General features: G+C 70.2%; 55 protein-coding genes and 1 pseudogene (2 of these 56 running past the window's edge). 24 read left to right on the top strand and 32 right to left on the bottom strand.

Going from position 1 to position 56,330, the window contains the following annotated elements:
* Nucleotides 1-971, bottom strand: partial view of an alpha/beta hydrolase gene (locus ABFX55_RS46485; protein WP_346130283.1) — the 5' portion only. It extends 652 nt beyond the left edge of the window; the window shows 971 of its 1,623 coding nt (coding positions 1-971); its start codon is at nt 969-971; its stop codon lies off the left edge, out of view.
* A gap of 284 nt (nt 972-1,255) precedes the next feature.
* On the opposite strand from ABFX55_RS46485, the gene ABFX55_RS46480 reads away from it, so the two are divergent.
* Nucleotides 1,256-1,972 carry a hypothetical protein gene (locus ABFX55_RS46480; protein ID WP_346130281.1) on the top strand — a complete coding sequence of 239 codons (717 nt, stop codon included), beginning with the start codon at nt 1,256-1,258 and terminating at the stop codon, nt 1,970-1,972.
* A gap of 276 nt (nt 1,973-2,248) precedes the next feature.
* Here ABFX55_RS46480 and ABFX55_RS46475 read toward each other — a convergent pair whose 3' ends face one another.
* The 3 genes from ABFX55_RS46475 to ABFX55_RS46465 form a co-directional block, all read right to left on the bottom strand.
* A complete protein-coding gene (locus tag ABFX55_RS46475; RefSeq protein ID WP_346130279.1) occupies nt 2,249-2,683 on the bottom strand; it encodes an ASCH domain-containing protein in 435 nt (144 codons plus the stop codon).
* 82 nt (nt 2,684-2,765) lie between these two features.
* Nucleotides 2,766-3,788: a hypothetical protein gene (locus ABFX55_RS46470; RefSeq protein ID WP_346130277.1), complete on the bottom strand. Its 1,023-nt coding sequence runs from the start codon at nt 3,786-3,788 to the stop codon at nt 2,766-2,768.
* A gap of 54 nt (nt 3,789-3,842) precedes the next feature.
* Complete coding sequence (locus ABFX55_RS46465) at nt 3,843-4,769, bottom strand: DMT family transporter (protein ID WP_346130276.1); 927 nt, start codon at nt 4,767-4,769, stop codon at nt 3,843-3,845.
* Between ABFX55_RS46465 and ABFX55_RS46460 the strand changes: the two genes are divergently transcribed.
* From ABFX55_RS46460 to ABFX55_RS46415, 10 genes are all read left to right on the top strand, one after another.
* Nucleotides 4,768-6,180, top strand: coding sequence for an aminotransferase-like domain-containing protein (locus tag ABFX55_RS46460; protein ID WP_346130274.1), 1,413 nt, complete (start codon nt 4,768-4,770; stop codon nt 6,178-6,180). The genes ABFX55_RS46465 and ABFX55_RS46460 overlap by 2 nt on opposite strands.
* Nucleotides 6,181-6,332: 152 nt before the next feature.
* Nucleotides 6,333-6,941 carry a GNAT family N-acetyltransferase gene (locus ABFX55_RS46455; protein ID WP_183657399.1) on the top strand — a complete coding sequence of 203 codons (609 nt, stop codon included), beginning with the start codon at nt 6,333-6,335 and terminating at the stop codon, nt 6,939-6,941.
* The gene (locus tag ABFX55_RS46450) at nt 6,941-7,816 is read left to right on the top strand and encodes a 1,4-dihydroxy-2-naphthoate polyprenyltransferase (protein ID WP_346130272.1); all 876 of its coding nucleotides are present in this window, start codon (nt 6,941-6,943) and stop codon (nt 7,814-7,816) included. The genes ABFX55_RS46455 and ABFX55_RS46450 overlap by 1 nt, the downstream gene beginning before the upstream one ends.
* 105 nt (nt 7,817-7,921) lie before the next feature.
* A complete protein-coding gene (locus ABFX55_RS46445) occupies nt 7,922-9,271 on the top strand; it encodes a purine-cytosine permease family protein (RefSeq protein WP_346130270.1) in 1,350 nt (449 codons plus the stop codon).
* Nucleotides 9,264-10,997, top strand: coding sequence for an adenine deaminase C-terminal domain-containing protein (locus ABFX55_RS46440; protein ID WP_346130268.1), 1,734 nt, complete (start codon nt 9,264-9,266; stop codon nt 10,995-10,997). The genes ABFX55_RS46445 and ABFX55_RS46440 overlap by 8 nt, the downstream gene beginning before the upstream one ends.
* Before the next feature lie 2 nt (nt 10,998-10,999).
* Nucleotides 11,000-11,989 (top strand): adenosine deaminase, encoded by a 990-nt coding sequence (locus ABFX55_RS46435; protein WP_346130266.1) that lies wholly within the window; start codon nt 11,000-11,002, stop codon nt 11,987-11,989.
* A 1,184-nt stretch (nt 11,990-13,173) separates the two neighbouring features.
* Nucleotides 13,174-13,836 (top strand): response regulator transcription factor, encoded by a 663-nt coding sequence (locus ABFX55_RS46430; RefSeq protein WP_346130264.1) that lies wholly within the window; start codon nt 13,174-13,176, stop codon nt 13,834-13,836.
* Nucleotides 13,833-14,948: a sensor histidine kinase gene (locus ABFX55_RS46425; RefSeq protein ID WP_346130263.1), complete on the top strand. Its 1,116-nt coding sequence runs from the start codon at nt 13,833-13,835 to the stop codon at nt 14,946-14,948. Before ABFX55_RS46430 ends, ABFX55_RS46425 begins: the two co-directional genes overlap by 4 nt.
* 269 nt (nt 14,949-15,217) lie before the next feature.
* Nucleotides 15,218-16,720 (top strand): DUF1349 domain-containing protein, encoded by a 1,503-nt coding sequence (locus ABFX55_RS46420; RefSeq protein ID WP_346130261.1) that lies wholly within the window; start codon nt 15,218-15,220, stop codon nt 16,718-16,720.
* Entirely contained in the window at nt 16,717-16,869 is a 153-nt protein-coding gene (locus tag ABFX55_RS46415; RefSeq protein WP_346130260.1) for a helix-turn-helix domain-containing protein, read from the top strand. Before ABFX55_RS46420 ends, ABFX55_RS46415 begins: the two co-directional genes overlap by 4 nt.
* Nucleotides 16,870-16,887: 18 nt before the next feature.
* Here the strand turns inward: ABFX55_RS46415 and ABFX55_RS46410 are convergent, their stop codons facing one another.
* The 3 genes from ABFX55_RS46410 to ABFX55_RS46400 form a co-directional block, all read right to left on the bottom strand.
* Nucleotides 16,888-18,399, bottom strand: coding sequence for a protein kinase domain-containing protein (locus tag ABFX55_RS46410; RefSeq protein WP_346131460.1), 1,512 nt, complete (start codon nt 18,397-18,399; stop codon nt 16,888-16,890).
* Between the two features lie 49 nt (nt 18,400-18,448).
* Nucleotides 18,449-19,198, bottom strand: a complete 750-nt coding sequence (locus ABFX55_RS46405) for a tyrosine-type recombinase/integrase (protein ID WP_346130258.1) — start codon at nt 19,196-19,198, stop codon at nt 18,449-18,451.
* 147 nt (nt 19,199-19,345) lie between these two features.
* A complete protein-coding gene (locus ABFX55_RS46400) occupies nt 19,346-22,573 on the bottom strand; it encodes an ATP-binding protein (RefSeq protein WP_346130257.1) in 3,228 nt (1,075 codons plus the stop codon).
* A 102-nt stretch (nt 22,574-22,675) separates the two neighbouring features.
* On the opposite strand from ABFX55_RS46400, the gene ABFX55_RS46395 reads away from it, so the two are divergent.
* The 4 genes from ABFX55_RS46395 (at nt 22,676) to ABFX55_RS46380 (ending at nt 25,179) form a co-directional block, all read left to right on the top strand.
* Nucleotides 22,676-23,314 (top strand): hemerythrin domain-containing protein, encoded by a 639-nt coding sequence (locus ABFX55_RS46395; RefSeq protein WP_346130255.1) that lies wholly within the window; start codon nt 22,676-22,678, stop codon nt 23,312-23,314.
* A 44-nt stretch (nt 23,315-23,358) separates the two neighbouring features.
* Nucleotides 23,359-23,796: a DUF4267 domain-containing protein gene (locus tag ABFX55_RS46390; protein WP_346130253.1), complete on the top strand. Its 438-nt coding sequence runs from the start codon at nt 23,359-23,361 to the stop codon at nt 23,794-23,796.
* Nucleotides 23,797-23,867: 71 nt separating this feature from the next.
* Nucleotides 23,868-24,644, top strand: coding sequence for an FAD-binding oxidoreductase (locus ABFX55_RS46385; RefSeq protein WP_346130252.1), 777 nt, complete (start codon nt 23,868-23,870; stop codon nt 24,642-24,644).
* Nucleotides 24,613-25,179 carry a BBE domain-containing protein gene (locus tag ABFX55_RS46380; RefSeq protein WP_346130250.1) on the top strand — a complete coding sequence of 189 codons (567 nt, stop codon included), beginning with the start codon at nt 24,613-24,615 and terminating at the stop codon, nt 25,177-25,179. The genes ABFX55_RS46385 and ABFX55_RS46380 overlap by 32 nt, the downstream gene beginning before the upstream one ends.
* Nucleotides 25,180-25,195: 16 nt before the next feature.
* Here ABFX55_RS46380 and ABFX55_RS46375 read toward each other — a convergent pair whose 3' ends face one another.
* A complete protein-coding gene (locus ABFX55_RS46375) occupies nt 25,196-26,728 on the bottom strand; it encodes a Tn3 family transposase (protein WP_346130248.1) in 1,533 nt (510 codons plus the stop codon).
* Nucleotides 26,729-27,333: 605 nt separating this feature from the next.
* Here ABFX55_RS46375 and ABFX55_RS46370 point away from each other — a divergent pair.
* Complete coding sequence (locus tag ABFX55_RS46370) at nt 27,334-27,459, top strand: hypothetical protein (protein WP_346130246.1); 126 nt, start codon at nt 27,334-27,336, stop codon at nt 27,457-27,459.
* 113 nt (nt 27,460-27,572) lie between these two features.
* Here the strand turns inward: ABFX55_RS46370 and ABFX55_RS50100 are convergent.
* The 12 genes and pseudogenes from ABFX55_RS50100 to ABFX55_RS46310 form a co-directional block, all read right to left on the bottom strand.
* Nucleotides 27,573-27,830: pseudogene (locus tag ABFX55_RS50100) on the bottom strand (DUF4158 domain-containing protein); the annotation flags it as partial.
* Nucleotides 27,754-27,969 carry a DUF4158 domain-containing protein gene (locus ABFX55_RS46360; protein WP_346130242.1) on the bottom strand — a complete coding sequence of 72 codons (216 nt, stop codon included), beginning with the start codon at nt 27,967-27,969 and terminating at the stop codon, nt 27,754-27,756. The gene ABFX55_RS46360 and the pseudogene ABFX55_RS50100, both read right to left, overlap by 77 nt.
* Before the next feature lie 317 nt (nt 27,970-28,286).
* Nucleotides 28,287-29,930: a PucR family transcriptional regulator gene (locus tag ABFX55_RS46355; protein WP_346130240.1), complete on the bottom strand. Its 1,644-nt coding sequence runs from the start codon at nt 29,928-29,930 to the stop codon at nt 28,287-28,289.
* On the bottom strand, nt 29,879-30,538 hold the full coding sequence (locus tag ABFX55_RS46350; RefSeq protein ID WP_346130239.1) for a TenA family protein: 660 nt from the start codon (nt 30,536-30,538) through the stop codon (nt 29,879-29,881). The genes ABFX55_RS46355 and ABFX55_RS46350 overlap by 52 nt, the downstream gene beginning before the upstream one ends.
* A complete protein-coding gene (locus tag ABFX55_RS46345; RefSeq protein ID WP_346130237.1) occupies nt 30,535-31,008 on the bottom strand; it encodes a GNAT family N-acetyltransferase in 474 nt (157 codons plus the stop codon). Before ABFX55_RS46345 ends, ABFX55_RS46350 begins: the two co-directional genes overlap by 4 nt.
* Before the next feature lie 120 nt (nt 31,009-31,128).
* On the bottom strand, nt 31,129-31,866 hold the full coding sequence (dapB, locus tag ABFX55_RS46340; RefSeq protein WP_346130235.1) for a 4-hydroxy-tetrahydrodipicolinate reductase: 738 nt from the start codon (nt 31,864-31,866) through the stop codon (nt 31,129-31,131).
* Nucleotides 31,867-32,111: 245 nt separating this feature from the next.
* Nucleotides 32,112-33,422: a M16 family metallopeptidase gene (locus ABFX55_RS46335; protein WP_183657379.1), complete on the bottom strand. Its 1,311-nt coding sequence runs from the start codon at nt 33,420-33,422 to the stop codon at nt 32,112-32,114.
* Nucleotides 33,423-33,486: 64 nt separating this feature from the next.
* A complete protein-coding gene (locus ABFX55_RS46330) occupies nt 33,487-35,832 on the bottom strand; it encodes a polyribonucleotide nucleotidyltransferase (protein ID WP_346130232.1) in 2,346 nt (781 codons plus the stop codon).
* Nucleotides 35,833-36,098: 266 nt separating this feature from the next.
* On the bottom strand, nt 36,099-36,368 hold the full coding sequence (rpsO, locus tag ABFX55_RS46325) for a 30S ribosomal protein S15 (RefSeq protein WP_183657365.1): 270 nt from the start codon (nt 36,366-36,368) through the stop codon (nt 36,099-36,101).
* A gap of 202 nt (nt 36,369-36,570) precedes the next feature.
* Nucleotides 36,571-37,362 carry a pentapeptide repeat-containing protein gene (locus ABFX55_RS46320; protein WP_346130231.1) on the bottom strand — a complete coding sequence of 264 codons (792 nt, stop codon included), beginning with the start codon at nt 37,360-37,362 and terminating at the stop codon, nt 36,571-36,573.
* Nucleotides 37,363-37,383: 21 nt separating this feature from the next.
* Entirely contained in the window at nt 37,384-38,091 is a 708-nt protein-coding gene (locus ABFX55_RS46315) for a DUF3841 domain-containing protein (RefSeq protein WP_346130230.1), read from the bottom strand.
* Between the two features lie 32 nt (nt 38,092-38,123).
* Nucleotides 38,124-39,089 carry a bifunctional riboflavin kinase/FAD synthetase gene (locus tag ABFX55_RS46310; protein WP_346131458.1) on the bottom strand — a complete coding sequence of 322 codons (966 nt, stop codon included), beginning with the start codon at nt 39,087-39,089 and terminating at the stop codon, nt 38,124-38,126.
* A gap of 127 nt (nt 39,090-39,216) precedes the next feature.
* Here ABFX55_RS46310 and ABFX55_RS46305 point away from each other — a divergent pair, with 127 nt between their 5' ends.
* On the top strand, nt 39,217-40,203 hold the full coding sequence (locus ABFX55_RS46305; protein ID WP_346130228.1) for a TRM11 family SAM-dependent methyltransferase: 987 nt from the start codon (nt 39,217-39,219) through the stop codon (nt 40,201-40,203).
* A 2-nt stretch (nt 40,204-40,205) separates the two neighbouring features.
* Here ABFX55_RS46305 and truB read toward each other — a convergent pair whose 3' ends face one another.
* The 8 genes from truB to rimP form a co-directional block, all read right to left on the bottom strand.
* A complete protein-coding gene (truB, locus tag ABFX55_RS46300) occupies nt 40,206-41,066 on the bottom strand; it encodes a tRNA pseudouridine(55) synthase TruB (RefSeq protein ID WP_346130227.1) in 861 nt (286 codons plus the stop codon).
* Nucleotides 41,063-42,106, bottom strand: a complete 1,044-nt coding sequence (locus tag ABFX55_RS46295; RefSeq protein ID WP_346130226.1) for a DHH family phosphoesterase — start codon at nt 42,104-42,106, stop codon at nt 41,063-41,065. Before ABFX55_RS46295 ends, truB begins: the two co-directional genes overlap by 4 nt.
* On the bottom strand, nt 42,103-42,573 hold the full coding sequence (gene rbfA / locus ABFX55_RS46290; protein ID WP_346130225.1) for a 30S ribosome-binding factor RbfA: 471 nt from the start codon (nt 42,571-42,573) through the stop codon (nt 42,103-42,105). The genes ABFX55_RS46295 and rbfA overlap by 4 nt, the downstream gene beginning before the upstream one ends.
* 22 nt (nt 42,574-42,595) lie before the next feature.
* Nucleotides 42,596-42,892: a DUF503 domain-containing protein gene (locus ABFX55_RS46285; RefSeq protein WP_183657340.1), complete on the bottom strand. Its 297-nt coding sequence runs from the start codon at nt 42,890-42,892 to the stop codon at nt 42,596-42,598.
* Nucleotides 42,893-43,173: 281 nt separating this feature from the next.
* Nucleotides 43,174-46,320, bottom strand: coding sequence for a translation initiation factor IF-2 (gene infB / locus ABFX55_RS46280; protein ID WP_346130224.1), 3,147 nt, complete (start codon nt 46,318-46,320; stop codon nt 43,174-43,176).
* Between the two features lie 112 nt (nt 46,321-46,432).
* On the bottom strand, nt 46,433-46,747 hold the full coding sequence (locus tag ABFX55_RS46275) for a YlxR family protein (RefSeq protein ID WP_183657333.1): 315 nt from the start codon (nt 46,745-46,747) through the stop codon (nt 46,433-46,435).
* Nucleotides 46,731-47,735, bottom strand: a complete 1,005-nt coding sequence (gene nusA / locus ABFX55_RS46270) for a transcription termination factor NusA (RefSeq protein WP_183657330.1) — start codon at nt 47,733-47,735, stop codon at nt 46,731-46,733. Before nusA ends, ABFX55_RS46275 begins: the two co-directional genes overlap by 17 nt.
* A gap of 12 nt (nt 47,736-47,747) precedes the next feature.
* Entirely contained in the window at nt 47,748-48,251 is a 504-nt protein-coding gene (gene rimP / locus ABFX55_RS46265) for a ribosome maturation factor RimP (protein ID WP_346130222.1), read from the bottom strand.
* A 239-nt stretch (nt 48,252-48,490) separates the two neighbouring features.
* Here rimP and ABFX55_RS46260 point away from each other — a divergent pair, with 239 nt between their 5' ends.
* The 4 genes from ABFX55_RS46260 (at nt 48,491) to ABFX55_RS46245 (ending at nt 50,091) form a co-directional block, all read left to right on the top strand.
* Nucleotides 48,491-48,967: a hypothetical protein gene (locus ABFX55_RS46260; protein WP_346130221.1), complete on the top strand. Its 477-nt coding sequence runs from the start codon at nt 48,491-48,493 to the stop codon at nt 48,965-48,967.
* Nucleotides 48,968-49,097: 130 nt separating this feature from the next.
* The gene (locus ABFX55_RS46255; protein WP_346130219.1) at nt 49,098-49,544 is read left to right on the top strand and encodes a ferritin-like domain-containing protein; all 447 of its coding nucleotides are present in this window, start codon (nt 49,098-49,100) and stop codon (nt 49,542-49,544) included.
* Between the two features lie 82 nt (nt 49,545-49,626).
* The gene (locus ABFX55_RS46250) at nt 49,627-49,821 is read left to right on the top strand and encodes a DUF4236 domain-containing protein (protein ID WP_183657318.1); all 195 of its coding nucleotides are present in this window, start codon (nt 49,627-49,629) and stop codon (nt 49,819-49,821) included.
* A 66-nt stretch (nt 49,822-49,887) separates the two neighbouring features.
* Entirely contained in the window at nt 49,888-50,091 is a 204-nt protein-coding gene (locus tag ABFX55_RS46245; RefSeq protein WP_183657315.1) for a DUF4236 domain-containing protein, read from the top strand.
* Here ABFX55_RS46245 and ABFX55_RS46240 read toward each other — a convergent pair.
* The 3 genes from ABFX55_RS46240 to ABFX55_RS46230 form a co-directional block, all read right to left on the bottom strand.
* On the bottom strand, nt 50,082-50,954 hold the full coding sequence (locus tag ABFX55_RS46240) for an alpha/beta fold hydrolase (protein WP_346130217.1): 873 nt from the start codon (nt 50,952-50,954) through the stop codon (nt 50,082-50,084). The genes ABFX55_RS46245 and ABFX55_RS46240 overlap by 10 nt on opposite strands.
* Before the next feature lie 93 nt (nt 50,955-51,047).
* Complete coding sequence (locus ABFX55_RS46235; RefSeq protein WP_346130215.1) at nt 51,048-52,787, bottom strand: proline--tRNA ligase; 1,740 nt, start codon at nt 52,785-52,787, stop codon at nt 51,048-51,050.
* A gap of 57 nt (nt 52,788-52,844) precedes the next feature.
* A complete protein-coding gene (locus ABFX55_RS46230) occupies nt 52,845-53,480 on the bottom strand; it encodes a hypothetical protein (RefSeq protein WP_346130213.1) in 636 nt (211 codons plus the stop codon).
* A 102-nt stretch (nt 53,481-53,582) separates the two neighbouring features.
* On the opposite strand from ABFX55_RS46230, the gene ABFX55_RS46225 reads away from it, so the two are divergent.
* Nucleotides 53,583-54,503: an acyl-CoA dehydrogenase family protein gene (locus ABFX55_RS46225; protein ID WP_346130212.1), complete on the top strand. Its 921-nt coding sequence runs from the start codon at nt 53,583-53,585 to the stop codon at nt 54,501-54,503.
* Here ABFX55_RS46225 and ABFX55_RS46220 read toward each other — a convergent pair.
* Entirely contained in the window at nt 54,500-54,949 is a 450-nt protein-coding gene (locus ABFX55_RS46220) for a hypothetical protein (protein WP_346130210.1), read from the bottom strand. The genes ABFX55_RS46225 and ABFX55_RS46220 overlap by 4 nt on opposite strands.
* 160 nt (nt 54,950-55,109) lie before the next feature.
* On the opposite strand from ABFX55_RS46220, the gene ABFX55_RS46215 reads away from it, so the two are divergent.
* Nucleotides 55,110-56,156 carry an LLM class flavin-dependent oxidoreductase gene (locus ABFX55_RS46215; RefSeq protein ID WP_346130208.1) on the top strand — a complete coding sequence of 349 codons (1,047 nt, stop codon included), beginning with the start codon at nt 55,110-55,112 and terminating at the stop codon, nt 56,154-56,156.
* Nucleotides 56,153-56,330, top strand: the 5' end (the start) of a protein-coding gene (locus ABFX55_RS46210; RefSeq protein WP_346130206.1) for a phenylacetate--CoA ligase family protein. 803 nt of this gene lie beyond the right edge of the window; only the first 178 of its 981 coding nucleotides appear in the window; its start codon is at nt 56,153-56,155; the stop codon falls past the right edge of the window. Before ABFX55_RS46215 ends, ABFX55_RS46210 begins: the two co-directional genes overlap by 4 nt.

The following is a 56,330-nucleotide window of genomic DNA, read 5'->3' as shown; positions in this document are numbered from 1 at the left end:
CTGCGGCTCCATGCCAGGAACTGGCGGCCCGACCACGCGTGGAGTTCGTAGCGGTCCTGGAGTGCGTGGGCATCGAAGGCCAAGGGAAGGGGCAGCTCATCCACCACTGGCCGGCCCGCGGCGGCCGTCCCCGTGGCGAGCACGGCGGCCAGCAGCAGCGTCCGAAAGGGCCGCATCCGCGAACGGGAGAGATCCCGTCTCTTGCCCCGCATCGCCGCGGAGGCGGGGCCATGCCGTCCTTCGACGAAATCACGGCCCAGGGGCCTGGGCCCCCTGCCGAGGCGGGTCATGGGATCGGTGCGTGGTGCCCGCAGAAGCGCGGCACGATCACTCGAGGCGGGTTCCACGCGTTCGTACACTGTGACGGCGTACGAGCGCACCGGGTGCTCGTACGGGTGCTCGCTCACTCTGCGGAAGAACGGGTTCTCGTCGAGGTGCCGGTAGAGGCGGCGCGCCTCGGGCCACTCGTGCATCAGGACCAGGACCGCGCCCGGCACCATGAACGAGCGAAGTCGCCCGAGAGCCAGGCGCAGCCGTTCGTCGCGGCCCACGTAATACAGCGTCTCGGCGCAGATGACCAGATCAAAGGTGCCGTCGGGGTCCTCGTTGAGGAAATCGAGCGCCACGAACCTCGCCGCGCCAGCCGCCTTCGCCGCCGCCCTTGTGACCGCCCGATCCGAGACGTCCACCCCCCAGCACTCCGCGCTCGGGTATGCGCGGGCCAGCCTGCGGGTGAATGCCCCTTCGCTGCATCCCACGTCCAGAACTCTCCTGTAGGCACGGTGGGGCACGTGCCGCAACGTCATCTCATACTTGTCGATCTCATACGGCTCGGTGTCATACCGCCAAGGGTCAGGTAAGCGATGAACCCACTCGAAGTAGTGGCGGAGAAAGCGACCCTGAACGGAGGCGGGAAGAAGCGAGACGATTCGGAAGAACATCCGGTGCAGGCGATCGAGGATGTCGGACATGTATCTCAGCCTGCTGATATCCAGGCTTCGGTTCATCGACGGCAGGAACGATCTCTAGCTGAGACCGGACTCCTGACAGCGCGGCGTCTTCAGTACTCCAGACCCGGGACAGGAGTACTTCTGGCCCAGGCCGGGAGACAGCGCTCGCCCCTCCCTTCACAACCAGGCTTGATCAGCCGGTATCGACAATTCGTCGCCGAACGCCCCCATGTGAAGGGCCGAAAGGGGTGGATGGAACGTTCCTGAGGTGAGACCATCCGGGGGCCCGACACGAGGAGACACGGATGCCCAAGCTCACCGCGATGACCGCCATCAACCAGTCGTTACAGAGCACCTCTCTGAGCAGTGCCAGAGTCTGGAACCCGTTCCACTCGCTCGCGGAGGGACCGACAGCCGCCTTCAGCGCCCGGCCGGATCTGGATCCGAAGGTGCCGCAGGTCATCGCGGACGCCAAGACGTTCGCGAATGCCAGCCGCAACGAGAAGGTCGCTTTCGCCGCCGCGGCCAAACACAGCGGTCTGCTCGACAAAGAGCTGGAGTGGAGCGCTCTGACCGCCCCGGTGTTCGAGCAACTCCGCACTCAGCTGAAGATCGACTATCTCAAGCGCGGCGACGAGTCGATCAAGAACTTCTCCAGTGGGGTCTGCACGATGTTCGCCTGTGCGGCCCTCGGCCACCTCGCTCGCAACCACAATCTTCTTGATCCGGGCTCGGTCGTCGAGCTGTTCAAGTACGAGGGCGATCAGGGCGGCCACGCCTTCATCGTGGTCAACCGCGCGGGAACGCCCGATGACGTCGATTCATGGGGTCCCCAGTGCTACGTCATCGACCCCTGGTATGCCCGGCACCGGATCACCGCTCCCGGCACGAACGCGGTCAAGGACATGACCGCGGGCACGGCCTTCCACGACCCGGCGTTCGTCGCATTCCTGAAGGACGCAAACTCCCGCGCCGTCCAGGTCACCTTCCCCCACATGCAGCTGATCCAGGCGTTCAGCTGATCGCCTCCGCCGACTCGGGACGCCCCGGCACAAGGACGGCGGGTTTCACGGGATGACGATTCCCCCCGACGGTCAGCCATGACAACCTCGCTCGGGCGTCCTGCCCCGCAACGGTTGGCACGCCGAGCCCAGTTCGACGGCCTGGCGCCCACGGCCGCACCGGAGCGCCGTGCGAATGGTCGTTCCCTCGGGGGGCACGGCGGCTTCGCAAGCTCGGCGTCGGTCAGCTTCGGTGGACCTTCGATGGGGGGTGATGTGCCGAGCGGCCCAACCGACTCAGGACCTGCTCATCTGGGCCTCGTCCGAGAGGACCTCAGGTTCGACCAGGCGGAAGGACACGCAGACGATCTCTGTGGTGGGGTCGACGGTGTGGCCCAGGCTGTTCCAGAAGCGGCGGTGGGAGTCGGCCCAGTGTTCCACCGAGCGGTACCCCTCCCCCTCCGAGTCCGCGAACTCCCACGTCACCTCGCCGAACGGCACCACCTCGACCGCCGTCACCTCGATCACCGCGATCGGCTGGTCGTCGTCGTCGACCAGGGCGAGCCGTTCGCCGGCCCGCTCCAGTTCCTCGCCCTCCGCCCGGTAGTCGTGCTCGAGCAACCCCGCCGTGCCGGTCTTGGCGCCGGACAGCACGAGGCCGTTCAACTCGGCGCGCAGCCCGCCCGGCGTGCCGAGCCCCAGGACCCTGAGTCCGTCGATCCTTCCCCACATGACCCGCAGGCTACGGCCAGCCGCCGCCGCCCTCACAAGCCGGGGCCTGTTGAAGGCGGCGGCCCGCGGACCTCCGGAAGGGTCAGAAGACCGGGATGATCTCCTCGGGGTCGAGGAAGTCGACGTGGACGCCCTCGATGTCGAGCTCGGGAATGGCCGGGAACTCGATCCCCCACCGCTCGACGATCGCGCGGATCCTCGCCATCGCCACCCGCCAGTTCTCCGCCTGCTCCTCGTACGACAGCACCCCGAGCCCGGCCTCCCTGGCGTGGTCCATGAGGACCCGGTGGTTGTCCAGGAAGTACGGCGGAAGCTCCCAGAAGCCCTCGGGCGGCTCCCAGAGGATCATCGACAGGAACACGAACCCTGCCCGCAGCTGCCGGGTGATGAGCGAGCGGACGTCGTCGGTGAGCCCGGGCCACTCGTTCTCCAGAATCGTCATGCAGATCTGGAGATGCCGGGACTCGTCGCGGCCGATGCGCTGGAACATCTCGCTGAACACCGGGTGCTGGGTGCCCGACGCCATGCCCCTGAACAGGGTGGACGCCGCCATCTCGCCCATCATGAACGAGGTGAAGAGCACGGGCAGCGAGTACTTCCCGACCGCCGAGCTGTAGCCCGTCCAGTAGCGCCCGCCGTTGTGGTAGAGCCACCCGATGTTGTTGTGCGCCGCCTTCTCCAGGTCGGTGACGGGAGTCCAGTCGAGAGGACCGCCGGGCCAGAGCTTGGCGATCGTCCGCTGGCAGCACTCCTCGTGGTTCATCTCGTCCCTGGTGATCGAGAAGAAGCACTTGCGGACGGGATCCTCCTCGTGCTTCTCGAAGGCCTGGATGGTCGCCCGAGCGAACACCGCGGGCCCTGAGGCGTCGAAGTTGGCCAGGACGGCGAACCAGTACATGATCCCCAGACGCTGCTCGACCGTGAAGTCGTCGGGGGAGAGCCCGTCCCACGGCAGGTCGGCCGGGTTCCAGACCATGCGCTTGGACTTTTCGTAGATCGCCGCCAGCTTCTCGGTCTCGACCCGCCATTCCATCGGATAGATGTTCGGCTGGGGGATCTCGGGCGCTGGCCAGAATCCGCCTTCGGGGATCGTGAGGTCGGCCATGGTTGTGACACCTCCTGCCCCTATCCTGCGCTGAGGTGTCACGTCTTTCAAGGACTACGAGCGGCTCCGCTGCGTCACGGCCACACAGACCAGGACGGCGAGCGCGCCGAGCACGGTGGCCAGGCCGTACCTCTCGCCGAGGAACAGCCACGCCCAGACCAGCGTGAGCAGCGGCTGGACGAGCTGGGTCTGGCCCGCGCGGGCGATGCCGCCCCGCGCGAGGCCCGCGTACCAGGGGATGAATCCGAGGAACATCGAGACGAGGCCGACGTAGAGGAAGCCGCCGACCGAGGCCGCCGTGAGCGTGACGGGGGTGACGGCGGCCAGCGCCACCGAGACGGGCAGCGTCACGGGGAGCGACAGCACCAGGGCGTAGGAGATGACGTGCCAGCCCGGCGTCGAACGCGCCAGCCTGCCGCCCTCGGTGTAACCGAGCGCCGCCGACAGCAGGGCCGCCACCAGCAGCACGTCGGCCAGGGAGAGGCTGCCGCCGCCCTGCGAGACGGTGAAGACGGTGATCGCGACGGCTCCCGCCGTACAGGCGACCCAGAACAGCGGGCGCGGACGCTCGCCCGCCCGCAGGACGGCGAAGGCCGCCGTGGCGGCGGGCAGCAGGCCGATCACCACCGCCGAGTGGGCAGTGCTCGCCCCCAGGTGCAGGGCCAGGCCGCTGAAGACGGGGAAGCCGAAGACCACGCCGAGAGAGATGAGCGCGTAGGAGCCCCACTGCGACCGCGGCGGCAGGAGCGGCACCCTCGCCGCACGGAGGCAGACCAGCGCCACGATCCCGGCCAGCAGGGCGCGGCCGACGGCCACCAGCCAAGGGTCGAACCCGCGCATCGCGAAGACGGTGGCGGGAAAGGAGCCGGAGAAGGCCAGCACGCCGGCGAAGGCGAGAGCGGTGCCCTTCAGCTCGTCACTCCTGACCGCGAGGGGAACCGCTACTCCACCGCCGACGATAGCGCTATTCTTGTCTCTCATGAAAGACGATAGCAGCATCGTCCAGCTCGCCGCGACGCTGCGTCAGGAGATAGCGGCGAAGCGGCCGGGCGACCGGCTGCCCTCCAGCAGGGAGCTCATGCGCCGCCATGGGGTCAGCCCCGTCACGGTGTCGAGGGCGATCGGGCAGCTCGCCGCCGAGGGCAGGGTGGTCACCAGGCCGGGCAGCGGCGCGTTCGTCGCCCCTGCGGCGCCCTCGGTCGGCGAGATGAGCGACCTCTCGTGGCAGACCGTCGCGCTGGGCGACCGCGTGGTCGACGACTCGGGCGTGACCGCGCTGCTCACCGCGCCGCCCGACGACGTCATCCCGTTGACAGGCGGCTACCTCAACCCGGCCATGCGTCCCGACAGGCAGCTGTCCGCGGCGGCCTCACGGGCCGTCAAGCGCGCGGACGCGTGGGCGCTGCCCCCGCTGACCGGCCTCAAGGAGCTGCGGGGATGGTTCGCCAGGCAGGCGGGAGGCGACGTGACGGCGGCCGACGCGCTGATCGTCAGCGGCGGCCAGGCCGCGCTCAGTCACGCCTTCCGCGCGCTGGCCGCGCCGGGCACGCACGTGCTGGTCGAGACGCCGACCTATCCGGGGGCGCTGGCGGCGGCCAAGGCGGCCGGCCTGCGCGCGACGGCCGTGCCGATGGACCGCGACGGCGTGCTGCCCGACCTGCTGGCCGAGGCGTTCGCGGTGACAGGCGCGCGGGTCTTCTACTGCCAGCCCACCCTGCACAACCCCACGGGCGCCACCCTGTCCGCCGAACGCAGACGGCAGGTGCTCCAGGTCGCCAGGGCCAACAACGCGTTCGTGGTCGAGGACGACTACGCCCGCTTCCTCACCGCCCACGCGCCCGTGTCGATGGTGGCGCTCGACCGGTACGGCACGGTCGTCCACATCAGCTCCCTCACCAAGATCCTCGCCCCCAGTCTGCGCCTGGCCGCCGTGATCGCCCGCGGCCCCGCCGCGCACCGGCTGAGGGCCAGCCAGCTGGTGGAGTCGTTCTTCGTGGCCAGGCCCCTGCAGGAGACCGCGCTGGAGTTCGTCGGCTCACCGTCGTGGCCGCGCCACCTGTCCTCCGTCCACGCCGAGCTGACCACCCGGCGCGACGCGCTGGCCGCCGCGATGCTCTCCCTGCTTCCGGACGCCGAGCCACACCTGGTCCCGCGCGGCGGCCTGCACCTCTGGGTACGGCTGCCGCCGCACGTCGACGAGGCCGCGCTGGTCGAAGGGGCGCGCAGGAACGGCGTCCAGGTGAGCCCCGGACGGATCTACTACCCCGCGGAGCCGCCGGGGCCGCGCGTCCGCGTCACGCACAGCGCCGCCACGCACCTGGCCGAACTGACCGAGGGCGTACGGCGGCTAGCCGAGGCGTACGCTGGTCTCAGCGAAGCGCCCGCCACCTGAGCAGGCCCATGTCTCGCGCGGGAAACCGGGACGAAGACCCTTCGTTATCGAGCCAGGCGTCATCGCGAGCCCTGAATCACCGATACGGTGTAACACGTGCCCCCGAGATCCTCCGGTCGCGGGCACAACGGCAGGCGAAGGAGCGGGCCGAGATGGCAGACGTAGGCGTCCGGGCGGCCCGGCGCGAGGATGTGCTCCAGGTTGCGAACACTCAGGTCCGCGCCTGGCGCTATGGCTACAGGGAGTTCCTCCCCGAGGGGCCCCTTGAGCAGATGACCGGCCCCGCGGCCGAGAAGATGTGGCTGCGCCAGTGGGACGAGGCGATCGTCGCGCCTCCCACGCGCATGCACCGCGTGCTGGTGGCGGTGGAGACCATCCTCGACACCGAGGGCTTCCCCGCGCTCGGCCAGGGCGGCGTCAACGTCACGGCGACGCCGCGCGGCGGTGAGCGCGTGGTCGGGCTGGCCTCGCACGCCCCCGCCGAGGATCCCGACCTCGACCCCACGGTGACGGCCGAGATGCTGACGCTGCTGGTCGACCCCGACTTCGTCAGGCGCGGGCACGGCAGCCGCCTGCTCAACGCCACCGTCGACTACCTGCGCGAAGACGGCTTCCGCCAGATCGTGACCTGGGTGTTCGCCGAGAACTACGCCGTGCTCGGCTTCCTCGAGTCAGCCGGATGGGGCGAGGACATGGCCGAACGCGTGCTCGACATGGGCCGTCCGATCCGGATGGTCAGGCTGACGACGGACATCAGCTGATGGCTTCACTGAACCAGTGGGTGGCAGGCGCGCGCCCGCGCACGCTGCCCAACGCGATCGTGCCCGTCATGGTCGGCACAGGGCTGGCCATCGGCGAGGGCTCCCCGAGCTGGTGGCGGGCCGTGGTGGCGCTGCTCGTGGCGCTGCTGCTGCAGATCGGCGTCAACTACGCCAACGACTACAGCGACGGCATCCGCGGCACCGACGACCAGCGCGTCGGCCCGATGCGCCTGGTCGGCTCGGGGGCGGCCGCGCCGCGCGAGGTGCTCGCCGCCGCGCTCGGCAGCTTCGCCGCCGCCGCGGTCCTGGGCCTGACTCTGGTGATCGCGACCAGGGCCTGGTGGATCCTGCTGGTCGGCGCGGCGGCGATCGCCGCCGCCTGGTTCTACACCGGCGGCAAGAGCCCGTACGGCTACCGCGCGCTCGGCGAGCTGGCGGTCTTCGTCTTCTTCGGCGTCGTCCCCGTGGTCGGCACCGCCTACGTGCAGACCGAGCAGCTGTCCTGGACGGCGCTGGCCGCCTCGGTGCCGATCGGCCTGCTGTCGTGCTCGATGCTGGTCGTCAACAACCTGCGCGACGTCGTCACCGACGGCCCCGCGGGCAAGCGCACGCTGGCCGTGGTGCTCGGCGCCACGCGCACCCGCACGCTCTACACCGCCTGCCTCACCCTGCCCTTCCTGATCGCGCTGCTGCTGATTCCGTTCACGCCGTTCACCGCGCTGACCGTGCTCGCCGCCCCGCTGGCGATCGGCCCGATCAGGACCGTGCTGGCCGGCGCCACGGGCCCCGCGCTGATCGGCGTGCTCCAAGCGACGGGAAAGCTGCAGATGGCCTACGGCCTGCTGTTCGCCGTCGGCTTGGCGATCACCTTGTAGGCGGATACAAACCGGCGTCGCACTCTCGTATGCGCGAATAAACGTCCTGGTCAACCCCCTCTGGTTCACTGAACCCGGATATTCGGTGACAGTGAGGGGACCCCCATGGAGCAACGCGGGATCGAGCTGGTTCCTGCGAGCGAGCGGTACGGCCGCCCGCGCGACCTGCTCTTCCTCTGGGCCGGAACGACCACCACGGTCTTCACGGTGGTCTACGGCACGATCGTGGTCGCCATGGGGCTGAGCTTCTGGCAGGCCGTGGCCGCCATCGTGATCGGCAACCTGCTGGCCTTCCCCCTGGTCGGATTCAGCAGCATCCAGGGCATGCAGCACGGCACCTCGACCATGGCGATCTCCCGCGCCGCCTACGGCAACAAGGGCGCCCGCGTCCTCGGCTTCTTCGGCTGGCTGAACATGGTCGGCTTCGAGGCCGGCGGCATGGTGATGATCACCCTGGCCGGGCTCACGCTGCTGAAGCAGGCGGGCGTGGAGGGCGAGGGCCTCGGGCTGAAGGTGGCGATCGTGCTGATCGCCGCGGTCATCCAGCTCATCCTGCCGCTGATCGGCCACGCCGCGGTGATGAAGGCGCAGAAGTACCTCACCTGGGTGTTCGTGGCGATGTTCGTCGTCATGGCGGTCCTGGTCGCGCCCAAGGCGAACCTCACGGCGGGCGGCTCGGCGGACTTCTCGACGTTCACGCTGGCGGTCATGCTGGTGATGTCGGGCGGTGGCCTGTCGTGGGCGCCCCTCGGCGGCGACTACTCGCGCTACCTGCCCGTCGACTCCTCCAAAAAGGCCGTGTTCGGCTACGCGTTCCTGGGCGGCTTCGTGCCGTACCTGCTGCTGATGATCCTCGGCGCCGCGGTCGCCACCGTCGTGACCAACGCCAGCGACCCGATCTCCGGCCTGCCGGGGGCGCTGCCGTCGTGGTTCGTCGTGCCGTACCTGCTGCTGACGGTGGTCACGCTCTTCGCCGCCAACACCACCGACCTGTACTCCTCGGGGCTGAACCTGCAGGCCGCCGGCATCAGGATCAAGCGGTGGGCCGCGGTCGTCCTCGACCTGATCTTCTGCGTGATCATCACGTTCGTCGCCATCACCTCCGACTCGTTCAACACGATGCTCAACGCCTTCCTCGGGCTGGTCGTCGTCTGGCTGGCCCCCTGGGCGGGCATCTACGTCACCGACTGGCTGCGCCGCAAGGGTGTCTACGACGCCGCCTCGCTGTTCGACGAGAGCGGGCCTGGCCAGATCCGCTGGGCGGGCCTGATCGCCCAGGCGGTCGGCATGCTCGCCGCGGGGCTCTGGCTCAACTCCAGCGTCTACGTCGGCTGGCTGTCCAGCGCCACCGGAGGCTCCGACCTCAGCATCTTCGCCGGCTTCGTCGTCGCCGGTGTCGTCTACGCCGCCCTGGACCGCCGCGCGGTCCCCGTCAAGGAGCTCGCCCATGCATGACCTGCTCGATGTGGCCTACGGCCGCAGGCCCGCTGACACGATCATCGCGAACGGGGTGCTGGTCAACGTCCTGACCGGCGAGACCTACCAGGCCGAGATCGGCATCAGCGGCGACAGGATCGCGGCGGTGGGCCCGTCCCTGGAACGTGGCCCCTCCACGCGGATCATCGACGCGCGCGGCGGCTACCTCGTGCCCGGCCTCATCGACGGTCACCTGCACATCGAGTGCAGCAAGCTGTCCGTCACCAGCTTCGCCAACCTGGCCGTCCCCTTCGGCACCACCAGCGTGGTCTCGGGCCTGGACCAGATCCTCGTGGCCGAGGGCCTTCCCGGCGTACGGCAGGCGCTGGACGAGGCGGCGGCGACCAGCATGCGCATCTGGTGGGGCGCCCCCGCGAAGGCCCCCTACACCGTGCCGCAGTCGACCGTCGGCCACACCTTCGGCCCCGACGAGCACCGCGTCGCCCACGAGTGGCCCGAGTGCGTGGGCATCTGGGAGACCGTCCAGGAGATGGTCGAGCACGGCGATCCCGCCGTGATGGAGGCGCTGGAGCTGGCCCGCCGCAGGCGGCTGCCGATCTTCGGCTGCGCTCCCCTGTCGGACGCCCGCCGCATCGCCGGCCTGGCCGCCGCCGGCATCAGGCTCGACCACGAGTCCTACTCCCACGAGGAGATGCTCGAGAAGCTGCGCCAGGGCATCTACGCGATCATCCGCGAGTCGTCCGTCGCGCACTTCCTGCAGGAGAACATCCAGGTCGTGGCCAAGGTCGGCGCCCGCAGGGTGGCCTTCTGCACCGACGACGTCCACGCCGCCGACGTGCTGGCGGGCGGGCACATGGACAAGCTGGTGCGGATGGCGATCAAGGCGGGCGTCGACCCCGTCACCGCCATCCAGATGGCCACCGTCAACTGCGCCGAGATGTACCGCATCGACGACCTGGTCGGCAGCATCGCGCCCGGCCGATTCGCCGACGTTCTGATCGTTGACTCGTTGAACGATTTCATCGTTCGCGAGGTCGTCGCGGGAGGACGTCTGGTGGCGCGCGACGGCGCCATGGTCACGCCGGCCGTACCGCCCGCCAGGGGTGAGGTGCGTCCCTTCCCCGTTCGCGAGATCATCGCCGACGACCTCGCGCTCCGCTCGGACGCCGACGAGGTCACCGTCCTCACCCTGAACTTCACCGAGCAGGTCTTCGTCCGCAAGAGGCGCGACGTGCGCCTTCCCGTCGTCGACGGGATCGTCGAACCGTCCGTCGCCGACGACGCGCTGCTGGTCACCGTGGTCGAGAGGTACGGCAAGACGGGCAACATGCCGGTCGCCATGGTCAGCGGGATGGGACTGAGGAAGGGCGCCATCGCCACCAGCGCCGCGCCCGACGACAACAACATCATCTGCGTGGGCGCCTCCCGCTCCGACATGGCGCTGGCGGTCAACGCCGTCTCGGCCATGGGTGGCGGTCAGGTCATCGTGGTGGACGGCGCCGTCGTCGAGTCGCTGCCGCTGCCCGTCGCCGGCATCGTCTCCGACCTGCCCGCCGCCGAGATGGCCGTTCTGGAGGAGCGGCTCGACGAGGTGGCCCGCTCGCTCGGCTGCACGCTGCCCGCGCCACTGATGTACCTGTTCTTCCTGTCCATCACCGCGATCCCCGACTACGCCGTCACCGACCTCGGTCTGGTTGACTGCGTGCGGTTGGAGGTCATCGACCCGATCCTCACGGAGGCCTGATCATGAAGGACTTCATCGCAGGGCTGCCCAAGTGCGAGCTCCACCTGCACATCGAGGGGACCCTCGAGCCTGAGCTCAAGTTCGAGCTGGCCCAGCGCAACGGCATCGCGCTGCCGTACGCGACGGTCGAGGAGATGCGGGCCGCCTACGCCTTCGACGACCTGCCGTCCTTCCTCGGCGTCTACTACGAGGGCATGCGGGTGCTGCGCACCGAGCCCGACTTCTACGACCTGGCCATGGCCTACCTGCGCAAGGCCGCCTCGCAGAACGTCCGCTACGCCGAGATCTTCTTCGACCCTCAGGCGCACACTTCGCGCGGCGTGCCGTTCGACGTGGTGATCCGCGGTCTGCGCAGGGCGCTCATGGACGCCCACGCGCGGCTCGGCGTGCGCGCGCAGCTCATCATGTGCTTCCTGCGAGACTTCCAGGCCGAGTACGCGATGGCGACGCTGCTGGAGTCGCTGCCGTACAAGGAGTGGATCGTCGGCGTCGGCCTCGACTCCGACGAGAAGGGCAACCCTCCCGCGAAGTTCGCCGCCGTCTACGAGCGGGCCAGGCAGGAGGGCTACCTGCTGACCATGCACTGCGACGTCGACCAGGAGAACTCCGTCGAGCACATCCGCCAGTGCCTCGAGGACATCCAGGTCGACAGGATCGACCACGGGGTGAACATCCTGGAGGACCCGGCGCTGGTGCAGCAGATCCTCGACAAGGGCATCGGGCTGACCTGCTGCCCGATCTCCAACTCCTACGTCACGGACTCGATGAAGGCCGAGGGCATCCGCAAGCTGCTCGACCTGGGGGTGCGGGTGACGATCAACTCCGACGACCCCGCGTACTTCCCCGGGTACGTGCAGGAGAACCTGGAGGCTCTGGAGCTCTCCAGGGAGGAACTGCTGCAGGTGCAGCGCAACGCCTTCGAGATCACCTGGCTGCCGCGCCACCTCAAGGACGCCTACCTGGCCGAACTCGAGACCTACGCCAAGCAGTAGCCCCCCGGAAACAGCAAGGCCCTCACCGGGCGCGCTCCGCGCGTGAGGCTTCGGACAGCGCCCGGTGGGGGCTCGGCCTCAGCACGGTGAGTTTGTGGTGTCGAGCACGCGGACAACGACTTCGACACCATCTCCCGCCTCACCGGGCAGCCGGTTCGCTGGATCTGCTGAGGCGCGCCTCCGGTGACGCGACTCCGCTCGCTCGGGCTCCCCGGGGTGCCAGTAGCAATCGCGGAAAATCCAACGAAGCTACCGCTGACCTGCGTTGATGTGCCACAGCCCGGAGTGCGGGGTCAGCGGGACCGTCGGCGGGCGGCGGGGTCGGCGTCGGCGGTGACCTGGGCGGAGGTCTGTTCGCCGAGTTGGACGTAGGGGCCGAGGCTGCCCAGGTGCAGATGCCGGGACTTGGCCTGGAGCTCGGGCGCGGTCCGGCCGGCGGCGGCCAGGTGCAGGAGCGCGGAGTGCCGCAGCTGGTGGAGAGTCCAGCCGGTGCCGTGCGGGTCGAGGATGGTGGTGGCGGTCTTGAACAGGTATTCGGCGCGCGGGTAGGACAGCCGGCCGCGCCCGGTGATCGGGCAGATGTCTGCGGCCGCCGGGGCGCGGCGTCCTTCGGCGGGAGCCCGCCGGTCAGCGAGAAAGGGGTGCCACCGGAATACGGCAGAAACGGGCCGCGGTCACTCGAATCCGCAGGTCGGACGGTGAGGCGGAGGGCCAGGTTTCGGCTGTGGATGACCATGCCCAGCCTGGGGCCGGATTGCGGTCCGCATGGGCTATCGACGCGCCGACCTCTGGGGACGTCGTTCGGTGGACCGGACGAGCCCTGCTTCTGTCCGGTCAGGGGTCGGGCGCGGTACGTTCTGCCGTATTCCGGCCGTACCCCCCGTTCGGCCCCACGAAGCCGGTCACCACGCCCGGACGGACGGAAAAGGACATGCCGTCGAGGGCCAGGGTCGCCCCATACCGCTTGCGCAGTCCGTCGACGACGATCCCGGGGCGCTCCTCACAGCAAGCTCACGGTTCGAGATGAACTCATGTCGACGGTTGTACGCGGCACCCCGTTCCAGCCCGGTCGCAGCCGCTGCGACCCAGCTGCGACCGGGGACCTGGCATCGTTGAGCCATGGCATCTCGACCCGGCGGCCGGTCCGGCCGCCCCGCCCGCGTGACGATCGGTGGTGCGTGGCGGTGAGGGTCCTCGTCGTCGAGGACTTCGAGGTCCTCGCCCGCTCCATCGGAACCGGGCTGCGCCGCGAGGGCATGGCCGTCGACGTCGTCCTGGACGGAACCGCGGCCCTTGAGCGCCTGGCCGTCACCCGCTATGACGTGGTGATCCTCGACCGCGACCTGCCGGGCGTCCACGGGGACGAGATCTGCCGCCGGCTGGCCCACGGCCGTTGCGAGACCCGCGTGCTGATGCTCACCGCCTCCGGCACGATCGCCGACCGCGTCGACGGGCTCAGCCTCGGCGCCGACGACTACCTGCCCAAGCCGTTCGCGTTCGCCGAACTGGTCGCCCGCGTCCGTGCCCTGGCCCGCCGCGCCACCCCGCCGCTGCCGCCCACCCTGGCATGCGGGGACATCACCTTGGATCCGCCCCGCCGTATCGCGTACCGGGCCGGCCGGCGTCTCGAGCTGAGCCCCAGGGAGTTCGCCCTGCTCGAATGCCTACTCGCCGCACCCGGCCTGGTCATCTCCGCCGAGGAGTTGCTCGAACGCGTCTGGGACGAGGCCGCCGACCCCTTCAGCAGCGCCGTCAAGCACACCATGCACCGGCTACGGGCCAAGCTCGGCGACCCGCCCGTGATCGAGACCATCCGCGAAGGCGGCTACCGCATCGGACCGTCGTGATCTCCCAGCGGCTGGCCGACAGGTCCCTGCAGACGCGGCTCGGGCTCGCCTACGCGGCGGGCATCTACGCCGCCGGCGTCTTCGTGCTCGTCATGGTCGCCGTCCCGCTCGCGAGCATCGACGCGGCCGTCCCCAAGGGCCGGCCCTCGCCGAGTACGGTCACCGGAGCCGGGCCCGGCATCGGCCTGCCCCAGCTCCTCATAGGATCCGCCGTCGCGCTGGTCATCCTGATCCCGGTCGCCCTGGCTCTGGGTTGGTTCGTCGCCGGCCGGTTCCTGCAGCCGCTGCGCGCCATCATCGCCACCGCGAACGTCATTTGCGCCGGAGACCTCCACCGGCGTCTCGGCCTCGGCGAGCCCACGGACGAGCTGACTGAGCTCGGCCACACTCTCGACGGCCTGTTCGCCCGCCTGCAGGCCTCCTTCGATGCCCAGCGCCACTTCGTCGCCAACGCCTCCCACGAGCTGCGGACCCCTCTGGCCGGCCTGCGTACCCTGCTCGAAGTCGCCCTGGCCGACCCTGATGCCGACATCGGCACCCTGCGCTCGGCCTGCCGGGAGGCCCTCGCTCTCGGCGCACACCAGGAGCGGCTCGTCCACGCCCTGCTGGACCTGGCCACCAGCGAGCGCGGTGTCACCCGCTGGGACACCCTCGACCTCGCCCACGTCGTCGAAGGAGTGCTCGCCTCCCGCCGCGACCAAGCCACGCAGAAAGGCATCGGCCTGGCCGAACATCTCTCGCCCGCGGTGACGGCCGGGGACGCGGGGCTGATCGAAAGCCTCGTCACCAACCTCATCGACAACGCCATCCGCCACAACCACGAAGGCGGGCACCTGGAGATCAGGACGCGGACCTCCGGCACGCACGTGGCCCTCACGGTCACCAACACCGGGCCGGTCATCCCCGGCGACCAGATCCAGCGCCTCTTCCAGCCCTTCCAGAAGCTGGCGCCCGATCGTCACGGCCGCGGCGACGGCTACGGCCTCGGCCTGGCCATCGTCCATGCCGTCACGCGGGCTCACCACGCTACTCTGATCGCCGGCGCACGCCCCGGAGGGGGTCTGTCCATCACCGTGCGGTTCGCACACGGATCCCGTCCGAACCGTCCTTGACATCAGGGGACGACTGCAAAACAGGGGCGGCATCTGCCACCCGCATCGGAGCGCTGGAGACGGTAACGCAGCACGTGCCGGCTTGCTGCCGCCATTGACCGATTGGTTGCCGCTCAAGGCCACGCACCGATGGTCGTCGCGCGGGCAGGGCGGCGCGGACCGTCCGCCGGAGCGAGCTGCCACTGCTCAACGATGCCAGATCCCCGGTCGCAGCCCGGTCGCAGCGGCCGCGACCGGGCCGGAACCGGGTGCCGCGTACAACCGTCGGCATGAGTTCATTCACACCTCACCGAACCAGCCGGCGGGCCGGCTTCTCCGCGTCGCTGCGCACGGAGTGGGCCACGTTCCTCTCTGTGCGGGGCTGGGTGCTCGCCATGGCGGCCTCCGTGCTGGTCACCGTGTCGCTCGGGCTGTTGATTGCCGGGGGTGCCCGCAGCACCTGCGTGACCGGGAAGGGAGAGGGCACCTGCCCCGCGCCCTTGGTGGGGCCCGACGGCACGGCGGTGAGCGACAAGTACTACTTCGTGCACCAGCCGCTCACCGGGAACGGCAGCATCACCGCCCGCGTATCGGACATGACCGGGCAGATCCGGCTGCCGGACGCCGTACCCGGGGTGCGCAACGTCCAGGAGGGGGTGGTGCCGTGGGCCAAGGCCGGGCTGCTCGTCAGGCAGAGCCTCAAGCAGGGCACACCGTACGCCGCCGTCATGCTCACCGGGGCTCACGGCGTGCGGATGCAGCACAACTACATCCACGACGTGGCCGGCGGCCCTCACAACGGCCCGCAGTGGCTGCGGCTGACCAGGTCGGGAGACACCATCACCGGCTACGAGTCGGACGACGGCAAGACGTGGACCGAGGTCAGCACGGTCAAGTTGGCCGGGCTGCCGGAGACGCTCGAGATCGGGCTGTTCGCCACCTCACCAGGCGCCTCGTGGGACATGGCGCAAGCCTTCGCCCAGGCCACCGCCACCTTCGACCAGATCACGGTGCAGGGCGCGAACGGTTCGTGGCGCCGCGACGACGTCGGCGTCGTCCTGGAGTCCGACGGCAAGACCCCGCATCACCCGGGCGGGGTCGTCGAGTCCGGCGACAAGCTCATCGTCACCGGGGGCGGTGACATCGGGCCCGCCACGGTGGAAGGCGGTCTGCGCGCCGACCTCATGCTGATCGGCGGCGCCCTGGGGCTGATCCCGGTGCTCGTGGTAGCGGCCACGTTCGTCACGGCGCAAGGCGGGCGCGGGCTATTCAGGACCGGCCCGCCGGCCGGGCCGCATCCGGAGCGGCTGCTGGCGGCCAAAGCCGCCGTGATGGGCGCGGTCGCGTTCGTGACGGGGCTGGTGACCTCGGCGGTTGTGGTCCCTGCCGGGCTGGCTCTGCTGCGCGCCAACGACAACCCGATCCAGCCGCTCACCCTGGGCACCGGGTTGCGAGTGATCGTCGGCTATGCGGCGCTGACCGCGGCAGCCGCCGTGCTGGCTTTGGGCCTGGCCGCGCTGGTCAAGCGGGCCGTCATCGCCATTGGGCTGGCCATCGCGCTGGTCGTCGTGCCCTACTTCCTGGCGATCGCGGGTCTCGCGCCCTGGCTGCTGATGATCACTCCTGCCGCCGGGTTCGCGATCACGCAGAGCGTCCCCACGTTCGCGCATGTGGACGTGCAGCAGTCACTGCTCGGGGGTTACTACCCGCTCCCGCCATGGGCAGGGTTGGCTGTGGCCTGCGGGTATGCCGCTATCACCCTCGCGGCGGCGAGTGTGAGGAGGACGGCATGATCATTTGGGTAGTGATCGCCGATGAGCGATCGGCCGTCCGCGACGTACTACGCATGATGCTGGACGGCGAGCCCGACATCGAGGTGGTCGGCCAGGCAGCCGATGAACGGGTGCCACCGGAATACGGCAGAAACGGGCCACAGGCTTGATCATCGATCGGGATCACTTCACAGTTGCCACAACCGCACGGTGTCGTCCCTGCTGCCGGTGGCCAGGATCTTGCCGTCGGGGCTGAACGCCACCGACAAGACCCAGTCGGTGTGGCCGGTGAGGGGGCGGCCGATGGGGGTGCGGGTGGCCACGTCCCACAACCGCACGGTCTCGTCACTGCTGCCGGTGGCCAGGATCTTGCCGTCCGGGCTGAACGCCACCGAGTCGACCCCGTCGTGGTGGCCGGTGAGGGGACGGCCGAGGAGGGCGCGGGTGGCCACGTCCCACAACCGCACGGTCGCGTCACTGCTGCCGGTGGCCAGGATCTTGCCGTCCGGGCTGAACGCCACCGAGTGGGCGACGCCGTTGTGGCCGGCGAGGGGTTGGCCGAGGAGGGTGGCGGTGCCTTCCCGGGTGAAGGCGTAGTAGGCGGCCGGCAGCGCGGCGGCCAGGCCTGCGACACCCAGCCCGGTGAGCACGCGGCGGCGGGTCAGGACCCGGGGCGGCGCGGCAACGACGTGATATTGCGTTGCGGATGCAGGCGCGGACCGCTCCCCGAGACCGGGAGAGTGGGATGCGTGGAGGGCCGACGCGTGGGGTGCCGGTTCGGTGGGCGCCGGTTCGGTAGGTAGAGGGGCCTCAAGCCGGGCAGCCGGTGCGAAGGCGGAGGGCGGGGCCGGCGCAGGCGCCTGGATGGTGGGGGCGGCTGAGCCGGTTTCTATGGCCTGTCGCATCGCCGCGGCATCCCGGTGGCGCTGTTGGGGGTCTTTGGCCAGCGCGGTCGCCAGCACCTGATCCCAGGAGGGGGCCAGGGCCGGGTTCAGCTGTGAGGGCGGCTGCGGGGTCTTGTGCAGGTGCTGGAAGAGCACGGCGGTGGGCGAGTCCCCGGTGAAGGGCGGCCGGCCGGTGAGCATCTCATACAGCACGCATCCGGTGGAGTACAGATCCGAGCGGGCGTCGGCGGGCTTGCCGTCGGCCTGTTCGGGCGACATGTAGGACGGGGTGCCGATCCGCATTCCGGTGGCGGTCAATCGGGTGGCCGTCTCCGACATGAGCTTGGCGATCCCGAAGTCCATCACCTTCACCCGCACCCGGCCGCCGGCGCGGTGGACCATGATGTTGGCGGGCTTGATATCGCGGTGCACCACCTCTCGCTCGTGGCTGTGTTCCAACGCCTCCAAGACCGCCGCCACGATCTGCCCGGCCTCGTTGGGGGTCGGCGGCGCCTGGCGCAGCAGATCGGCCAGTGTCCCGCCCTCCACCAGCTCCATCACCAAATACGGAACCGGATCCCCGTCAGCGATGTCCTCACCGATGTCGTAGACGGTCGCGATGTTGGGATGCGACAAGCCCGCCGCCGCCCGCGCCTCCCGGCGGAACCGGGCTCGGAAGTCCTCATCGCGGAGCATCTGCGCGGGCAGCACCTTGACCGCCACGATCCGCTCCAGCTCCCGGTCACGCGCCTGGTACACCACCCCCATACCGCCGCGCCCTAACGGCTCCAGCAGCTCATACCGCCTTGACAGCATCCGCACTACACCACCCCGATCCCTCCGCCCCTCTATGATCAACACCAAACTACGGGCAAGAGCGCAAGCCGGCGTCTAAGTCACCTCGGCGACTCCGCCGCCTACGCAGCACTCGCATAACGCTGACCAGCAGCTGTGCCACCTCGCGGCCCGTTACTGCCGTATTCCGGTGGCACCCCAGAAACACCGGGCCGGTGGTGTGGCCCTGCAGAAGGCGTGGGAGGAGGCGAGCGGTGCCGGTGGCCCAGTGGACGTACTCGACCGCGCCGCCCTTGGAGGTGATCCGGGCCCGCCGGAATTCGGTGTCGAGGTCCTCGATGTTGAGGGACAGGAGTTCCTCGGCGCGGGCGGCGGTCTCGTACAGCATCCGCCACAGGACCCGCTCGCGCAGGGAGTTCTGATCGTCGCCGAACAGGGTGTCCAGGCGGGTGCGGGGGATGGACCGGTCGCCGCGGCGGGCGGGCTTGCGGCGCTCCAGCCGACGGGCCGGGTTGGTGTCCAGGAGGTCCTGGCGCTGGGCCCAGGTGGTGAAGGACGTCAGCGCCAACAGATGCCGGTTCCACGTCGCGGCCGCCGCGCTATCCCAGCGGCTCATCGTCGCGGCGTAGTGATCGCAATCCAGGGCGATGAGGAGAGCCGCGGGGCTGGGGTCGACGACCTCGACGAGCCTGGCGAGGGTCTCGGCGTAGCTGGCCCGGGTGGTGGCCGTCTGGATGGCCTCCAGGTACTGGTCGACCGCGTCAGCGACACGGACCAGGCCGGGCCGCCCGGCACGGCCTGGCATCGGGACGATGGTCACCGGAGCCTCCCGGGGATGTGACACATAACGTTGCCGAGTCAGCCCCGGTCCGCGATGCGGCGAGCAGGGGCGGAGTGCCGCCGGGAAGGCCAGTGTGACAGGTAATACGAATTCTGTGTCACAGATGTGCGGCGCCGTGGGCAGTGGCTAGGTGGTCGTTCGCGACCGGGCCTCGGCGGCCCAATGAGGTGCGTTCCACCGGTCGGCGATGGTGGCGGCCTGAGCGAAGTGGGCGGCGGCCTCGTCGGTGCGGCCGATGAAGACGGCCAGTTCACCGAGGGTGTGGGCGACCGGGCGCAGCGCCACCGACAGGCTCGCGGCGCCAGCCGGGGGGCCGTTGCGATGCGGAAGCAGCGTCGCGTAGATCTCCTCGGCGGCGTCGCGGTCGTTCAAGGCGACGATGGCCATCGCGCGCAACGTGGTGGCGAAGGTGAAGAAGTAGTCGGGGCGGATCGGGCTGGGTGACGCGCGGACCTCGCGGGCTTCGGCGTCCAGGCCGTTGGCGTGCAGGGCGAGCGCGAGCAGGTCGGAGACCATGGGGCCGAACGCGGCGTGGAGGGCGCGAACGTCGTCCAGGTGCGCACCGAGCGTGCCCTCGTTCAGCCAGATCGTGGCCAGGGCGAGTTGGAGAAAGCCCGTGGCGTGCACCGATCCGATGCGCCGCATGCCCTTGTCGGCCTTGATGTAGAGGAGCTCGGCGTCGGCGAACCGGCCTTCGATGAGCGCCAGGCTCGCCAGCGCCACCTCGGCGACGGCGATCGCCTCGCGCATTCGGTAGGTACGCGCGAGTTCCAGGGCCTCGGCGGCCGCGCGGCGCATGGTCACCGGGTCATTGGCGGCGGCGGCGACGCCGGCCTGGTTGAGCAGCCCAGTGACGCGATAGACCGGCAGGTCGTGCTCGATGCCGATCGCCACCAGCTCCCGGCAGAGGTCGTCGCGTTCGGGCAAGCCGCCGTGGCCGCGGGTCAGGACCTGGAGGGCCGCCGCCCGCAGCCGGGGTTCGGTGGCAAGGTCGAGCGCCTCCTGCGCTGCCTCTACAACGGTCGGGTCGTCCTCGCCGACCAGTTCGTGCGCGTACGCCGTCAGGAGCCGGGACCGCACCGAAGAGGCCAGGTCACGCTTCAGCAGGCGGCTCAGGCGGTCGACGATGGGCCGGTCCACCGTGCCGTACTCGCGGGACTGCCAGGCGGTCGGCTCTGTCCACGCGGTGAATGCAGTGATCATCAGGTCGTCGCGGCCCAGGGACTCCGCGTACTCCACGGCTTCACGGCGTGTCTCGCGGGCGGCTCCGACGGCTCCCGCCCGGATCTGCGCCCGCAGCAGCCTGCCGAGCAATTCGACCCGTTCGTCCGGGTCGGTCGAGTTGGTGACGGCGTCGGTGAGGAGGTCGGCCGCCACGTCGTGGGCGTAGCGGGCCTCGGCAAGCTCGGCGGCCCGGACGCAGTAGCCGACGGCCTTGGGAGATCCGGCTCGCGCGTAGTGGTGGGCCAGCGCCGTGATGTCACCGGTGGCTTCCAGGGCGGCGGCGATGCGGGCGTGCATGCGGGCTGTGCGGAGGCGGCTGACGTCGGCGATGAGGGTGTCGCGGACGAGGGCGTGCACGAAGCGGACGCGTCCGGGGGCGGGCTCGTTCAGCAGCCCGGCGATGACGCCTGCGTCCAGTGCGTTCAGCACGCCTTCCTCGTCGGTGTCGGCGGCGTCCACGAGGACGTCCACCGAGCTTTCCCGGCCTGCGACCGCGGCCAGCCGGAGGATGGACACGCCTCCCTCGGGCAGGCGCGCGAGCCGTCGGCGCAGGACGTCCCGTACGCCTTCGGGGACCTCGGAGAGGGCGACCAGCGCGCCTTCGCCGTTCAGCAGCCGGGCGCTTTCGCGCACGTAGAAGGGGTTGCCGCCGGTGCGCTCGGCGATCCCGGCGATGGTCTCCTCGTCGGCCTCGCATTCGGTCCGTACGACTTGCGCGACAGCCTCGTCGTTCAGCCCCGGCAGCGCTAGGCGCAGGGGCGTGGCACGCGCGAGGGAGGCCAGCGTTTCGGTGAGGTGCCCGCTCTCGTCCGCCCGGTACGCCGCCACGACCAGGATCGGGGCTCGAATGCCGAGGCCGCCGCCGAGCAGTTCCAGCGTGGCGGCGTCCGCCCAGTGCAGGTCGTCCAGCACGAGGGCGACCGGGCGTTCCATGGCGACCGCCGCGAGCCACTTCCACACGGCTTGGCGCAGGCGGAACCGTCCCGCTGTGGCGTCGGCGTTCACCGGCCCGGTGTCGGTGAGCAGCGGCGCGAGGTCATCGGCGAACCCGCCCGGAGACGTGGTCGCGGCGACGGCTCTCAGCGCCTCAGTCCAGACCCACGCGGGCGGCGCGCTGTCGACCTCCGAGCAGTGGCCGACGGCGACCAGCCATCCGTCACGTTCGAGCCGCCTGCCGAGGTGTTCCAGAAGTGTCGACTTGCCGAGCCCGGCCTCGCCGGTGACAAGGGCGATGCGGGCTCCGTCGGCGGCGGCCTCGGCAGCGGCCGCGACCAGTGCCGCCAGTTCCTCCTGGCGTCCGACGAACGGCGCCTCGGTGATCGGAACCGTCTGCGGCAGCGGGACGGTCGGCGGTGGCAGGGGCGCGGTCGCGTGGAGGACGTCCGTGCGCTGGGTGAGGATCGCCTCCTCCAACGCCGTCAGGTCCGGGCCGGGGTCGAGCCCGAACTCCTCGGCGAGGATCCCGCGGACGCGGCGGAGCGTCGCCAGCGCATCTGCTTGGCGGCCGCTGCTCCACAGTGCCAGGGCGTGCAGCCGCCAGCCCTCCTCACGCAGGGGTTCGTCGCGGGTGAGGCGCTCGGCCTCGGGAACCACCGCGGCCGGGTCGCCGATGCGCAGACCGGCCGCGACGTGCAGTTCGGTGGCGACCAGGCGCAGCTCGTTCAGCCTGGTCGTCTCGGCGGCGGCCCACGGCTCGTCGGCGACCTCGGCGAACGCCGGTCCCTGCCACAGCCCCAACGCCTCGGCGAGCCGAGCCCGGGCGACGCGCGGGGCGGTGACCGTACGGGCTTGGTCGAGCAGGTCCTCGAACCGCCACGCGTCCACCGCCTCGCGCGGCAGCCGCAGCGCGTAGCCGGGCGACGCGCTCACCAGCAGCCGGGCCGGCGTGCGTGGCGGGCGCCCGGGCTCCAGCAGCCGGCGCAGGTTGGACACGTACGCCTGCAGGGACATCAGCGCCCGCGCGGGCGGCTCCTCGCGCCACAGATCCTCGATCATCCGGTCGACCGGCACGACCTGCCCGCGCGCCGCCACCAGCAAGGCCAGTACGCCGCGCTGCCGCGGCCCGCCGAGGGGGACGGCCGCACCGTTCGCCTCGGCAGCGAACGAGCCCAGTACGCGGATGAAAACCATGATCCGGACATAATACGTGGACTGTTCCAAATCGGCTCCAAGTCCCCTCCAAACACCCGGGGGCAACATGAACACGTCGCAACCGATGAGGGGCAGGAACAGATGAGCGTCAACACCCAGGACATGGAGATCGTCCACCGCGTCTTCCGCCGGGAGACACGACTGCTGGTGGACCTCGTCGCGGCGGTCGCCCCGGGTGACACTGCTCGGGCCAAAGTGATCGCCGACCACTTCCGCATCTACCGGCTGGGCCTGCACCACCATCACGAGGGCGAGGACGAGCTGCTGTGGCCGCCGCTGCTATCCCGGGTGGACCTGGAGGCCGACATCGTGCTGCGCATGCAGGCCCAGCACGACCGCATCGCGGCCACCCTGACCAGGCTCGACGCCGCGTTCCCCGCCTGGGAGGCCACTGCTGGCGCCGACGAGCGCGACACGCTCGTGGCCGCACTCACCGAGCACCGCGCGGTAGTGCTGGAACACATCGACGACGAGGAGGCCACCCTCCTTCCGCTCGCGGCCGAGCACATCACCCAGCAGGAATGGAACTCCCTGGGCGACCACCTGGTGAACAACACCCCCAAGCTCACCCTGCTCACGCTCTTCGGCGCCGTCCTGGAAGACGCGAACCCGGCCGAGCGCGCCCTCGTCCTCAGCGGCCTGCCCGCCCCGGTCCGCCTCATCTGGCACGTCATCGGCCGCCCCCGCTACGCCCGCCACATCCGCCGCGTCCGCGGCTGAACCCTGCCCCCGACCCAGTCTGAACGTCAACAAGGAGAAGAACCATGTCGCTGAAGAACATCAACACCGTCCTGGCCACCGCCGTTGCCCTGCTCGTCATCTCCCTCGGGGCGTCCTACATCCTGACCCCCGAGACCCTCGCCCCGGGCTTCGGTCTGCCGAACTGGCCCGCTGGCGACGGCGGCGGCTTCCTCATCGCGAAGGGCAGCCGCGAAATCGCGATGGGCCTGGTCCTCGGCATCCTGCTGGTGACGGGCCACCGCCGCGCCCTTGGCTGGGCCCTGCTGATGGAGGCCGTCGCCCCGTTCGGCGACATGACCACCGTCCTGGCCCACCACGGCTCCATGGCCACCGCGTTCGGCGTCCACGGCCTGACCTCGGCGCTGATGGTGGCCACCGGCCTGCTGATCCTCCGCGAGACCAGCAAGGCCCGCAAGTCCCAGGAGGCCGCCGCCCCAGCGCCCGCCGCGCAGCCCGCCTGACGTCTGCACGCCCCGAAGGCGTGCACGGCATCCCTTCGCATGTTCTGAGAACTCGACTAAAGGAGACGACGATGACGATCAACGATTTGCGCGGTGTCCTGAAGGGGCGCGTGCTCCTGGCCGATGACGACGGCTTCGAACAGGCGGCCACCGCGTGGAATCTGACCGTCAGGCAGCCGGTGGCGGCCGTGGCGGAGGCCGCGGATGCCGATGACGTGGCGGCGCTCGTGCGTTACGCGCGGCGGGCGGGTATGACGGTGACCGCGCAGCCGAGCGGGCATGGCGCCTCGGGTGATGTGGAAGGCCTGATCCTGTTGCGTACCGGCCTGCTGAACGAGGTGGAGGTACGCGCGCAGGAGCGCGTGGTCCGGGTGGGCGCGGGCGTGAAGTGGGGGCAGGTGCTGGCGGCGGCCGGTCCGCTGGGTCTGACCGGCCTGGCCGGCAGCGCGCCGGGGGTCAGCGTGACCGGCTACACCCTGGGCGGTGGGGTCGGCTGGTTCAGCCGCAAGTACGGCTTGGCCTCCGACAGCGTGCGGGCTATCAACATCGTGGACGCCGACGGCGAGCCCGGCCGGGTGACCGCCGAGTCCGATCCCGAGCTGTTCTGGGCGCTGCGCGGCGGTGGCGGGGACTTCGCGGTGGTGACCGCCCTCGAACTCGAGCTGTATCCCGCGCCAGTCCTGTACGGCGGGCGTGTGATCTGGCCGGAGCACCGGACCAGGGAGGTGTACGACGCGTTCCTGGAGATCACCGCCGAGGCGCCGCGTGAACTCAGTGTCTGGATCAACCGGCTCCAGCCCCCCCGGCGCGCCGCCGATGGTGACGCTGGATCTGGCCTACCTGGGTGAGGCGGCTCAGGGGCAGGACCTGCTGGCGCGCATCGACAAGATCGAGGACGCGATCTCCGACAGCCGCGGCGTCGTCCCGGTTGCCGACCTGGGGGGCATCGCCGCCGAACCGACCGATCCGGCCCCATCCATCGCTCGTGCGGAGCTGCTCACCGGCCTGGACGCGGACGCGGTGGAGCTCCTGCTGGCCAAGCCGGTCGAACCGCTCATCAACGTGCAGATCAGGCACCTGGGTGGGGCGCTCGCCGAGCCGGGCGGCGGGGCCGGTGCGAGCGGCGCTGTGGCTGAGCCGTACCTGCTCGGCCTGGTGGGTCTCGGCCTGCCGCACGCGGCCGACGCGACGCGCGCCAAGCAGGCCGAGGTCGTGGCCGACCTGGAGGCCTACATCAGCGGCCGCAAGCCGTACACCGTGCTGTCCCCCGGTGACACGGCGGCGAAGTCCTTCTCGGGCAGCGCGCTCGCGCGGCTGCGGGAGATCAAGCGGGCCCGTGACCCGCACAACGTGTTCCGCGCGAACTACCCGGTGCTCGGATAGATCGGTTCCCGGCAGGTCACGGCCCCTCCGCCCACCGGGGCGGAGGGGCCGCACCGAACCCGCGTGACGGATGTCGCCGCGAGCACTGTGAAGGGCACACCCACACAGGAAGGACTCGCACCATGAGAGGTATCCGGTGCACCGTGGCGATCAGCAGATCCGCCAGCGCATCGGTGACCTCCCGCTCCCGCTCCACCAACAGCACGGCCAGCAACCTCACCGCGGACGCCTGCGAACTGCGCGCACGGCGCCGCAGATGCGACGGCGATTCGACCGCAGCCCGCCAGCACCTTCGGTCCCACGTCCGCGAACAGGTTCTCGGGCAGCCCGATCGCGCTGACGGCCCGTCTACCTGTGCGTCATGCCCGACCTCGCGGCCCTGGCCGCGAAGCTCGCCGATGCCCATCCCGTAGTACTCGGTCGTCCAGCAGATCACCGAGTTCGTGAGCAGGGTCAGGCACCAGGCCTGCTCGGTCTGGTCTTGCAGGTGGGGGCGGACGATGGTGCCCTGCTGGGCGTAGTGCAGGTCCCGGCGCAGCGCGTGCAGGGACTCGCCCTTGTTGAGCTGCCGGGAGATCTTCCGCCGGTAGACCGGGTCGGACAGGTACCGGGCGGCGTAGTGGCCTTCGCGGGCGGTCGGGACGATCTGCTTGGTCCCATACGTCGACCACTGGTCGGACACGTGGGTGTAGGTCGACAGGACCCGGCCGCCATGGATGACCATGTCCCGGGCGGTCGTGGACTTGCCGCGTACGGGGAAGCGCTGCCCGTCCGAAGACGACATGGTACCGCCGCCGAACTTCTGGGCCAGCTCCAGCGTGTAGTGATGGTTGACGATCACCGTGTTGGCCTCGCGGAGCGTCTCCTCGCGGACGTACCACTGCTGTGTCCAGGCCAGAGTGTCGTAGGAGACCCCGCATGCCTCCGACATGCGGGTCAGCCCGAGGTTGGTGGCACCGGCGATCAGCACCGCGAGGATGTTCCGCTTGGTCTCCACCGACAAGGTCGACTTGCGGCCGCCGGCGTGGGTGAAACACGCCAGGAAGCTCGTGCGGGCGTCCAGCTCGATCAACAGGGAGGCGATCGGCACGAACGGCAGCATCGAGGCGAGCTCGTCGCGCAGAGCCTTGGCCTCGGCCGGGATGTCCTCGGCCGACAGAGGCGGGATCACCAGCTTCCCCTGCTCGTCCAAGCGGACCGCGCCGACGTCGCCCGGTGAGGCGCCCGCCAGGGTCTCCTCCAGGTCCGTGAGGGCCTGGTGGAGCTCGTCCTTCACCTGCGCGATGGCCTCGGCCGCTGTCGGCGGCTTGCGAACAAGCTGGCAGAACTCCGCCAGGCGCGGCTGCCACTGCTCGGGGGTGAACAGGTAGGCGCCCGGGTCGGCGTACCGCCGGGAACCCGGCACGAACACATCCCCACTGCACAGCCCGTCCCGCAACGCCAAGATCACGCACATCTCCCAGTAATGGCGGAACGCGGTGTCGTCCCCGCCCTTGCGGGCCTTGGCCAGGTAATCGGCATACCGGGCGGGCACGAACGAGACCGGCACCCCAGCCGGTACCTTCGGCCGCCGACCCGTTCAGCTCCTTCAGGATCTCCACAGCGTCCATCAGATCCGCGGTGCCGGGCCCGCCCTGGAAGTCGATCGCGGTCAGCACCTGCGGGGTGAACCGGCGCAGATAGGAGTAGGAGGCATCCAACGCGGCCAGCCAGCCGTGGTCACGCGGCAGAGCGTTCCACCTCTCCGCGGCGACCTCCCGGATCCGGTCCATCCCGATCCGCCCCCGTAGCAGATCCCCGACCTGCTCGTCCGGGAAGGCCGACGGGTCGGCCAGCACCGGCAGGACCATGTCCATGATGAGCTGGCGGGCTTCGCCCTTGCGGGCCCGCTCCGCCAACGCCTCCGTGGTCTTGGCCTTCGCCCGGGATTCGCGCGCTGAGACCGCCTGGTCGAACAACGCGATGACCTCGTCCAACTGGTCCACCGCGGACTGCGCAACGAGCGCCAGCAGGATCGGGTAACGGCGCTCCCCGCGCCGCTCCAGCCCCTGCACCGTCGAGCGGCGGCCCAGCGTCGCCAAGAACCGGCGCCGCTCACGCGGCAGCATCGACAGAACCAGCAGGTGGGCGTCCAAGCCGCGCAGGAACAGCAGCTTGTCGATACCCAGCTTCACCGACGGCGCCGTCGCCTCCACCGCCGCCGTGCTCAACCACATCAGCCGACTCATCCCCAGCCCGGCGTCGTGGACCAGGAGCCGGTCCAGGTGGCTGCGCATCTGAGGCGTCAGCAGATGGTCGACCCGCTCCGACGTCAACGCACTCGCGCCCGTGCGGGCGGTCGCGACCATTTCCATCAACGTGACCACCCCGGGCCGCGTCACCTGGGCGCTGACCAGGAATTCCGCCGCCTGGTGGAACAGCAGGGACGGGGTGTCGTGCTCCATCGCCCGGTCCTGCAGGAACTGCTCCAGCTCCTTCAACGGCTCCCCGCCGGTCGGCACCGACTTCCAGTCCAGATACTTCAACACCAGCTTCAGATGATCGCTCCGGGTCTGCGCCCGCTGCCCGTACTGGTCAAGCACCCCGGGGGAACACCGCCAACTGGTTCGCCAGCCGCAACACCGCGGCCTGCGGCACAGACCACAGATCATCGGGGATGAACCCGAGCCACGGCAGCGTGCACAACTGCACGGCCAGCCCGAGTCTCGCGGCAGGGCCCCGCCCACCGCCCCGCCCCAGGTTGTCGATGAACCCCAAGTCCTTGCGCGTCAGGGTGAAGAACCGGGCCAACTCCTCCCGGCCGATCCGGGTACGACCGCAACCGCTCCATCTGCTCGTCAGAAAAGAACTGGGTCGCCAAACCACACCAACCTCTACAGACGCAACGGAACCAGCACGAACCGTAGCGAGAGAGACCGTCACCCGTCCCACGAACACGAATAACCGCAGTTCAGCGGTAGCTTCGTTGGAATTTCCGCGATTGCTACCGGGACCCCTCCCCGGCGCCTCACCCCGACCGTCTCCACCTGAGGCCGCCCAGCGCCCGCGTTCATGTGGATGGCATCGACATAAGCGGCTCTGGGCCATCCGCTCCTCAGGGATGCGGGTCAGCGCATGCGGAGTGCCAGCAGGAAGTCCACTCGCTCGTCCCACGAGTTCAGGGACCGTCCCGTCAGCTCCTCGATTCGCTTCAGCCGGTACCGCAGCGTGTTCACGTGGACGTGGAGCCGGTCCGCCGTCGCCGACCACGATCCCGACTCCTCCAGGAAAGTCTCCAGCGTCTCCAGCAGCTCGGTCTGGTTCGTCGCGTCGTACGCCTCCAGCCGTCCCAGCAGCCTCGACCTGAACGAGCGGCGCAGCGGGTCGGGGATGGCCGCCAGCAGCGTGCGGTGGGAGCTGACGTCGTCGCCGGTCACTACGCTGACCTTGCCGGTGCCGAGCGAGGCGAGGGAGCGGGCGTGCCTGGCCTCCTCGATCAGACCGTTCAGCCCTGCGGGACCGGTCGTCACGCTGCTGACACCGAGGGAGATGCGCTCCTCCCCCAGGCCCGCCTCCAGGATGCGGGCGCCCCGTACGAGGTGGTCGGCCAGCTCGGCGGCGCTGTTGCCGGCCAGGGGAACCAGCGCGACGGCCTCCCCCGCAGGACCCCACGAGGCCGACGAGGCCGACGAGCCCGACGAGCCCGAAGCACCGGACCCACTCGACGCACCCGGCGAAGACCAGGTGCCCGACGCACTCGAGGCCGTCACGATGCCGGGCGCCAGCGGGCGCAGCAGCTCGTCGAGGACGGCGACGCTGACCTCGGGGCCGCCCGCCGTCAGCGCCACGACGAGGAGTCCGTGCTCGGTCTCGACGTGCAGCGTGTGCAGGCGCGAGACCAGCCCCGGCAGGTCGGCGTCGCCCGACTCCAGCAGCTGCAACAGCTGGTCCAGGACGCGGCGCTCGATCCGATGGGCCGCCTCCATGCGCGAGCGCTCCAGCGCCACGAGGGCGGCCAGCTCGACGATGACGTCCTCGCTGTCGCCCTGCACGTCCTCGCCCCTGTAGGCGAGGAACCAGTTGGCGATCCTGTGCGACACCCCCTTGCTGATCGGGAAGACCGAAAGGCCGTCGACCATGCCGGGCAGGAAGCGGGCGGTGAGGAAGGTGTGGGCCAGCCGCGCCCTGGAGTCCTCGTTGAGCGGCTGCGAGCCGACGATCACCCTGCCCGTCGCCGACATCACCCAGCAGGGCACGTCGAGCTCGCCCGCGACCGTGTCCACGAGCTTGGTGAGGCTGCCGCCGTCCACGAGGGTGCTGGCAAGGCGCCTGCGCCCGCCGTACGGCCTGCGGGGGTTGGAGCCCAGCTCGGCGATGAGCGCACGCAGCACGTGCTCGGTCAGCTGGCTGAACGGCACGTCCACCGGCAGTGTCAGCAGCGGCAGCCCCGCGTGGGCGCACACGTCGATGAGGTCGGTCGGCGGCACCTTGAGCGCGGTGCCGCAGACGAGCGCGGCCACGTCGCCGAGACGGTCCACGAACTCCTTGGCGGAGTCGGCGCCGGTGTGCCAGGTCAGCTCGGTGAGCACCAGCTCCCCCGGCTTGACGAAGCGGGAGGGGTCGGGCAGGTCGGTGGTGGCGACCCCCCGCACCCTGCGGTCGAGCAGGTCGTGCCCGGTGAGGACCTTCAGCGCCAGGTGATCGTCCTGGACCAGGTCCTTCAGCCGCATGGCCAGCTCTCCTGGCGCCAGGCCGCGTCCCAGAACATCCACTCGAACCTGGCGGTCGTGACCGCGCGCTCCAGCAGCCGCTCGCGCTCCTCGGCGCTCAACGAGAGGTCGTCGAGCAGGTCGAGCACGCCGGCGACGGTGTCCTGGTAGTCCTCGCCGCCGTAGGTCTCGATCCACCAGGCGTACAGCGGGTCGGGCGACGACTCGGCCAGCAGCTTCTCGCCGACGCGGGCGTAGATCCAGTAGCACGGCACGATCGCGCCGAGCGCCTCGGGAAAGGTGCCGAGCGAGCAGGTGCGCACCAGGTAGGAGGCGTAGCCCACGGTGGTGGGGGCGGCGGGCGACTTCAGCGCCTCGACCTCGTCGAGGCCGAAGGCGGCCAGCAACTCCACCACCAGGCTGTGCTCGACCTCCACGGTCCTGGCCGCGTCGGCGGCGAACCTGTGCACCGCCTGCGGATGCGGCGACCTGGCGGCGCAGGCGGCCAGCGCGCGGGCGTAGTCGGGCAGGAAGTGCGCCTCCTGCATGACGTAGTGGCGGAAGGCCTCGCGCGGCAGCGAGCCGTCGGTCAGACCCTCCAGGAAGGGATGGCGCAGGATCTGGCGATAGATGCCGTCCATCGCCCGCCACAGCTCGTCGCGAAACCTCACACTACGGGACGGTACATCACGATCCGTGGTGCTATTTCGAGGCCCAGTTCGCGTTCGTGCTGGACGATGGCTCGCAGCTCGGGGCCGGGATCCTCCATGGGCGCGAATCCGTGCCTGGTGTACCAGGGCGCGTTCCACGGCACGTCGCGGAAGGTCGTCAGCGTCACACCCGGGGCGCCCACGGCCAGGGCGTGGTCGTGGACGGCGGCCATCAGCCTGCCGCCGATGCCCTGCCGCATGCTGTCGGGGTGGACGGCCAGCTGGTCGAGGTGCACGTTGCCGTCGACCATGCTGATCATGGCGAAGCCCCGCCCCTCGACGAGCACCCTGCCGGGATCGTCGCACTCCTCGATCATCGTGGTGCCCGGCGGGAACACGATGCCGACCTGCTCGAACAGCCCATCGGCGGCGCGCTCCACCTCGGCCAGCGCGGGAAGCTCCTCTTCGCGGGCCCAACGGACCACCGACACGCACTCGCCTTTCCGCCGCTGATCGGGTGTGGTACTAGTGTGATGATCGTGCGCCCGGCTGTGCGGAGCCGGAACCCTCTCCACAGAATGTGCCCATGCTCCGGCATGGGCACATTTCTTTCACAGGTCGAGCAGGCGCTCCAGGCCGACGGTGAGGCCGGGCAGCTCGCCCACCCTGCGTACGCCGAGCAGCACGCCAGGGGTGAACGACGACCTGTTCATCGTGTCGTGCCTGATCGTGAGGGTCTCGCCGTCGCCGCCGAGCAGCACCTCCTGGTGCGCGATCAGCCCCGCCAGCCGTACGGCGTGCACGTGCACCCCGTTGACGTCAGCGCCGCGCGCCCCCTCGAGCTCGGAGCTGGTCGCGTCGGGCATCGCCGCCCTCCCGGCCTTCGCGCGCGCCTCGGCCACCAGCTCCGCCGTACGGCGGGCGGTGCCCGAAGGGGCGTCGGCCTTGTTCGGGTGGTGCAGCTCGACGATCTCGACGGAGTCGAAGTACTTGGCGGCCTGCTGGGCGAAGTGCATCATCAGCACGGCCGCGATGCCGAAGTTGGGCGCGATCAGGCAGTTCGTGCCGGGGAAGCGCTCCAGCCAGCCGCGGACGGTGGCCAGGCGCGCCTCGTCGAAGCCGGTCGTGCCGACCACCGGGTGGATGCCGTGCGCGATGGCCCACTCGAGGTTGCCCATGACGACGTCGGGATGGGTGAAGTCGACGACCACCTGCGCGCCCTCGAGGGAATCGATCGGCTCGTCCTTGTCGATCGCCGCCACGAGCTCGAGGTCGGCGGCCGCCTCGACGGCCTTGCACACCTCGACGCCGACCCGCCCACGCGCCCCTAGCACACCTACTCTGATCACCCCTCCACCTTAGCGGTGCATCCTGTCCCTTCACGCTGCACGGCAGGCCTGCTTAACTCCCACCACCATTTCGGTGGATCCTGCCTGAGCGAGTGGCGAAGCCGCCACGCCGACGAACCTGACGTGACGGCGGGAACCGGAGTCCCGCTGGAGTGGCGTGAAAGACGGACGGCCACCGAGTGACCCCGGTGGCCGTGACGCCGCTGTGCCGTACAGGCTGAGAAAGGTTGTGCCGTACAGGATGGTCAGCTGATGGCGTGGGAGAAGTCCTTGTCGGCGTAGGGACCGATGACGGCCAGCGTCATCGGCCTGTTCAGGATGTCGCCCGCCACCGACGCGATCTCCTCGGGGGTGACCGTCTCGATGCGGGACAGCACCTCGTCCACCGACATCAGCTCGTCGTAGACCAGCTCGTTCTTGCCGATCCGCGACATGCGCGAGCCGGTGTCCTCGAGCCCGAGCACGAGACCGCCGCGCATCTGGCCCTTGCCACGGACGATCTCCTCCTCGGTGATGCCCTCGGAGACGACCCTGGCCACCTCGTCCCTGCAGATCTTCAGCACGTCGTCGATCTTCGACGGCATGCAGCCGACGTAGATGCCGAACTGGCCGGTGTCGGCGTAGGCGGAGGTGTAGCTGTAGGCGGAGTAGGCCAGCCCGCGCTTCTCCCTGATCTCCTGGAAGAGCCGGGAGGACATCCCGCCGCCCAGCGCCGCGTTCAGCACGCCGAGCGCGAACCTGCGGTCGTCCGTGCGCGCCATGCCGGTGGTGCCGAGCACGAGGTTGGCCTGCTCAGTGGGCCTGTCGACGACCCGCACGCCCGACTGCGTCGGCGCGCCGGGGCCGCTGGTGCGCGGAGGAGCGCTCTCTCTCGGCCCTGTGAGCGAGCCCGACCGCTCGTACGCCCGCGCCACCAGCTCCACCACGTGCTCGTGGCGGACGTTGCCCGCGACGGAGACGACCGTGCGCGGCGGCTGGTAGTAGGTGCGGTAGTACTCCACGATCCGGTCACGCTGCAGGGCGTTGATCGACTCGACGGAGCCCAGGATCGGCCTGCCGATCGGCGAGTCGCCGTACAGCGCCGCCGAGAACTGCTCGTGCACCACGTCGGACGGGTCGTCGTCGTGCATGGCGATCTCTTCGAGGATCACCCCGCGCTCCGACTCGACGTCCTCCTCGGTGATGAGCGACGAGGTGACCACGTCGGCCAGCACGTCGACGGCCAGCGGCAGATCCTCGTCGAGCACCCGCGCGTAGTAGCAGGTGTACTCCTTGGCGGTGAAGGCGTTGATCTCACCGCCGATGCCCTCGATCGACGCCGAGATCTCCATGGCGTCACGCGTGGGCGTGCCCTTGAACAGCAGGTGCTCGAGGAAGTGGGTGGCCCCGGTGTGCTCGGGGGCCTCATCACGCGAGCCGATGCCGACCCACATGCCGACCGCGACGGAACGCACGGTCGGCATGGTCTCGGTCACCACGCGCAGCCCACCGGGGAGGACGGTGCGCCTGACGACCCCGGCACCGTCCTTGCCGGGGTGCAGCGTGGTCGTGGTCACGGGACCTCCTTCGTCGGCCCCGTGACCAGGGTGCTGTGTTGAATGACTCCCTCGCTACGCTCGGTCACGAGTTGCGGTCTTCTCCGTCACCGGCGGGCTTGCGAACCCTGGTGCGAGTACGGCGAGGCCGGTCGTCGCGAGCCTTGTCCTCGTCGGCCGCCGCCGCCGGAGCCTCGGCCACGGGGGCGTCGCCGGAACCGGCAGGCTCCTCCGTGCCCTTGGCGGCCTTGTCGGCGGCCTCCTTCTCGATGACCTCGACGGGCACGAGCGAGAGCTTGCCGCGCGAGTCGATCTCGGCGATCTCCACCTGGATCTTCTCGCCGACGCCCATGACGTCCTCGACGTTCTCGATGCGCTTGCCGCCGTGCAGCTTGCGGATCTGGGAGACGTGCAGCAGGCCGTCCTTGCCCGGCATGAGCGAGATGAACGCGCCGAAGGCGGCGATCTTCACGACCGTGCCCAGGTAACGCTCGCCCACCTCGGGCATGTGCGGGTTGGCGATGGCGTTGATGGCGCTGCGCGCCGCCTCGGCCGAGGGGCCGTCGGTGGCACCGATGTAGATGGTGCCGTCGTCCTCGATGGTGATCTCCGCACCCGAGTCGTCCTGGATCTGGTTGATCATCTTGCCCTTCGGGCCGATGACCTCGCCGATCTTGTCGACAGGGACCTTGATCGTGATGATGCGAGGCGCGGTCACGTTCATCTCCGCGGGAGAGTCGATCGCCTCCTCCATCACGTCGAGGATCGCCAGGCGGGCGCCCTTGGCCTGCTTCAGCGCGGCGGCCAGCACCGAGGCGGGGATGCCGTCGAGCTTGGTGTCGAGCTGGAGGGCGGTGATGACGTCCTTGGTGCCGGCGACCTTGAAGTCCATGTCGCCCATGGCGTCCTCGGCGCCGAGGATGTCGGTCAGCGTGACGTAGGTGTCACCCTCACCGATCAGGCCCATCGCGATGCCCGCGACCATCTCCTTGAGCGGCACACCGGCGTCGAGCAGGGCCATGGTGCTGGCGCAGACCGAGCCCATGGAGGTCGAGCCGTTGGAGCCGAGCGCCTCGGAGACCTGACGGATCGCGTAGGGGAACTCCTCGCGCGTCGGCAGGACCGGGATCAGCGCCCGCTCGGCCAGCGCGCCGTGACCGATCTCGCGGCGCTTGGGCGAGCCCACGCGGCCGGTCTCACCCGTGCTGTAGGGCGGGAAGTTGTAGTTGTGCATGTAGCGCTTGGTCCGCTCGGGGTTGAGCGTGTCGACGACCTGCTCCATGCGCAGCATGTTCAGCGTGGTGATGCCCATGATCTGGGTCTCGCCGCGCTCGAACAGCGCCGAGCCGTGCACCCGCGGGACCACGTGGACCTCGGCGTTGAGCGCGCGGATGTCCTTGGGGCCGCGGCCGTCGATGCGGACGCCGTCCTTGATGACCCGCTCGCGCATGAGCTTCTTGGTCAGCGACCTGAAGGCGGCGCTGACCTCCTTCTCACGACCCTCGAAGTCGGCCAGGAGCTTCTCGCCCGCCATGGCCTTGATCCTGTCGAGCTCGCTCTCGCGCTCCTGCTTGCCGGCGATCGTCAGCGCGGCGGCCAGCTCGGTCTTGACCGCGCTCTCGACGGCGGCCAGGACGTCGTCCTGGTAGTCGAGGAAGACGGGGAACTCGGCGGTCTCCTTGGCGGCGACCTTGGCCACCTTGGACTGCGCCTCGCACAGCACCTTAATGAACGGCTTGGCCGCCTCGAGGCCCTGCGCGACGGTCTCCTCGGTCGGGGCGACGGCGCCGCCCGCGACGAGCTTGAGCGTCTCCCTGGTGGACTCGGCCTCGACCATCATGATCGCGACGTCGCCGTCCTCGAGGACGCGGCCAGCCACGACCATGTCGAAGGTGGCGCGCTCGAGCTCGGGGTGGGTCGGGAAGGCGACCCACTGGCCGTCGATCAGCGCGACGCGGACGCCGCCGATCGGGCCGGAGAAGGGCAGCCCGGCCAGCTGGGTGGACAGCGACGCGGCGTTGATCGCGACGACGTCGTAGAGGTGGTCGGGGTTGAGCGCCATGATGGTCGCCACGACCTGGACCTCGTTGCGCAGGCCCTTGACGAACGACGGGCGCAGCGGCCTGTCGATCAGGCGGCAGGTGAGGATGGCGTCCTCGGAGGGACGGCCCTCACGCCGGAAGAACGAGCCGGGAATGCGGCCCGCGGCGTACATGCGCTCCTCGACGTCCACCGTGAGGGGGAAGAAGTCGAGGTTCTCCTTGGGGTTCTTGGAAGCGGTGGTCGCGGACAGGACCATCGTCTCGCCGTCGAGGTAGGCGACGGCCGAGCCTGCGGCCTGCCGGGCGAGCCGGCCGGTCTCGAACCGGATCGTGCGCGTGCCGAAAGAGCCGTTGTCTATGACGGCTTCAGCGGTGTGGACACCCTCCACGGGGGACCTCCTAGGTTGGTCGGTCTCCCGCGCCCTCTTTTCTCACCGGCACCCTCGTTAGGTGCAGCGCCGGTCTTCGATCGAAGCGCCCGGTCATCCCGACCGGAAGCCACTACCGAGGACCGGCCCGCAGGCGTCGCGGGTCGCATGGTGCTGTAGCGGACGCGGGGGCTATCAGTGTGTCTCGGTTATTCAGTTGTCCGACGCTAGGCGCGCCGGGACCCATATGAGAAGGGAGCGGCGCGCAGCGCCGCTCCCTTACCACTCTATCGGCGCAGGCCGAGGCGCTCGATGAGCGCACGGTAACGCGCGATGTCGTTGTTCTGCAGGTACTTCAGCAGGCGACGCCGGCGACCGACGAGCAGCAGCAGACCACGACGGCTGTGGTGGTCGTGCTTGTGCGTCTTCAGGTGCTCGGTGAGCTCGCTGATGCGCTTGCTGAGCAGCGCGATCTGCACCTCGGGCGACCCGGTGTCGCCCTCGGCCGTCGCGTACTCGCTGATGATTGCCTTCTTGGCAGCGGTGTCGAGGGACACGGCTCTCCTTCAATCTACGGACACGCGTGAATGAGATGAGAGTGCGAACGACCATGCGTGCCTACAGTCGCCGCGAGAAGGCCTTCAGGGCAGCGCACAGCGCCACCGTTACAGAGCCGACATACAAGGTTACCATCGCGGTCCGTCCCTTGACACATCGTTCATCGTCGGCTCTGCGCGGCGCCCGCTGCCTGCTCCCACCTCACCGCCGAGCGGGCCGCTCGGCTCGTGCCCAGTGCGCGGGACGGCTGAGCGCCTTCGGGATGCGCGTGGAGGCGTCTCCCCTGGCCGCGTCGAGCTGCGACTGGGTCAGGAACAGCGCGCCGGTCAGGTTCGCGCCGCTCAGGTCGGCGTTCCTGAGGTCGGCGCCGATGACGTCGGCCTCGCGCAGGTCGGCCCCCCTGAGATCGGCCCCGATCAGCAGGACGCCGCGCAGGTTGGCCCTGCGCAGGTCGGAGCCCCTGAGCCTGGCCCCGATGAGGTCCATCTTCATCGTGCGCCCTCCGCGTCCGCGCACCAGCTCGCTGGCGCGCAGCAGGAGCGGGCTGATCCTTCCGCGCAGCGCCCCGGTGTCGACGACGGTGAGCGCGGCGATGAGCTCCTCGAGCTCGCCCGCCGTACGGCCCAGCTCGTCGTGCACGGGCGCGGCGGCCTGCCAGCCCAGCGCCTCGGTGACGTAGTAGAGCAGCTCGTGCAGGTCGCGCATGGCGGGGAAGACCTCGGCGGCCCGTCCAGCGGCCCCCGCCTCGGTGACATGTTGGCCCGCGCCGAAGCAGTCGTAGACCGTGCAGCCGGGAAAGCCCTTGTCCCTGAGCTGGGTGTGAATCCCGCAGCGGAAGTCCGCGCCCAGGTTGGGGCAGGCCTTGCCCGCCGGTTTGTCGATCGCGAAGTCCGCCGAGGCGGCGAAGGCGGGAACGACGCAGCACAGTCCCTGGCACCGCCCGCAATCGGCGCGCAGGCTCGTCAGGACTCGACGGCCGCCGGGTCCATCCACACAACCTCCCACAGGTGCCCGTCAGGGGCCCTGGAAGCTCCTGCCGTACATGGACTCGTCGTCCATCGGATCGTTGGCGGGAGAGTCACCGGAGACGAGGGCCTTGTCAGCCGCCTTGTCGGCCGGCTCGCCGACCCGCTCTCTGCTCTCGACGCCCAGTGCAACGATAGCCTCAGTCGTCGTATGCGCGTCCGCGACGTCCTCGTCGGTGAGGCTCTCGACGAGCGTCGGCTCGGGCTCGTCGAGCGTCGGCTCCAGCGGGCGGACGCTCAGTACCCACGGGGCCGCCAGGCGCGGAAGGCACGCCTGGACGCGGCCGGCGTCGTCGAACTCCCTCCGCTCGATCGTCCAGTCCATGCGCGGTGAGCCCGGGCCGAAGAGGGTCGCCTCCATGAAGTCGTTCCAGCGCCCGTACGAGCTGAGCACCACGAGCTCGTCGGGGACCTCCAGGTCCAGGACGACGTAGCGGGCGTACTCCTCGGGGCCCTCAGGGCAGAGGAGCAGCTCCGCCGTCACCGCCACCTCGTCGTCGCGGGTGTCCGGCCCCAGCCAGGCCCACAGCGGCGGCCGGCCCGCGCAGTCGATGCCGCGCCGCGCCATCTCCGCCACCATCTCCCTGTAGGCGGGCAGATATGAGCGGCTCATCACCGTGGTCCAGTCCCCGACCACCTCACCGGCCTGCTCCAGCTTCTCGACAACCACTCGGTGCTGGACCGTCCACAATCGCACCGGGTGATTATGGCAACGGAGCAACAGCCGATCTACCGGTTATCCTCACCGGAGGTGAGCTCCCTGACTCTGTCGACGTCCGCGTGGATCTGGGCGATGAGCGCCTCGATCGAGTCGAACTTCGTGTTCCCCCGCAGCCGCGCCCCGAAGTCCACCGCCACGTGCATGCCGTACAGGTCGAGGTCGTCCCTGTCCAGCGCGTACGCCTCCACGGTGCGCGGCACGCCCTCGAAGGTCGGGTTGGTGCCGACCGAGATGGCGGCGGGCCAGACGCACCCGTCGTACCCGGCGGGCAGGTTGCCCACGGCGACGCAGCGCAGCCAGCCCGCGTAGACACCGTCGGCGGGGATGGCGGTGTTCGGCGGGGTCTCCACGTTGGCGGTGGGGAAGCCGAGCTGCCTGCCACGCTGGTACCCGCGGACGACGACGCCCTCCACGCGGTGCGGACGGCCGAGCAGGGTGGCCGCGGCCGAGACGTCACCGGCGGCGACGAGCTCACGGACGAGAGTGGATGAAACGCCGGACACCAGGGGGATCTCCTCCACCGCGAAGTCGTACTTGTCGCCCAGCACGCGCAGGGCCGACGGGTCGCCCGCGGCCTGGTGGCCGAAGGTGAAGTTCGCGCCCACCACGACGGCGGCGGCGCGCAGCCGCTCGGCGAGCACGCTCTGGGCGAAGTCGGCGGGGCTCAGACGCGCCACCTCCATCGTGAACGGCAGAACCACGACCTCGTCCACGCCCAGCCCGGTCAGCAGGGCGGTGCGCTCGCGCAGGGTGGTCAGCCGCGGCGGCTGGGTGCCTGGCCGTACGACCTCGGCGGGGTGCGGCTCGAACGTCACCGCGACGCATCGCAGCCCCAGCGAGCGGGCGACGGCGACGGCGCGCTCGACCACCTGACGGTGGCCCCGATGCACGCCGTCGAACACGCCGACCGTGACGACGGATCTTTCCGACTCCTGCACGCCCGGTCCCCATTCGTCTCTTGGCGGATCAACCATCCTCAAGCGTGCCATGCCCGGCGGCATTCCTCGCAACCGAGGGTGGCGGCAGCCGCCCGTCCACCCTCCGACCTCCGTCAAGGCGCCGTGGAGGGCCCGACCGCGCGCGGGCGGTACCATCCGCTGCATGTCTCGTTACGCGCTGCTGATCCTGCCCGCCTTCAACCGGGTCTACGGCGAGAGCTCCATCCGCCTGACCAGGAGCGAGCTGGCGGTCTTCGCCGACGTCTCCGAGGTGGAGGAGACGCGCATCGGCGGCGTGCCGTACGTGACGTTCGAGGCGGACTCGCCCGACCTCGCGCTGCTGTCGAACCTGTCGTCCGTCTACGCGATCTTCGGCATCGAGGGCGACCTGCTGCGCCCTCTGGAGATGACACCGCTCGACCGGCTGTCCAGTGACCTCATCACGATCCAGAAGTACGCGGGCAAGACCAACGAGCACTTCACCAAGCTGCTGCTGAACGTCACCGTGCTCGCCTCCGACTTCGCGCTGGACGCGCGCCTGTCCGTCCTCGACCCGATGTGCGGGCGCGGCACCACGCTCAACCAGGCCCTCATGTACGGCTACGACGCCTACGGCGTCGACGTCGACGGCAAGGACTTCGAGGCCTACACCGGCTTCCTCAGGACCTGGCTGAAGAACAAGCGCCTCAAGCACACCGCGGAGACCGTGCCCGTCAGGAGGGAGCGGGCGCTGGTCGGACGGCGGTTCAACGCGAGCTTCGGGCTCTCGAAGGAGGCCTACAAGGCGGGCGAGGCGCAGCAGGTGACCGTGGTCAACGCCGACACCCTGCGCAGCCGCGAGTTCTTCAAGCCGCGCTCCTTCGACGTCATCGTGACCGACGCGCCGTACGGCGTGCAGCACGGCAGCAAGGCGGGGGGCGGCCTGTCGCGCAGCCCCCTCGACCTGATCGGCAGGGCGGTGCCCGTCTGGCAGGAGCTGCTGCGCCCCGGCGGCGCGATCGGCATCTCGTGGAACACCTACGGCGGCTCGCGCGACGACCTGGCGCGGATCCTCACCGCGCACGGCCTCGAGGTCGTGGCCCTTCCCGACTTCGAGCACTGGGTGGACCAGGCGATCGTCCGCGACATCATGGTCGCCCGCAAGCGGTAGACCTAACCGACGAAGACCGCCAGCGGCCTGGCCGACCTGCCCTGCTCCTCCACCAGCGCCAGCAGCTCGCCGTCCGGCCCGAACACCCCGATCGGGCCCTCGCCGAGACCGGCCGCTGACAGGCGGCCGCCGTGCGAGATGACGCGCGCCTCGTCGGCGTCCACGTCGCGCCGGGGGAAGGCCGCGCTGACGGCCTCGCCGATCGGCAGCACCACACAGTCGGCGGCCAGCTCGTCGATCGTCTTGGCCAGCGACAGGTCGTAGGGGCCGACCCTGGTGCGGCGCAACGCGGTGAGGTGACCGCCCACGCCGAGGGAGGCGCCGAGGTCGCGGGCGAGCGCCCTGATGTAGGTGCCGCTGGAGCAGCGGATGGTGGCCTTGATCTCGGGCCCCTCGATGGAGGCGACGTCGAAGTCGTGGACGGTCACGGGCCTGGCGGCCAGCTCGACCTCCTCGCCCGCGCGCGCCCGCTTGTAGGCCCGCTCGCCGTTCACCTTGATCGCCGACACCTGCGGGGGCACCTGCATGATGCGCCCCGTCAGCGCCTCGATCCCCTTGCGCACCGCCTCGGACGTCACCGAGCCGGTGTCGAAGGTCGCGGTGACCTCGCCCTCGGCGTCGTCGGTGTTGGTGGTGACGCCCAGCCTGATCGTCGCCTCGTACACCTTCTCGGTCAGCGCCAGATGCCCCAGCAGCCTGGTGGCCTTCTCCACGCCGATCACCAGCACGCCCGTGGCCATCGGGTCGAGCGTGCCCGCGTGGCCCACTCGCCTGGTGCCCGCGATGCGCCGCATCTTGCCGACGACGTCGTGGGAGGTCCACTCGGCGGGCTTGTCCACGATGATCAAGCCGCTCTCAGTCACAGCATCTCCTTGAAGCGCGCCATGGTCTCCTCGACACTGTCGTGCGAGGTGAACCCGGCAGCGTAGCAGTGACCTCCGCCGCCCAGCGCCGTGCTGATCGCTCCGACGTCCGCGCCGCCCTTCGAACGCGCCGACACCTGCCAGGCGCCGTCGTCGTCCTGCTTCAGCACCACGGCCACGTCGGCCTCGTCGGTGCGGCGGATCACGTCGATCACGCCCTCGATCTCGTCGTACGGCAGGCCGTACGCCGCCCTGTCGGCGTGGGAGATGTACGTCCAGACCAGGCCGTCCTCGAGCACCACACGCTCCAGCGCCGCCGCGAGCACCTTGAGGTAGGCGAACGGGGAACGGTCCCACAGCTCGCGTGCGATCTCATCGGTGCGCAGCCCCGCGGCCACCAGCCTGGCCGCCATCTGGTGCGCGGCCGGCGTGGTCGAGGAGTGCCTGAACTGGCCCGTGTCGGTCGAGAGGCCCACGTACAGCAGTGTGGCCATGTCGCGGTCGAGCGGCTGTCCGAGGCGGCGGATGAGCTCCTCGGCCAGGACGGCCGTCGCAGCCACTCCGGGATCGATGAGGCTCACCGTGCCGAAGCCCTGGTTGGAGGCGTGGTGGTCGACCACGATCACCTCGCGCGCCTTGCCCGCGGTGGCGGCGAGCACGCCGAGGCGTTCGAGCGTGGAGGCGTCGAAGGTGATCATCAGGTCGGGTTCGGCGGGAAAGGCCGAGGGGACCGTCAGCAGGTCGAGGGCGGGCAGGAAGCGCAGCAGCCTCGGCACCACGAACCTGCGGTCGCCGAAGGAGGCCACGACGCGCTTGCCCATCGCCGTGAGAGCCTTGGCGGCGGCGAGCATGGAGCCGAGGGCGTCACCGTCGGGCGAGATGTGGCAGGCCAGCGCCACCTCGTCGGCCTCGTGGATCAGCCGCAGCGCCCTTTCCCATTCACCCTCGCCGATCGCCGTACGCGAAATACCACCGTCCGCCGGACCCTGGACGGGCCCGGCGGCCGGACGGCGGATCTCGTCACGCACGTCGGGCGTCACGTTGCGGAGTATCCCGCGCGGTCGGAGGGCTCGTCCTCGTCTTCGTCAAGTTCGGGCTTCTTGTACGGGTCCGCCTCGCCCGCGTAGGAGGCTCCCTCCGCCCGCTTGGCGACCTCGGCGTCGCGCTCCTTGGCGGCGGCCAGCAGCTCGTCGAGCTGGCGGGCGCTGTCAGGCAGCGGGTCGTGCTTGAAGGTCAGCGTGGGTGTGTGGCGCACACCGGTCTGCTTGCCCACTTCGGAGCGGATGATCCCCTTCGCGCTCTCCAACGCGGCCGCGCTGTCCGCGCGCTCGGCGTCGGAGCCGAACACCGTGTAGAAGACCGTCGCCTCCCGCAGGTCAGCGGTGATGCGCGTGTCGGTCACGGTCACGAAGCCCAGCCGTGGGTCCTTGATCCGCCGCTCCAGCATCTCGGCGACGATCTGCTGGATGCGGTCGGCGAGCTTGCGCGCTCGTGCGGCGTCCACCATCTTCGATCCCCCTAGTGTTCGGTCAGTCTTCGTCGTTGTAGAGCCGCTGCCTGGCAGACAGCAGTTCGATGTCAGGGCGGTAGGCCACCAGCCGCTCACAGGCGTCCATCACCTCGCCGCAGTTGCCCGCGGAGGCCGAGACGACGGCGATGCCGATCTCGGCCCTGCGGTGCAGGTCGAGATGGCCGGTCTCGGCGACGGCGACGCTGGGGAAGCGTCGCTGCACCTCCGCGACGAGGGGACGCACCACGCCGCGCTTCTGCTTCAGCGAGTGCACGTCGCCGAGCAGGATGTCCAGGGTCAAGGCACCGACATACATCGTTGGCATCCACCGCTCGGTTCGTGGCCGGAAGCGTGCGAGGCAGTCCTGAAGGGCCGCGGTGGGGGCCCTACCCGGTTCCTCGTACGCCCCGCACGCGCGGGGCCATCCCCCGGCGTACGGCGCGGCGCCACCCATGACCTCATGGGCAACGCCCTTCTTCGTCAACGCCCGCGCGCGGCGACTTAGTCCTCGCCGCGCAGGTGACGCCAGTGATGCGTACGACACCCTGGCGTGCGAGGGGCGCCCGGCGGAGACTCCACCGGGCGCCCGACCGCGCTTTAGCCGCGCGGCTTCTCCCGCATCTCGAACGTCTCGATGACGTCGTCGATCCTGATGTCGCTGTATCCGACACCGATACCGCACTCGAAGCCCTCACGGACCTCGGTCGCGTCGTCCTTGAAGCGACGCAGCGACGAAACGGTGAGGTTGTCGGCGATGACGACACCGTCGCGGATGATCCGCGCCTTGCTGTTGCGCACGATCGTGCCCGAACGGACCAGCGAACCGGCGACGTTGCCGATCTTCGGCACCTTGAAGACCTCGCGGACTTCGGCGGTGCCCATCTGGACCTCTTCGAACTCGGGCTTGAGCATGCCCTTGAGCGCCGCTTCGATTTCCTCGATCGCCTGGTAGATGACCGAGTAGTAGCGGATGTCGACGCCCTCGCGCTCGGCCAGGTCGCGCGCCCGAGGCTCGGGGCGGACGTTGAAGCCGATGATGACCGCGTTGTCGTCGGCGACGGCCAGGTTGACGTCGTACTCGGTGATCGCACCGACGGCGCGGTGCAGGACACGGAGCCTGACCTCGTCGCCGACGTCGATCTTGAGCAGCGCGTCCTCCAGCGCCTCGACCGAACCGGACACGTCACCCTTGATGATGAGCTTGAGCTCGTCGACGCGACCCTTCTCGAGGTTGCTGAACAGCTCCTCGAGGGTCAGGCGACGGCTCGACTTCGCCATGTCGGCGCTGCGCTTGCGCGCGGCGCGCTGCTGGGCGATCTGCCTGGCCATCCGGTCGTCGGTGACGACGATGAAGTTGTCACCGGCGCTCGGCACGGCCGTCAGACCCATCACCAGGACGGGACGCGAAGGCGTGGCCTCCTCCACCGGGTCGCCGTTGTCGTCGAGCATCGCCCTGACGCGGCCGAAGGCCTCGCCACAGACGATGGAGTCGCCGACGCGCAGCGTGCCGCGCTGGACCAGGACGGTCGCGACGGGGCCGCGACCCTTGTCGAGGCGAGCCTCGATCGTGATGCCCTGAGCGTCCATCGTCGGATTGGCCCGCAGGTCGAGCTCGGCGTCGGCGGTCAGGATGATCGCCTCGAGAAGGTTCTCGATGCCGGTGCCGTTCTTCGCGGAGATGTCGACGAACAGCGTCGAGCCACCGAACTCCTCGGCCACCAGGCCGTACTCGGTGAGCTGGGCCCGCACCTTGTTCGGGTCCGCGCCCTCCTTGTCGACCTTGTTGACCGCGACCACGACGGGCACGTCGGCCGCCTGGGCGTGGTTGAGCGCCTCGATCGTCTGCGGCTTCACACCGTCGTCGGCCGCGACCACCAGGACGGCGATGTCGGTGGCCTTGGCACCACGGGCACGCATGGCGGTGAACGCCTCGTGACCGGGGGTGTCGATGAAGGTGATCTTGCGCTCTTCACCCTCGTGCTCGGTCGCGACCTGGTAGGCACCGATGTGCTGGGTGATGCCACCGGCCTCGCGCGCCGCCACGTTGGTGTTGCGGATGGCGTCGAGCAGCTTGGTCTTACCGTGGTCGACGTGACCCATGACGGTCACGACGGGCGGACGCGCGGCCAGGTCGGCCTCGTCGCCCTCGTCCTCGCCGAACTCGATGTCGAAGGCCTCGAGAAGCTCGCGGTCCTCCTCCTCCGGGCTGACGACCTGGATGTTGTAGTCGAGCTCGGCACCCAGCAGCTGCAGGGTCTCCTCGTTGACCGACTGCGTGGCCGTCACCATCTCGCCGAGGTGCAGCATGATCTGCACCAGCGAGGCGGGGTTGGCGCCGATGCGGTCGGCGAAGTCGGACAGCGAAGCGCCGCGCGGGAGCCTGATCGTCGCGCCGTTGCCGCGAGGAACCTGCACACCGCCGATCGCCGGCGCCGACATGTTGTCGAACTCCTGGCGCCTCTGACGCTTGGACTTGCGGCCACGCGCGGGACGACCACCTGGGCGGCCGAACGCGCCTGCCGTACCGCCGCCGCGACCACGGCCGCCGCCACCGGGGCGACCGGCGAAGCCGCCGCCACCACCGGGACCGCCGGTGCCGGTGCGCGGACCCGCGCCACCGCCACCACCGGGACGACCGGCGAAACCGCCGCCGCCACCGCCACCGGGACGACCGGCGAAACCGCCGCCGCCACCGGGACGGCCACCGCCGCCACCGCCGGGACGACCGCCACCGCCACCGCCGCCGGGACGGCCTGCGCCGCCACCGCCACCGGGGCCCGCGGGGCGACCCTGCGGCATCATCATCGGGTTGGGACGCGGACCACCGGGACGGGGACCGCCCGCACCTGGGCCGCCACCGGGACGCGGACCGCCTGCACCGGGGCCGGGACGGGGGCCACCGGCGCCGGGAGCGCCCTGACCACCACGGCTCGCGGGCGGACGCGGCATCGCGCCGTCGCGCGGAGCGCCGTCACGGGGACCGCCGGGACGCGGGCCACCCTCGCGGGGACCGCCCTCACGCGGGCCGCCGGGACGCGGCGGACGCTGACCCATGCCGGTCGCGTTGGACGAGAACGGGTTGTTGCCGGGACGAGGCCCGGGACGCGGACCAGGCTTCGGGCCTGGACGCGCGCCCCCCTCACGCTGACCACCGGGACCACCGGCGGGACGCGGGGCGCCACCGTCACGGGGACCACCGGGACCCGCGGGACGACCGCCCTGCTGGGCGGGGCCAGGACGAGGGCCGGGAGCCGCGGGGCGGGAAGCCGGCCCAGGACGCGGAGCCGCGGAGGGCTTGGGGCTCTCGAAACGCGGAGCCTGGGGGGCCTGCGGAGCCTCGCGGGGAGCCTCGGCCTTGGCGGCCTCGGGCTGAGGCTGCTGGTGGGGCATCGGAACCGGCGGGCGCGGAGTGCCACCGGCTGCGGGACCGGGGCGGGGCCCCGGCTTCGGAACAGGACCCGGACGCGGGCCTGAGGAAACGGGCGCCTCCGCGACGCCATTGCCGGCCTGGCTGCTGTCAGCCGGCCGGGGCGCAGCCCTCGGCGGCTGCGGCTTGGACGACGAACCGCCGCCCTTCGTGGGCTTGGATACGCCCAAAGCTTCGGTGAGCCTGCGGACTACCGGCGCTTCGATGGTGGAGGACGCCGAACGGACGAACTCTCCCATCTCCTGGAGCTTGGCCATGACGACCTTGCTCTCGACGCCGAACTCCTTAGCGAGCTCGTATACCCGGACCTTCGCCACTGCACTCCCTTACTTGGCCCGGGAGGCTGGCAGTGCCGTCCGGACCGTCGTTAACTTGACGTCTTCATCGCCGCGTGCTCATCAGGCGCTCATAGCAATCTGACTCCGCCCATCAACTCGGCGTCCTACATGACATTTCGTGGTTCTCCTTCTCCAGGTGCGCTCGCACTCGCGAGATGTCAAGCGGCCCCGGCACGCGAAACGCGCGCGGAAACGCTCGGCGACGCTCGGCAAGCTCCAGGCAGCTCAGGTCGGGATGCAGCGAAGCACCCCGGCCAGGGAGCTGTCCTCGCAGGTCAGGGATCACGAGATCCCCGACGAGCACCAGATGGAGCAGCTCGGACTTAGCCGTGCGAACCCTGCAGCCCACGCATGTTCTCAGCGGGGCCGCCTGGCCACCATATTCCAGCTTACCGCTTGGACGCATCTACGGAACCGGCGGGATCGTCGGCCTGGGTGTCCGGACGGATGTCGATCCGCCATCCGGTGAGCCTGGCCGCGAGCCTGGCGTTCTGCCCCTCCTTGCCGATGGCGAGGGAGAGCTGGTAGTCGGGCACGGTGACGCGCGCCACCCTGCCGGCGAGGTCAAGGACCTCCACATGCGAAACGCGTGCGGGAGACAGCGCATTCCCCACGAACTCGGCGGGGTCCTCGGACCAGTCGATGATGTCGATCTTCTCGCCGTGCAGCTCGGTCATGACGCTGCGCACGCGTGCGCCCATCGGGCCGATGCACGCGCCCTTGGCGTTGACGCCCGCCTTGCGGGAGGCGACCGCGATCTTGGTGCGGTGACCCGCCTCGCGCGCGACCGCCGCGATCTCGACGGTGCCGTCGGCGATCTCGGGCACCTCGAGCGCGAAGAGCTTCTTCACCAGGCCGGGGTGGGTGCGCGACAGCGTGACGGAAGGACCCTTGTGGCCCTTCTTCACCTGGACGACGTAGGCGCGGATGCGCTCGCCGTGGACGTAGTCCTCGCCGGGGACCTGCTCGTTGTGGGGCAGTACGGCCTCGATCTTGCCGAGGTCGACGAGCACCACGCGGGGGTCCTGGCCCTGCTGGATGACGCCGGAGACCAGCTCGCCCTCGCGGCTGGCGAACTCACCGAAGTTGATCTCGTCCTCGGCGTCGCGCAGCTGCTGCAGGATGACCTGCTTGGCGGTGGTGGCCGCGATGCGGCTGAAGTTGCCAGGGGTGTCGTCGAACTCCCTGACGATCTCACCCTCGTCGTCGAGCTCCGCCGCGTAGATCGTGACGTGCCCTGTGGCGCGGTCGAGCTCCGCCCTGGCCTTGGCCGCGGCGCCCTCCGTGCGGAAGTAGGCGATCAGCAGCGCATCCTCGATCGCTTTCACGACCAGGTCGAAGGAGATGTCCTTCTCCCGCTCAAGGCTGCGCAGGACGCTCATGTCGATGTCCACGAGGCTTCCCCCTTAGCCCTCGTCGCCGGTGTCGTCGAGGTCGTCTTCCTCGTCCTCGAACCGGCGGAATTCCACCTGTACCCGTCCTCGGGTCAGGTCCTGATAGTCGATCCTGCGCGGGGCGCCGTCGACGTCGATCTCCACGCCGCTCTCGTCGGCGGCCCGGATGCGGCCCTCCACCAGGCCGCCGTCGCGCAGCTCGGCCTTGACCAGGCGTTTGGCTGCGCGGCGCCAGTGGCGCGGCTCGGTCAGCGGGCGGTCGACTCCGGGAGAGGAGACCTCCAGCGTGTAGGGCGACTGCCCCATCGAGTCGTCGCCGTCGAGCGCGTCGGAGACGCCCTGGCTGACCTCGGCGATGTCGTCGAGCGTGACCCCGCCGTCCTTGTCGACGACCACGCGCAGCAGGCTTCGCTTGCCCGCGCGGGTGACGGTGACGTCTTCCAGGTCGAGACCTGCTGTGGCGACGACGGGCTCCAGGAGCTTCATCAGGTGGTCGCGGGATGATGCGCTGCCCATATCGACCTCCCTATTGTGTTGCGATCCATGGCCGCCGAAGACGGCGGCCGCTCAGTCGACGACTGCTCTTACCCTATCCGTACCAGGGCACGGAAGAGCGCCACTCGACAGGGTCGGGCGGCTGAGTCTCAAGAGAGCGAGACCATATCGCACCTGGGCACGATCAGGCGGAACGCGCCAACGGCGTGCGCCAGCCCTTACGATGCTATGTGCCTTCCCGACGTGACCGGAGGTTACCCTTGCGTCCCCTGTCCAGGCGTGCCGTGCTCGCGGGCGGCGCGGCGATGGCGGCGCTGTCCGGCTGTACGGCGGGCGAACCCGCCCCCGTCGCCTCGAAGGCCCCCGATCCCGAGCACCTGCTGCTGCGCGAGCTGATCGCCGACAAGGAGCGCACGATCGGCCTCTACTCCGCGCTGGTGGCGGGGGGCGGCGAGAAGCTCGCGCCGTTCCTGGCCCGTCACGAGGAGCACCTGGCCGCGCTGCGCGAACGGCTGCCGCGCGAGAGCACCCCCTCCCCCTCCCCCTCCTCCCCCGCGCCCTCCCCGACGCCCTCGCCGCCCAAGGTGACGCTGAACAGGCTGCGTGACCTGGAGCGCAAGGCCGCCGCGCTGCGCCCTCGCCAGCTCGGCAAGGCCTCTCCCCCGCTGTCGCAGCTGATCGCCAGCATCGGGGCCTGTGAGGCCCTCCACGCCCTCGCCCTGCCGAGGTCGCTGTGAGCGACCCGCACGCCTCCGAGGCCACGGTGAGGCGGGACCAGAGCGCCTCCGAGGCCGCGGTGAGGCGGGACCAGAGCGCCTGCGGGGCCGTAGCTGTGAGAGCCGCCAGGGCTTCGAGGGAAGGACTGTCATGAGCGACGTCGAGGCGCTGGGCAAGGCGCTGGCCGCCGAGCACGCCGCCGTCTACGCCTACGGCCTGATGGGCGCCCGCACGACGGGGTCGCTGCGCTCGAAGGTGGCGGCGGCCTTCGACGCCCACAGGGCCAGGCGCGACCAGCTGCGCGCGCTCATCTCCTCGGGCGGCGGCAGGCCCGTCGAGCCCGAGGCCGCCTACGCGCTGCCCGTGGTGCCCGGCAACGCCAGGGAGGCCGTCCGCCTGGCCGTCCATGTGGAGGAGGGCGTCACGGCCGCCTACCTCGAGCTCAGCGCGGCGCAGGGGGCCGCCACACGCAGGCTGGCGGCGCTCGCCATGCAGGAGTCGGTGATCAGGTCGTACGGCTTCCGTCCGTCGGTCACCGCCTTCCCCGGCATGCCCGCGAAGACCACGGCCCCGCCGTCCGCCGGCCCCGGCGGCTGACGACGCACGCGGCGTCAGCGGGATTCATGCCTTCTCGGATGGGTAGCGGGGACGCGTCGCCAATCCCCCAATGGAGGCATCAATGGGCTGGGGTTATCGCAAGTCCATCAAAATAGGGCCGTTCCGACTGAACCTGTCCCGCGGTGGTGTCGGGCACAGCTGGGGCAACAGAGCCTTCCGCGTCACCAGGACCGCCGACGGACGGCGCACGCTGTCGGTCAATCTCCCCGGCGGTTTCCACTGGCGCAAGACGCTGGGCGGCAGCGCACGCCGCTGATCAGGGAACTCCTCCGTGGTGCCCTTCGTTTTCAGGGCACCACGGACTTTTCCCCGAGGAGGCTCGATGGGCTGGCACTACCGCAAGTCGATCAAGGTGGGCCCGTTCAGGATCAACCTGTCCCGCCACGGAGTCGGCCACAGCTTCGGCGGTCGCCGCTTCCACGTCAGCACCACCCCCGACGGCCGCCGCCACGTCACGGTGAGGCTCCCCGGCGGCTTCCACCTCAGCAAGTCCCTCGGCGGTCGCCGCCACCGCTACTACCGCTGAGGCGGGGTACCGGGCGCGAGGCGGCCGAGGAAGTCGCGGGTGAGGGCGACGATCTCGTCCAGGTTCGTCTCCAGCGCCCAGTGCCCGCCCTCCAGCAGGTGGAGCTCGGCGTCGGGCAGGTCGCGCAGATAGGCGCGGGCGGCGCCCTCGGGCATGTACCCGTCCTGGGGGCCCCAGACGATCAGCGTCGGCGGCCTGTGCTCCCTGAGAGAGCGCTGGTAGCGAGGGAACCAGCCGAGGTTCTCCCTCAGCCCCTCCATCAGGCCCACGGCGATCTCGCGGCGCGCGGGGGTGTCCATCAGCGGCCACGACAGCTCCCACAGGTCGGGGCTGATCCGCTCGGCGAGATGCTCGGCCACCTCGCCGACGAACTCGTCCCTGAACCCCTCCTCCGACACCGCCTGGCTCAGCCGTTCGCGGCCCGAGGGGGTGGGGTCGGCCCAGTAGTCCTTGAGCGGCTTGTACTTGGGGCCGAGTTCGTCCTCGTAGATGTCGCCGTTCTGGATGATCAGGGCGGTGACGCGCTCCGGCGCCTTCATCGCCAGCCGCAGGCCGATCTGCGAGCCGTAGTCGTGCAGGTAGAGGGCGTAGTGCCGCAGGCCCATCACCGAGGCGAACCTGTCGAGGAAGGCGGCGTAGCCGTCGAAGGTGTAGGGGAAGTCCTCGGGGGTCGCGCTGTAGCCGAAGCCCGGGTAGTCGGGCGCCACCAGTCGCCAGCGATCGGCCATGGCGGGCATGAAGTGGCGGAACTGGAAGGAGGACGACGGGTAGCCGTGCGGGAGGAGCATGACGGGCGCCCCCTCGGGGCCCGCCTCCCTGTAGAAGGCCCGCACTCCGTCCACGTCGATGTGTCGATGCTTCACAGCGACACTGCTTCCCGCGAGCGGGCGATGTAACGGCTTTCGCCGTACGGCCAGGGGGGACGGCGGGTCAGCCTCCGCCCCCCTGGCGCAGGGTCAGTCGCGGCAGGCGGCGAGCACGCGCTCGGCGGCCTCGGCGAGCGGGATCTCCTCCTTGACGCCCGTCGCGCGGTCGCGCAGCTCGATGACGCCCTGGCCGAGGCCTCGGCCGATCACCACGATGGTGGGCATGCCCAGCAGCTCGGCGTCCTTGAACTTCACGCCGGGCGAGACCGAGGGGCGGTCGTCGACCAGGACGCGAAGCCCCCGCGACTCGAGCTCCTCGGCGAGCTGGACGGCCACCTCGACCTGGTTCTCCTTGCCGGTGCCGACGATGTGCACGTCGGCGGGGGCCACCTCGCGCGGCCACACGAGCCCGAGCGCGTCGTACTTCTGCTCGGCGATCACCGCGAGCGCCCTGGAGACGCCGATGCCGTAGGAGCCCATCGTGATCCTGATCGGCTTGCCGTCGGGGCCGAGGGCGTCGAGCCCGGCGGCGTCGGCGTACTTGCGGCCGAGCTGGAAGATGTGGCCGATCTCGATGCCCCTGTCGATGGACAGCTCGTTGCCGCAGCGGGGGCAGGCGTCGCCCGCGCGCACCTCGGCGGCCTCGATCGTGCCGTCGGGCACGAAGTCACGGCCGGCGACGACGTCGACGGCGTGCTTGCCCTTCTCGTTGGCGCCGGTCACCCATGAGGTGCCGGTGGAGACGCGGGGGTCGACGAGGTAGCGGATGCCGAGGTCCTTCAGCACCTGCGGGCCGATGTAGCCGCGCACCAGGCCGGGGTGCTTGTGGAAGTCCTCGAAGATGGCGGGCTCGCCGGGCGCCAGAGCGGCCTCGAGGCGCTTGAAGTCGACCTCGCGGTCGCCGGGGACGCCGATGACCAGCGTCTCCTCCTTGTCGGAGCCGGGGGTGGTGACCTTGACCACGACGTTCTTGAGGGTGTCGGCGGCGGTGATGTTCAGGCCGTACTCGGCGTTGACCAGCGACACCAGCGACTCGATGGTCGGGGTGTCGGGGGTGTCGAGCACCCGCTGCGCCGCGAGCCCCTCCAGCGGGCGGGCGGCGGGCGCGGGGGTGACGACGGCCTCGGCGTTGGCCGCGTAGCCGCAGTGGTGGCAGTTGACGAAGGCGTCCTCGCCGGTGGGCGTGGGCGCGAGGAACTCCTCCGAGGCCGAGCCACCCATGGCGCCCGAGGTGGCGAAGCAGATCTTGTAGCTGAGGCCCAGCCTGTCGAAGGTCCTGATGTAGGCCTCGCGGTGCTGCTCGTAGGAGCGCTTGAGACCGTCGTCGTCGAGGTCGAAGGAGTAGGAGTCCTTCATCAGGAACTCGCGGCCGCGCAGGATGCCCGCCCTGGGCCGCGCCTCGTCACGGTACTTGTTCTGGATCTGGTAGAGCGTGACGGGGTAGTCCTTGTAGGAGGAGAACTCACCCTTCACCATGTCGGCGAACAGCTCCTCGTGGGTGGGGCCGAGCAGGTAGTCGCCGCCCTTGCGGTCCTTGAGGCGGAAGATGTTGTCGCCGTACTCGGTCCAGCGGCCCGTGGTCTCGTAGTACTCGCGGGGCAGCAGGGCGGGGAAGAGCACCTCCTGGCCGCCCATCCTGTTCATCTCCTCGCGCACGACGCGGGTGACGTTCTCGAGGGCGATCTTGCCCAGCGGCAGCCATGAGTAGATACCGGGCGCGACGCGGCGGACGTAGCCGGCGCGGACCAGGAGCTTGTGGCTCGGGACTTCCGCGTCTGCCGGGTCGTCCCGCAGGGTGCGAAGCAACAACGACGACATGCGCAGCAACACGGCTACTCCTAGTTAGGGCCCGGATGTGAGGACATACAGGCTACCGACTTTCCCCGGTCACAGGGCGTGGAGCGCGAGCGTGAGCAGCCCCGCGACCACGGCCGCGACGGCGGCGGCCCTGACCCTGCCCGCCGTGGCCCGCCTGAGGAGAAAGATCACGAGGACGGAGAGGACGGTGACGGCGACGGCGGGGACCGGCCAGAAGGCGGGTTCCCAGTCGATGCCGCCGGGGGTGGCCCTGTCGATGACGTCGGCGAGCAGCAGGCCCGAGACGACGCCCGCGCCCAGATCGCCCCAGCCGTCGCTCCTTCGGCTGACGTAGGCCAGCAGTCCGAGGGCGACGAGCTGGCCGACGACCAGGTTCAACCCCGAGCTGGTGCCGCCGATGGCCTCGAAGTTCAGGTCGCCGCGCAGCGCGCTGCCGCCCATGGCGGCCACCACGGTGGAGGCGGAGGCGAGGAAGGTGGTCAGCAGCGCCCAGCCGAGGCCCGACGCCGTCGCGCCAACGGCCACGGCCAGCGCGAGGTAGATGTAGGGGTCGTAGTGGAAGTCCGTGGCGAGTTCGGACACAACCACACCGACGAGGCCGACGACCAGTCCCCCGAGGAAGGCGGCCAGCACGTGACGTTGGATGCCGCGCTGTCGCCGATCGTATTCGGCGAAATCGGCATACTCGATAGCAATCTTCTCCATAGTTCGCTAATCAGACTATGTGCACATACAGGAAAAGTAAATTTCGGTCAACCCCCAGTCAGGCTGGCTAGTTGAGCAATCGCTTGGTTAGCATCGTCGGTCGTGAGCCTCTCCGAGCTGCGGACCGTCGTGAGGTCCTTTCTCGCCGCCCATCCGGCCGCGTCATGGGCGCGTTTCTCCGGAGAACTCGGAGTCGCGGGCCTGGCGGTCGACGAGAGATACGGCGGAGCCGGCTGCGGCCTTTCCGAACTGGCCGTCGTGGCCGAGGAGATCGGCAGGGCGCTGTCCCCTCACCCCTTTCTCCAGACCGCCGTCATGGCCACGGCCGCGACCGACGACCCCGAACTGCTCGGGGCCATCGCCGAGGGCGCGCTCACCGCGACCGTCGTCCTGCCGGGCGAGCACTCCTGCGTCCTGGACGGCGACCGCCTGACCGGCTCGGCCCCCTATGTGCTGGACGCCGAGGCGGTCCTCCTCTACGTCGGCGGGTCACTGGTCGCGGCCGAGCCTTCGGCGCGCGTGCCGTACGAGACGATGGACGCCAGCCGTCCGCTCACCGCGCTGAGTTTCGACGGGGCCGTGGCGCGGCCCGCGGGGGACGGCGCCGCGTGGGAGCGGGTCCGCGACCTGGCGGTGATCGCGCTGGCCGCCGAGCAGGTGGGCGGCGCGGCCAGGTGCCTGGAGGCGGCCACCGCCCACGCCAGGCTGCGCCACCAGTTCGGCAGGCCGATCGGCTCCTTTCAGGCGATCAAGCACAGGCTGGCCGAGCTGCTGCTGGTGGTGGAGTCGGCCAGGTCGGCGGTGTGGGGAGCGGTCGGCGACCCCTCGGCGCAGGCGGCGGCGATCGCCGGCTCCTACTGCGGCGAGGCCTATCTGAAGGCGGCGGGCGACAGCATCCAGGTCCACGGCGGCATCGGCATCACCTGGGAGCACGAGGCGCACCGCTACTTCAAGCGGGCCACCTCGGACGCGCGGCTGTTCGGCCCGCCCCGCTCACACAGGGCGCGCCTGGAGATCGGCTAACCGCCGAGCAGTTCCTCCCACGGCTGCCTGGCGTTGGTGCGGCGCGTGGTGTCGAGCGCCTCGGCCAGGCGCCAGAAGCCTGGTCTCGTGCCGACCCTGGCCCTTCCCATCGGGTCGATGGCCAGCAGCTCGAAGCGCACCCCCATCACGTCGAGCACCGCGGAGGAGGGGCTGCACGGCCCTGCGACGCTGACCAGGCCCGCGTCGAGACCCGGCTCGCGCACCTGCCTGGCCAGCAGCGTGACCACCTCGGAGGCGTAGGGCCCGTCGCGCCACGAGATGTGCCAGCTGTGGTCGGCCCCTCGCCACCAGGTGAGGTCGCGGCAGGACTCGATGAACTCCGCCTCGCTCGCCAGCGCGGCCATCACCCTGCCGAACGCCTCGAACCTGCGGGCGCTGGCCGGTACCGGCTCGTCCTGAGCCTCCCTGGCGCGACGCAATCTCATGTCTGCGAGCGTGCCATCTTTCGGCCGCCTCAGCCCCTGCTTTCGCCGCTTCTCCGCGCTCACGGACACTCACTCTGATCTCCCCGCGCCCTTCCCGCAAGTCCGTATGGCCTGATACGCTCAACCAAGCGAGCGCTTGGTTTATCAACGGGAGGCGTGGATGCGGATCAGCCTGGGATACGAGCTGGAGGTCCGCGGCAGGACCCGCGAGGTCGAACGGCAGGCGTTCCAGAACGTGATCGACCAGGTCGTCCTCGGCGACCGGCTGGGCTTCGACACCGCGTGGTTCGTGGAGCACCACTTCACCCGCGGCTTCTCCCACTCCTCGGCACCCGACCTCGTCCTGGCAGCGATCTCCCAGCGCACCAGCCGCATCCACCTGGGTCTTGGCGTGGTGCTGCTGCCCTTCCAGTCCCCGATCAGGACGGCCGAGCGGGTGGCCACCCTCGACGTGCTGAGCGGCGGCAGGGTGGAGTTCGGCACCGGACGCGGCGCCTCACCCCTGGAGTACCAGGCCTTCCAGCGGCCGTTCGAGAAGTCGCGCCAGATCTGGGAGGACAGCCTGGAGGCGACGCTGGAGATCTGGCGGGCCGACGGCGAGCCGGTCAGCAGGTCGAACGAGTTCTTCGAGATCCCCGACGTGGCCGTCTACCCGCGTCCCACGCAGGTGCCGCACCCACCCGTCTGGGTCGCCTCGACCTCTCTCGAGGGGTACCTGGCCGCCGCCAGGCACGGCTACAACCTGCTCGGCATGACCATGCTGAAGGGCGTCGACGACGTGGCCGAGGACATCGCCAGCTACAAGCAGTGCCTGGCCGACAACGGCTTCGACCCCGCCACCCGCCGCGTCGCGCTGATGATCCCCTGGTACGTCGGGCAGGCCAGGGACGAGGCCGCCGACGCGGTCCTCTGGTACATCCGCCGCCAGGTCAACCTGGTCACCCCGCCCGACTACTACGACGCCCGCCACGCCACCCACCGCGTGCTCGGCCAGCTCGCCGCGGGGATGCCTCCGGAGGAGGCCATGGCCACGCTGCGCGAGCACCTGATGGTCGTCGTGGACGACGTGGAGGGCTCGCGCAAGGCGGTGGCCCGCATCACCGAGGCAGGCGCGACGGACCTGATCCTGCAGTGCCAGGTGGGCGGGCTCGCCCACGACCTGGTCTGCGACTCCATGAACCTCTTCATGACCGAGGTGATGCAGTGACCCGGTGGCTGACCCGCGACGATCTGACGACCAGGAGCGCCACCGGGCTGCTCAACCTCACGGGCGGCCTGCCCCTGCGTCCCGAGCTGACCGCCGAGGCGCTGCGGCAGGCGGGCGTCGGCGAGGGCGACAGGGTGGTGGTGGCGCTGGCCGAGCCCGTCGGCGGGCTGTGGG

The organism is Nonomuraea roseola (assembly GCF_039535395.1).
In the GTDB taxonomy this organism is placed as follows: Bacteria; Actinomycetota; Actinomycetes; order Streptosporangiales; family Streptosporangiaceae; genus Nonomuraea; species Nonomuraea roseola.
The sequence above is the reverse complement of the archived record's forward strand: the minus strand, read 5'-3'. Positions and strand labels throughout refer to the sequence as shown.

What these genes read in the sequence shown, in the direction of transcription:
- ABFX55_RS46285 (WP_183657340.1), bottom strand. Translation starts at nt 42,892, where the DNA reads ATGTATGTCGGTGCCTTGACCCTGGACATCCTGCTCGGCGACGTGCAC.
- ABFX55_RS46230 (WP_346130213.1), bottom strand. Translation starts at nt 53,480, where the DNA reads ATGGAGAAGATTGCTATCGAGTATGCCGATTTCGCCGAATACGATCGG.
- rimP (WP_346130222.1), bottom strand. Translation starts at nt 48,251, where the DNA reads ATGGGCAGCGCATCATCCCGCGACCACCTGATGAAGCTCCTGGAGCCC.
- ABFX55_RS46415 (WP_346130260.1), top strand. Translation starts at nt 16,717, where the DNA reads ATGATCATTTGGGTAGTGATCGCCGATGAGCGATCGGCCGTCCGCGAC.
- ABFX55_RS46220 (WP_346130210.1), bottom strand. Translation starts at nt 54,949, where the DNA reads ATGAGATTGCGTCGCGCCAGGGAGGCTCAGGACGAGCCGGTACCGGCC.
- ABFX55_RS46380 (WP_346130250.1), top strand. Translation starts at nt 24,613, where the DNA reads ATGGTGACGCTGGATCTGGCCTACCTGGGTGAGGCGGCTCAGGGGCAG.
- ABFX55_RS46410 (WP_346131460.1), bottom strand. Translation starts at nt 18,399, where the DNA reads ATGCTGTCAAGGCGGTATGAGCTGCTGGAGCCGTTAGGGCGCGGCGGT.
- ABFX55_RS46250 (WP_183657318.1), top strand. Translation starts at nt 49,627, where the DNA reads ATGGGCTGGGGTTATCGCAAGTCCATCAAAATAGGGCCGTTCCGACTG.
- ABFX55_RS46455 (WP_183657399.1), top strand. Translation starts at nt 6,333, where the DNA reads ATGGCAGACGTAGGCGTCCGGGCGGCCCGGCGCGAGGATGTGCTCCAG.
- ABFX55_RS46440 (WP_346130268.1), top strand. Translation starts at nt 9,264, where the DNA reads ATGCATGACCTGCTCGATGTGGCCTACGGCCGCAGGCCCGCTGACACG.
- ABFX55_RS46475 (WP_346130279.1), bottom strand. Translation starts at nt 2,683, where the DNA reads ATGTGGGGAAGGATCGACGGACTCAGGGTCCTGGGGCTCGGCACGCCG.
- rbfA (WP_346130225.1), bottom strand. Translation starts at nt 42,573, where the DNA reads ATGGTGGACGCCGCACGAGCGCGCAAGCTCGCCGACCGCATCCAGCAG.
- ABFX55_RS46480 (WP_346130281.1), top strand. Translation starts at nt 1,256, where the DNA reads ATGCCCAAGCTCACCGCGATGACCGCCATCAACCAGTCGTTACAGAGC.
- ABFX55_RS46395 (WP_346130255.1), top strand. Translation starts at nt 22,676, where the DNA reads ATGAGCGTCAACACCCAGGACATGGAGATCGTCCACCGCGTCTTCCGC.
- ABFX55_RS46400 (WP_346130257.1), bottom strand. Translation starts at nt 22,573, where the DNA reads ATGGTTTTCATCCGCGTACTGGGCTCGTTCGCTGCCGAGGCGAACGGT.
- ABFX55_RS46465 (WP_346130276.1), bottom strand. Translation starts at nt 4,769, where the DNA reads ATGAGAGACAAGAATAGCGCTATCGTCGGCGGTGGAGTAGCGGTTCCC.
- ABFX55_RS46435 (WP_346130266.1), top strand. Translation starts at nt 11,000, where the DNA reads ATGAAGGACTTCATCGCAGGGCTGCCCAAGTGCGAGCTCCACCTGCAC.
- ABFX55_RS46470 (WP_346130277.1), bottom strand. Translation starts at nt 3,788, where the DNA reads ATGGCCGACCTCACGATCCCCGAAGGCGGATTCTGGCCAGCGCCCGAG.
- ABFX55_RS46390 (WP_346130253.1), top strand. Translation starts at nt 23,359, where the DNA reads ATGTCGCTGAAGAACATCAACACCGTCCTGGCCACCGCCGTTGCCCTG.
- ABFX55_RS46215 (WP_346130208.1), top strand. Translation starts at nt 55,110, where the DNA reads ATGCGGATCAGCCTGGGATACGAGCTGGAGGTCCGCGGCAGGACCCGC.
- ABFX55_RS46310 (WP_346131458.1), bottom strand. Translation starts at nt 39,089, where the DNA reads ATGGTTGATCCGCCAAGAGACGAATGGGGACCGGGCGTGCAGGAGTCG.
- ABFX55_RS46445 (WP_346130270.1), top strand. Translation starts at nt 7,922, where the DNA reads ATGGAGCAACGCGGGATCGAGCTGGTTCCTGCGAGCGAGCGGTACGGC.
- ABFX55_RS46245 (WP_183657315.1), top strand. Translation starts at nt 49,888, where the DNA reads ATGGGCTGGCACTACCGCAAGTCGATCAAGGTGGGCCCGTTCAGGATC.
- ABFX55_RS46305 (WP_346130228.1), top strand. Translation starts at nt 39,217, where the DNA reads ATGTCTCGTTACGCGCTGCTGATCCTGCCCGCCTTCAACCGGGTCTAC.
- ABFX55_RS46450 (WP_346130272.1), top strand. Translation starts at nt 6,941, where the DNA reads ATGGCTTCACTGAACCAGTGGGTGGCAGGCGCGCGCCCGCGCACGCTG.
- ABFX55_RS46275 (WP_183657333.1), bottom strand. Translation starts at nt 46,747, where the DNA reads ATGCGTCCAAGCGGTAAGCTGGAATATGGTGGCCAGGCGGCCCCGCTG.
- ABFX55_RS46460 (WP_346130274.1), top strand. Translation starts at nt 4,768, where the DNA reads ATGAAAGACGATAGCAGCATCGTCCAGCTCGCCGCGACGCTGCGTCAG.
- ABFX55_RS46385 (WP_346130252.1), top strand. Translation starts at nt 23,868, where the DNA reads ATGACGATCAACGATTTGCGCGGTGTCCTGAAGGGGCGCGTGCTCCTG.
- ABFX55_RS46420 (WP_346130261.1), top strand. Translation starts at nt 15,218, where the DNA reads ATGAGTTCATTCACACCTCACCGAACCAGCCGGCGGGCCGGCTTCTCC.
- ABFX55_RS46255 (WP_346130219.1), top strand. Translation starts at nt 49,098, where the DNA reads ATGAGCGACGTCGAGGCGCTGGGCAAGGCGCTGGCCGCCGAGCACGCC.